The sequence below is a fragment of the Chromohalobacter sp. 296-RDG genome (assembly GCF_029889885.1).
Taxonomy (GTDB): Bacteria; Pseudomonadota; Gammaproteobacteria; order Pseudomonadales; family Halomonadaceae; genus Chromohalobacter.
Map to the genome: position 1 here is coordinate 1 of NZ_JARANY010000003.1, position 57,671 is coordinate 57,671.

Annotated in this window: 55 protein-coding genes (1 of these 55 running past the window's edge); 9 read left to right on the forward strand and 46 right to left on the reverse strand. The window is 61.6% G+C overall.

Annotation, left to right across the window (positions count from 1 at the left end):
- Nucleotides 1–440: Hpt domain-containing protein (locus tag OP495_RS02085; RefSeq protein WP_280566893.1), on the forward strand; the 440-nt coding region annotated here is incomplete at its 5' end.
- 11 nt (nt 441–451) lie between these two features.
- On the opposite strand, the gene pdxJ is transcribed toward OP495_RS02085, so the two are convergent.
- The 9 genes from pdxJ to rpoE form a co-directional block, all read right to left on the reverse strand.
- Entirely contained in the window at nt 452–1,273 is an 822-nt protein-coding gene (gene pdxJ / locus OP495_RS02090; protein WP_280561271.1) for a pyridoxine 5'-phosphate synthase, read from the reverse strand.
- Nucleotides 1,274–1,330: 57 nt separating this feature from the next.
- Entirely contained in the window at nt 1,331–2,035 is a 705-nt protein-coding gene (gene recO / locus OP495_RS02095; protein WP_280566895.1) for a DNA repair protein RecO, read from the reverse strand.
- Nucleotides 2,036–2,065: 30 nt separating this feature from the next.
- Complete coding sequence (era, locus tag OP495_RS02100) at nt 2,066–2,965, reverse strand: GTPase Era (protein ID WP_280566897.1); 900 nt, start codon at nt 2,963–2,965, stop codon at nt 2,066–2,068.
- Nucleotides 2,962–3,654 carry a ribonuclease III gene (rnc, locus tag OP495_RS02105; RefSeq protein WP_280561274.1) on the reverse strand — a complete coding sequence of 231 codons (693 nt, stop codon included), beginning with the start codon at nt 3,652–3,654 and terminating at the stop codon, nt 2,962–2,964. Before rnc ends, era begins: the two co-directional genes overlap by 4 nt.
- A gap of 81 nt (nt 3,655–3,735) precedes the next feature.
- On the reverse strand, nt 3,736–4,539 hold the full coding sequence (lepB, locus tag OP495_RS02110; RefSeq protein WP_280566898.1) for a signal peptidase I: 804 nt from the start codon (nt 4,537–4,539) through the stop codon (nt 3,736–3,738).
- Nucleotides 4,540–4,550: 11 nt separating this feature from the next.
- Complete coding sequence (gene lepA, locus OP495_RS02115; protein WP_280561278.1) at nt 4,551–6,371, reverse strand: translation elongation factor 4; 1,821 nt, start codon at nt 6,369–6,371, stop codon at nt 4,551–4,553.
- A gap of 191 nt (nt 6,372–6,562) precedes the next feature.
- Nucleotides 6,563–7,996: a DegQ family serine endoprotease gene (locus tag OP495_RS02120; protein ID WP_280561280.1), complete on the reverse strand. Its 1,434-nt coding sequence runs from the start codon at nt 7,994–7,996 to the stop codon at nt 6,563–6,565.
- 318 nt (nt 7,997–8,314) lie between these two features.
- Entirely contained in the window at nt 8,315–9,076 is a 762-nt protein-coding gene (locus tag OP495_RS02125) for a sigma-E factor negative regulatory protein (RefSeq protein WP_280561281.1), read from the reverse strand.
- Nucleotides 9,077–9,298: 222 nt separating this feature from the next.
- Nucleotides 9,299–9,904, reverse strand: a complete 606-nt coding sequence (gene rpoE / locus OP495_RS02130; RefSeq protein WP_280561282.1) for an RNA polymerase sigma factor RpoE — start codon at nt 9,902–9,904, stop codon at nt 9,299–9,301.
- A gap of 387 nt (nt 9,905–10,291) precedes the next feature.
- Between rpoE and OP495_RS02135 the strand changes: the two genes are divergently transcribed.
- Nucleotides 10,292–11,371, forward strand: coding sequence for a 3-deoxy-7-phosphoheptulonate synthase (locus OP495_RS02135; protein ID WP_280561283.1), 1,080 nt, complete (start codon nt 10,292–10,294; stop codon nt 11,369–11,371).
- Between the two features lie 101 nt (nt 11,372–11,472).
- Here the strand turns inward: OP495_RS02135 and dinG are convergent, their stop codons facing one another.
- The gene (gene dinG / locus OP495_RS02140; protein ID WP_280566899.1) at nt 11,473–13,638 is read right to left on the reverse strand and encodes an ATP-dependent DNA helicase DinG; all 2,166 of its coding nucleotides are present in this window, start codon (nt 13,636–13,638) and stop codon (nt 11,473–11,475) included.
- Between the two features lie 3 nt (nt 13,639–13,641).
- Nucleotides 13,642–14,916, reverse strand: coding sequence for a DEAD/DEAH box helicase (locus tag OP495_RS02145; protein WP_280566901.1), 1,275 nt, complete (start codon nt 14,914–14,916; stop codon nt 13,642–13,644).
- Between the two features lie 230 nt (nt 14,917–15,146).
- Between OP495_RS02145 and OP495_RS02150 the strand changes: the two genes are divergently transcribed.
- Together OP495_RS02150 and xthA are read left to right on the forward strand one after the other, a co-directional pair.
- The gene (locus tag OP495_RS02150; RefSeq protein ID WP_280561286.1) at nt 15,147–15,395 is read left to right on the forward strand and encodes a hypothetical protein; all 249 of its coding nucleotides are present in this window, start codon (nt 15,147–15,149) and stop codon (nt 15,393–15,395) included.
- Entirely contained in the window at nt 15,395–16,210 is an 816-nt protein-coding gene (gene xthA / locus OP495_RS02155) for an exodeoxyribonuclease III (protein ID WP_280566904.1), read from the forward strand. Before OP495_RS02150 ends, xthA begins: the two co-directional genes overlap by 1 nt.
- Before the next feature lie 38 nt (nt 16,211–16,248).
- On the opposite strand, the gene OP495_RS02160 is transcribed toward xthA, so the two are convergent.
- From OP495_RS02160 to OP495_RS02195, 8 genes are all read right to left on the reverse strand, one after another.
- The gene (locus tag OP495_RS02160) at nt 16,249–17,517 is read right to left on the reverse strand and encodes a hypothetical protein (protein ID WP_280566905.1); all 1,269 of its coding nucleotides are present in this window, start codon (nt 17,515–17,517) and stop codon (nt 16,249–16,251) included.
- A gap of 3 nt (nt 17,518–17,520) precedes the next feature.
- Nucleotides 17,521–18,303, reverse strand: coding sequence for a TonB family protein (locus OP495_RS02165; RefSeq protein WP_280566907.1), 783 nt, complete (start codon nt 18,301–18,303; stop codon nt 17,521–17,523).
- Nucleotides 18,300–18,710, reverse strand: coding sequence for a biopolymer transporter ExbD (locus OP495_RS02170; RefSeq protein ID WP_280561290.1), 411 nt, complete (start codon nt 18,708–18,710; stop codon nt 18,300–18,302). Before OP495_RS02170 ends, OP495_RS02165 begins: the two co-directional genes overlap by 4 nt.
- A complete protein-coding gene (locus OP495_RS02175; protein ID WP_280561292.1) occupies nt 18,703–19,236 on the reverse strand; it encodes a MotA/TolQ/ExbB proton channel family protein in 534 nt (177 codons plus the stop codon). The genes OP495_RS02170 and OP495_RS02175 overlap by 8 nt, the downstream gene beginning before the upstream one ends.
- Nucleotides 19,220–20,644, reverse strand: a complete 1,425-nt coding sequence (locus tag OP495_RS02180; RefSeq protein ID WP_280561293.1) for a MotA/TolQ/ExbB proton channel family protein — start codon at nt 20,642–20,644, stop codon at nt 19,220–19,222. Before OP495_RS02180 ends, OP495_RS02175 begins: the two co-directional genes overlap by 17 nt.
- On the reverse strand, nt 20,641–21,477 hold the full coding sequence (locus tag OP495_RS02185) for a DUF3450 domain-containing protein (protein WP_280561295.1): 837 nt from the start codon (nt 21,475–21,477) through the stop codon (nt 20,641–20,643). Before OP495_RS02185 ends, OP495_RS02180 begins: the two co-directional genes overlap by 4 nt.
- Nucleotides 21,478–21,663: 186 nt before the next feature.
- Nucleotides 21,664–22,590 (reverse strand): FAD-binding protein, encoded by a 927-nt coding sequence (locus tag OP495_RS02190; RefSeq protein ID WP_280561296.1) that lies wholly within the window; start codon nt 22,588–22,590, stop codon nt 21,664–21,666.
- The gene (locus OP495_RS02195; protein ID WP_280561297.1) at nt 22,587–23,339 is read right to left on the reverse strand and encodes an electron transfer flavoprotein subunit beta/FixA family protein; all 753 of its coding nucleotides are present in this window, start codon (nt 23,337–23,339) and stop codon (nt 22,587–22,589) included. Before OP495_RS02195 ends, OP495_RS02190 begins: the two co-directional genes overlap by 4 nt.
- 399 nt (nt 23,340–23,738) lie before the next feature.
- On the opposite strand from OP495_RS02195, the gene OP495_RS02200 reads away from it, so the two are divergent.
- Nucleotides 23,739–25,379 (forward strand): electron transfer flavoprotein-ubiquinone oxidoreductase, encoded by a 1,641-nt coding sequence (locus OP495_RS02200; RefSeq protein ID WP_280567050.1) that lies wholly within the window; start codon nt 23,739–23,741, stop codon nt 25,377–25,379.
- Here OP495_RS02200 and OP495_RS02205 read toward each other — a convergent pair.
- From OP495_RS02205 to OP495_RS02275, 15 genes are all read right to left on the reverse strand, one after another.
- Nucleotides 25,364–27,553: an ATP-dependent helicase gene (locus tag OP495_RS02205; protein WP_280566909.1), complete on the reverse strand. Its 2,190-nt coding sequence runs from the start codon at nt 27,551–27,553 to the stop codon at nt 25,364–25,366. The two genes, OP495_RS02200 and OP495_RS02205, sit on opposite strands and share 16 nt — an antisense overlap.
- Entirely contained in the window at nt 27,550–28,104 is a 555-nt protein-coding gene (locus OP495_RS02210) for a DUF1285 domain-containing protein (protein ID WP_280566911.1), read from the reverse strand. The genes OP495_RS02205 and OP495_RS02210 overlap by 4 nt, the downstream gene beginning before the upstream one ends.
- A gap of 21 nt (nt 28,105–28,125) precedes the next feature.
- Nucleotides 28,126–28,953, reverse strand: coding sequence for a TatD family hydrolase (locus OP495_RS02215; protein ID WP_280566913.1), 828 nt, complete (start codon nt 28,951–28,953; stop codon nt 28,126–28,128).
- Nucleotides 28,954–29,040: 87 nt separating this feature from the next.
- Nucleotides 29,041–29,370, reverse strand: coding sequence for a PilZ domain-containing protein (locus OP495_RS02220; protein WP_280561301.1), 330 nt, complete (start codon nt 29,368–29,370; stop codon nt 29,041–29,043).
- Nucleotides 29,371–29,441: 71 nt separating this feature from the next.
- Entirely contained in the window at nt 29,442–30,419 is a 978-nt protein-coding gene (locus OP495_RS02225) for a DNA polymerase III subunit delta' (protein ID WP_280561303.1), read from the reverse strand.
- Complete coding sequence (tmk, locus tag OP495_RS02230) at nt 30,410–31,048, reverse strand: dTMP kinase (protein ID WP_280561304.1); 639 nt, start codon at nt 31,046–31,048, stop codon at nt 30,410–30,412. Before tmk ends, OP495_RS02225 begins: the two co-directional genes overlap by 10 nt.
- 18 nt (nt 31,049–31,066) lie before the next feature.
- Nucleotides 31,067–32,068, reverse strand: a complete 1,002-nt coding sequence (gene mltG / locus OP495_RS02235) for an endolytic transglycosylase MltG (RefSeq protein ID WP_280566915.1) — start codon at nt 32,066–32,068, stop codon at nt 31,067–31,069.
- 14 nt (nt 32,069–32,082) lie between these two features.
- Nucleotides 32,083–32,898 carry an aminodeoxychorismate lyase gene (gene pabC / locus OP495_RS02240; protein ID WP_280561305.1) on the reverse strand — a complete coding sequence of 272 codons (816 nt, stop codon included), beginning with the start codon at nt 32,896–32,898 and terminating at the stop codon, nt 32,083–32,085.
- Between the two features lie 5 nt (nt 32,899–32,903).
- Entirely contained in the window at nt 32,904–34,136 is a 1,233-nt protein-coding gene (gene fabF, locus OP495_RS02245) for a beta-ketoacyl-ACP synthase II (RefSeq protein ID WP_280561306.1), read from the reverse strand.
- A gap of 173 nt (nt 34,137–34,309) precedes the next feature.
- Nucleotides 34,310–34,543, reverse strand: coding sequence for an acyl carrier protein (gene acpP / locus OP495_RS02250; protein WP_011506901.1), 234 nt, complete (start codon nt 34,541–34,543; stop codon nt 34,310–34,312).
- Nucleotides 34,544–34,642: 99 nt separating this feature from the next.
- Nucleotides 34,643–35,386, reverse strand: a complete 744-nt coding sequence (gene fabG, locus OP495_RS02255; RefSeq protein WP_280561307.1) for a 3-oxoacyl-ACP reductase FabG — start codon at nt 35,384–35,386, stop codon at nt 34,643–34,645.
- Nucleotides 35,387–35,406: 20 nt separating this feature from the next.
- Nucleotides 35,407–36,363 (reverse strand): ACP S-malonyltransferase, encoded by a 957-nt coding sequence (gene fabD / locus OP495_RS02260; RefSeq protein ID WP_280561308.1) that lies wholly within the window; start codon nt 36,361–36,363, stop codon nt 35,407–35,409.
- A gap of 5 nt (nt 36,364–36,368) precedes the next feature.
- On the reverse strand, nt 36,369–37,502 hold the full coding sequence (plsX, locus tag OP495_RS02265; RefSeq protein WP_280567052.1) for a phosphate acyltransferase PlsX: 1,134 nt from the start codon (nt 37,500–37,502) through the stop codon (nt 36,369–36,371).
- Nucleotides 37,503–37,526: 24 nt separating this feature from the next.
- Nucleotides 37,527–37,697 (reverse strand): 50S ribosomal protein L32, encoded by a 171-nt coding sequence (rpmF, locus tag OP495_RS02270; protein WP_040243667.1) that lies wholly within the window; start codon nt 37,695–37,697, stop codon nt 37,527–37,529.
- Nucleotides 37,698–37,726: 29 nt separating this feature from the next.
- On the reverse strand, nt 37,727–38,254 hold the full coding sequence (locus tag OP495_RS02275; RefSeq protein ID WP_280561309.1) for a YceD family protein: 528 nt from the start codon (nt 38,252–38,254) through the stop codon (nt 37,727–37,729).
- A gap of 122 nt (nt 38,255–38,376) precedes the next feature.
- Here OP495_RS02275 and OP495_RS02280 point away from each other — a divergent pair, with 122 nt between their 5' ends.
- Nucleotides 38,377–38,958 carry a nucleoside triphosphate pyrophosphatase gene (locus tag OP495_RS02280; protein ID WP_280566917.1) on the forward strand — a complete coding sequence of 194 codons (582 nt, stop codon included), beginning with the start codon at nt 38,377–38,379 and terminating at the stop codon, nt 38,956–38,958.
- A gap of 16 nt (nt 38,959–38,974) precedes the next feature.
- On the opposite strand, the gene sppA is transcribed toward OP495_RS02280, so the two are convergent.
- The 3 genes from sppA to OP495_RS02295 are packed head-to-tail and all read right to left on the reverse strand — an operon-like array spanning nt 38,975 to nt 41,766.
- The gene (gene sppA / locus OP495_RS02285; RefSeq protein ID WP_280561311.1) at nt 38,975–40,054 is read right to left on the reverse strand and encodes a signal peptide peptidase SppA; all 1,080 of its coding nucleotides are present in this window, start codon (nt 40,052–40,054) and stop codon (nt 38,975–38,977) included.
- Nucleotides 40,051–40,761, reverse strand: coding sequence for an HAD-IA family hydrolase (locus OP495_RS02290; RefSeq protein ID WP_280566919.1), 711 nt, complete (start codon nt 40,759–40,761; stop codon nt 40,051–40,053). The genes sppA and OP495_RS02290 overlap by 4 nt, the downstream gene beginning before the upstream one ends.
- Nucleotides 40,762–40,818: 57 nt before the next feature.
- Nucleotides 40,819–41,766, reverse strand: coding sequence for an RluA family pseudouridine synthase (locus tag OP495_RS02295; RefSeq protein ID WP_280566922.1), 948 nt, complete (start codon nt 41,764–41,766; stop codon nt 40,819–40,821).
- 730 nt (nt 41,767–42,496) lie between these two features.
- Between OP495_RS02295 and rne the strand changes: the two genes are divergently transcribed.
- A complete protein-coding gene (gene rne, locus OP495_RS02300; RefSeq protein ID WP_280566925.1) occupies nt 42,497–46,012 on the forward strand; it encodes a ribonuclease E in 3,516 nt (1,171 codons plus the stop codon).
- A 161-nt stretch (nt 46,013–46,173) separates the two neighbouring features.
- Here rne and murB read toward each other — a convergent pair whose 3' ends face one another.
- The 7 genes from murB to OP495_RS02335 form a co-directional block, all read right to left on the reverse strand.
- Nucleotides 46,174–47,175, reverse strand: a complete 1,002-nt coding sequence (gene murB, locus OP495_RS02305) for a UDP-N-acetylmuramate dehydrogenase (RefSeq protein WP_280566927.1) — start codon at nt 47,173–47,175, stop codon at nt 46,174–46,176.
- Nucleotides 47,162–47,665 carry a low molecular weight protein-tyrosine-phosphatase gene (locus OP495_RS02310; protein ID WP_280566932.1) on the reverse strand — a complete coding sequence of 168 codons (504 nt, stop codon included), beginning with the start codon at nt 47,663–47,665 and terminating at the stop codon, nt 47,162–47,164. The genes murB and OP495_RS02310 overlap by 14 nt, the downstream gene beginning before the upstream one ends.
- On the reverse strand, nt 47,662–48,435 hold the full coding sequence (gene kdsB / locus OP495_RS02315) for a 3-deoxy-manno-octulosonate cytidylyltransferase (RefSeq protein ID WP_280566934.1): 774 nt from the start codon (nt 48,433–48,435) through the stop codon (nt 47,662–47,664). Before kdsB ends, OP495_RS02310 begins: the two co-directional genes overlap by 4 nt.
- Nucleotides 48,432–48,656: a Trm112 family protein gene (locus OP495_RS02320; RefSeq protein WP_280561319.1), complete on the reverse strand. Its 225-nt coding sequence runs from the start codon at nt 48,654–48,656 to the stop codon at nt 48,432–48,434. The genes kdsB and OP495_RS02320 overlap by 4 nt, the downstream gene beginning before the upstream one ends.
- 3 nt (nt 48,657–48,659) lie before the next feature.
- Complete coding sequence (gene lpxK / locus OP495_RS02325) at nt 48,660–49,652, reverse strand: tetraacyldisaccharide 4'-kinase (RefSeq protein WP_280565224.1); 993 nt, start codon at nt 49,650–49,652, stop codon at nt 48,660–48,662.
- Nucleotides 49,649–51,388, reverse strand: a complete 1,740-nt coding sequence (gene msbA / locus OP495_RS02330; protein WP_280566936.1) for a lipid A export permease/ATP-binding protein MsbA — start codon at nt 51,386–51,388, stop codon at nt 49,649–49,651. The genes lpxK and msbA overlap by 4 nt, the downstream gene beginning before the upstream one ends.
- A gap of 110 nt (nt 51,389–51,498) precedes the next feature.
- Nucleotides 51,499–53,775 carry a DNA internalization-related competence protein ComEC/Rec2 gene (locus tag OP495_RS02335; protein ID WP_280566938.1) on the reverse strand — a complete coding sequence of 759 codons (2,277 nt, stop codon included), beginning with the start codon at nt 53,773–53,775 and terminating at the stop codon, nt 51,499–51,501.
- A 120-nt stretch (nt 53,776–53,895) separates the two neighbouring features.
- On the opposite strand from OP495_RS02335, the gene OP495_RS02340 reads away from it, so the two are divergent.
- Complete coding sequence (locus OP495_RS02340) at nt 53,896–54,423, forward strand: DUF2062 domain-containing protein (RefSeq protein WP_280561323.1); 528 nt, start codon at nt 53,896–53,898, stop codon at nt 54,421–54,423.
- A 9-nt stretch (nt 54,424–54,432) separates the two neighbouring features.
- Here OP495_RS02340 and OP495_RS02345 read toward each other — a convergent pair whose 3' ends face one another.
- Both OP495_RS02345 and OP495_RS02350 read right to left on the reverse strand, forming a co-directional pair.
- Nucleotides 54,433–55,143: an ATP-binding cassette domain-containing protein gene (locus tag OP495_RS02345; protein ID WP_280566940.1), complete on the reverse strand. Its 711-nt coding sequence runs from the start codon at nt 55,141–55,143 to the stop codon at nt 54,433–54,435.
- 10 nt (nt 55,144–55,153) lie between these two features.
- Nucleotides 55,154–56,395 carry a lipoprotein-releasing ABC transporter permease subunit gene (locus tag OP495_RS02350; protein WP_280561875.1) on the reverse strand — a complete coding sequence of 414 codons (1,242 nt, stop codon included), beginning with the start codon at nt 56,393–56,395 and terminating at the stop codon, nt 55,154–55,156.
- Nucleotides 56,396–56,621: 226 nt separating this feature from the next.
- Between OP495_RS02350 and OP495_RS02355 the strand changes: the two genes are divergently transcribed.
- On the forward strand, nt 56,622–57,671 hold the 5' portion of the coding sequence (locus OP495_RS02355; RefSeq protein ID WP_280566942.1) for an agmatine deiminase family protein. The gene runs 33 nt beyond the window's last position; only the first 1,050 of its 1,083 coding nucleotides appear in the window; its start codon is at nt 56,622–56,624; its stop codon lies beyond the right edge, outside the window.

The window sequence follows — 57,671 nt, forward strand, 5'->3', positions numbered from 1 at the left end:
CTCATTCCGCGCCCGAGCCTCATCCCACGGCGCTTCCCGCACCACCTGGCGAAGCACCGGCGCAAGAGCCGCAGGACGATACCGCCGGGGATGAGTTGCCCGTGGTCGATATGCAACTTGGCATGCGCATGGCCGGTGGACGCGAGGCATTGGCACACGACATGCTCAGCCTGCTCTTCCAACATCTGGATGAATCTGAGCAGGCAATTCACGCCGCCTGGGTCGCTCAGGATGCCGAGGCTTTCCATGAACAGGTCCACCGCCTCAATGGCGCCTGCCGCTACTGCGGCGTGCCGCAACTGGCCCTATTGGCGGAGACGCTGGAAACCCGCTTCAAGGCACAGGGACTCGAAGCCTGCCAGGGACTCTACGCTGCGCTTCAGACCGCGATCACGCGACTACGCGAGTGGCAGGCCCAGCACTGGCAGATCGAGGACTGACGAGTGCAGGCTCAAGCGCCGCAGCACTCGCCGCTATCGTCATGCTCGTGGTCGTGGCTGTGGCCGTGCTCGTGTTCATCGAGCTGCGCCATGACCCCGGCTTCCTGCCCGGCGACCGCGAGGCGCTTCATTTCCGTCACGGCCTCTTTAAGGCCCACGAACAACGCCCGCGCGATAACGGCATGTCCGATATTCAGTTCATGAACGCCGGGGATCGCGGCAATCGCCTCGACGTTGTGGTAATGCAGACCATGACCGGCATTGACCGTCAGCCCCAGTTCGAACGCCATCTCGGCCGCCGCCACCAGGCGTTGGTACTCGATACGCTGTTCTTCGCCACTGGCTTCGGCATAGGCCCCGGTATGCAGCTCGACGGTCGGCGCGCCCAACTCGAACGCGGCCTGGATCTGGGCGGGCTCGGGGTCGATGAACAGCGATACGTCGCTGCCCGTTGCGGCTAGCCGGCGGCAAGCCTCATCCACCCGTTCACAGGCGCCCACGACATCGAGCCCACCCTCGGTGGTGAGCTCTTCGCGCTGCTCGGGCACCAGGCAGACATTGGCGGGACGCAACGCCTCAGCGAAAGCGATCATCTCCTCGGTCACGGCCATTTCCAGATTCATGCGCGTCGTCAGTGTCTCGGCCAGTATGCGCACGTCGCGTTCCTGGATATGGCGGCGGTCCTCGCGCAGATGCAGGGTAATGCTATCGGCGCCGGCTTCTTCGGCCAGCATGGCCGCCTGCACGGGATCGGGATAACGCGTCCCACGGGTCTGGCGCAGCGTGGCGATATGGTCGATGTTGACGCCCAACAGGATACGTGGCGGATTCATGGCGGATTCCTTTCAATGAAAAAGTATGAAATGCGCGATTAGGCTTGCGTTCAGTATTTAGTTGGCGCGTCGACGCTCGGCCAGTCGCCGCATCAATTCTCGCGAGCGCAGGGGGCGCTCACCCAATAAAGGCGCCAATGCCGCACGCGTGACATGCTTGGCAACGCCTGCCAGTCCCGGCGCCTCCCAGTCGCCCCGCGCCAACCACTTGAGGCTGCGCCCATCGATGCCGCTCTCTCCGGCAGCTACGGCGCGAAAACAATACCGCTCGGCGTGGTATCGATAATGCGTGTAGGCGTCCAACGGGGCATCGTGTTCATCGACGAAACGCGGTGCCATGTCGAGGCTCTCCAGCAGAGTGACTTCCAGACGTCTCAACGCTCCCGCCCGCTTGGCAGGCGATGGCAAGGCCTCGAGCGTCAGCGCGTAAAGCGAAAAAACCTCATTCACCGGATACTCCAGCGGCAATACGCGCGCCATGAGTTCGTTGGCGTAAAGTCCGCACAGCAACCCTTCACCGGCCAACAAGGCCGTATTGCCCTGACTTTCAAGCAGTCGCAAACGCTTGAGTTCACCATTGCCACTCCAGGTGACGTGCAGGGGGGAGTATGGCTGCAGGATCCCGCGCGCCTTGCTGCCACCGCGTTGCACGCCTTGGGCAACGGCACGCACACGCCCCTGGGTGAGCGTCAGCAACTCGACGATGGCGCTGGTCTCACGGTAGGGACGTTTGTGCAGTAGAAAGGCCGGTTCAGGCGTCATCGCGGCATCCATGCGCCAGGGCAAGCGCCATCAGTCGAGATCGTAACCCAAGCTCTTCAGGGCGCGATCGTCGTCGGACCATCCACCCTTGACCTTCACCCACAGGTTGAGCATGACCTTGGCATCGAAGGCACGCTCCATCTCCAGACGAGCTTCACGGCCGATGCTCTTGATACGTTCTCCCTGGTCGCCGATCAGGATTTTTTTCTGTCCCGAGCGCTCGACCAGAATCAAGGCACTGATGTGCAGCGTCTTGCCGTCATCCTTGAATTCCTCGATCTCGACGGTCATCTGATACGGCAGTTCGTCACCCAACTGGCGCATGACCTTTTCGCGCACCAACTCGGCGGCCAGGAAGCGCTCACTCTTGTTGGTGATCTGGTCTTCGGAAAAGTAATGCACGCTTTCGGGCAAGCGTTGGGCGACTTCGGCTTCAAGCTCGGGCACGTTGGTACCATTCTTGGCCGAGAGCGGCACTACGGCGGCGAACTCGCGCTTCTTGCTCACGCTATCCAGCCACGGCAGCAGACTGCTCTTGTCCTCGAGCCAATCGACCTTGTTGACGGCCAGAATCACCGGTGCCGGTACGTTGCTGAGCTTCTCGAGCACCACGTCGTCTTCCTCGGTCCACTTGGTGCGGTCGACGATGAAGATGACGCAATCGATATCGCGCAGGGCGTGCGTGGCTGCCTGATTCATGAAGCGATTGATCGCCTTGTCGCGACCTCGCGTCTGAATGTGCATGCCCGGTGTATCGACATAGACGAACTGAGTGTCTTCCTCGGTCTTGATACCCATCACCTGATGGCGCGTCGTTTGCGGACGCCGCGCAGTGATGGAAATCTTCTGGCCGAGAATCCGGTTCATCAGTGTCGACTTGCCGACATTGGGGCGGCCAACGATGGCCACGAAACCACAGTGTTGCGTCATGCGTGCCTGCTCTGAGAAGGTTCGAGTATTTCCAGCGCCTTTTCGGCGGCTTGCTGTTCAGCGTGGCGGCGGCTGGAACCGACACCAAGTGTATGATCCTCGAGCATCTCGACATGACACTCGATGGTAAAGACCTGCGCGTGCGCTTCGCCTTCGACCGAGACTACCTCATAGCGTGGCAAAGACGACTGCCGCGACTGCAAGAATTCCTGAAGTCGCGTCTTGGGGTCTTTCTGGTTGTCCTGTAGATCGAGGGTTTCCAGGCGCGTCGCGTACCACGACAGCACCCGCGCCTTGGCGACGTCCATGCCCGCATCGAGATAGATGGCGCCGATCAGCGCTTCGACGCCATCGGCGAGAATCGAATCGCGCCGGTGGCCGCCGCTTTTCATCTCGCCGGAGCCGAGTCGCAGGCATTCGCCCAACTCGAACTCACGCGCCAGTTCGGCCAGGGTCTGCCCTTTCACCAGGCGCGCACGCAAACGCGATAACTGACCTTCTCGCGCTTGGGGGAAGCGCTGAAAAAGCGCTTCACCGATCACGAAGTTGACGATGGAGTCACCCAGAAATTCCAGGCGCTCGTTGTTCTTGCCCCCATAGCTACGATGGGTCACCGCCAATTCAAGCCGCGCGGTATCGCGAAACTGGTAACCGATTCGTTTACTGAGGGCATGCAAAGGGCTACTCACGACACTGCCTTTTTCATCTGTTCTGGGTGAAGCGGCGGAGAGCATGGCTCTCCCCCAGTATGCGTCAGTCAAGAGTATGGTTCATTCGATGACTCTGACACTAGAGAAACTCGGCAAGCCGCTATCCCAGTGCATCCACACTGCGAACGCCTTGCCCACGATATTCTCTTCCGGTACGAAGCCCCAGTAGCGGCTATCGTTGGAATGATCGCGGTTGTCGCCCATCATGAAGTACTGACCTTCGGGCACCACGACCTCCCGCATGTGCGGACCAGGATCGTCGGGATTGTTATAAATGGCATGCGCCACACCATCCAACTGCTCCTCGAGCAGTCGCTCGCCGGGCGCTATCTCTAGATCAGAGTCGGTCAACGATTTGCCGACCGGCTTCCCGTTGACGTAAAGCTGCTTATCTTCATAACGAATGCGGTCCCCTGGCAAGCCGACGACACGTTTGATGAAGTCGACCGAGGGATCGTCCGGGAAGCGAAACACCATGACATCGCCACGCTCGGGCTCGCCGACATCGACGACCTTGGTGTTGATGACGGGTAGCCGCAGCCCGTAGGTGAACTTGTTGACCAGGATGAAGTCTCCGACCTTGAGTGTCGGGCGCATCGAGCCGGAAGGAATCTGAAACGGCTCGACCACGAAACTCCGCAGCACCAGCACGATCAGCAGCACGGGGAAGAAGGAACGCGCATAATCCACCGCCCAGGGTTCCTTGCCTAACTTGTCCCGCGTGGCGGTGTCCAGCCCACCTTCGACTTGCGATTCGGCCTTTTCCAGACGAGCACGGCGGGTTCGCCGCCACCATACGATATCTACCAGCCAGACAATGCCGGTGATGGCGACCGCCAACACCAGCAACAACGAAAAATCCATGGCTATGATTCCTAATCATTCATCTTGAGGACGGCAAGGAAGGCATCCTGTGGAATTTCTACTTTACCTACCTGCTTCATGCGCTTTTTGCCTGCCTTTTGCTTTTCGAGCAATTTCCGCTTACGGGTCACATCGCCACCGTAACACTTGGCGGTGACGTTCTTGCGTAGCGCCTTGACGGTCGAACGTGCGACCACCTGCCCGCCCAACGTCGCCTGGATGGCAACGTCGAACATTTGACGCGGAATCAGCTCTTTCATCTTTTCCACTAGCGCGCGTCCACGCGGATGCGCGTGATCGCGATGCACGATGGTGGCGAGTGCATCGACGCGGTCACCATTGATCAATACGTCGAGACGCACGAGATTGGCGGCTTCGAAACGCTCGAAGTTGTATTCGAGCGAGGCATAGCCTTTGGAGATCGACTTCAAGCGATCGAAGAAGTCCATCACCACTTCGCTCATCGGCAATTCGTAGGTGAGCTGAATCTGACTGCCCAGGAACAACATGTCGAGCTGTGTCCCGCGACGCTGTTCGCACTCGGTGATGATATTGCCGACGTATTCCTGCGGCACCAGAATGCTGGCACGCACGATGGGCTCGCGCATCTCTTCGATGTCGGCCATGTCCGGCAATTTGGACGGATTGGATACGTATTGTATCTCACCATCTTTCATGACCAGTTCGTAGATGACCGTCGGCGCCGTGGTCAGAAGGTCCAGGTCGTACTCACGCTCGAGACGTTCCTGGATGATCTCCATGTGCAAGGTGCCGAGGAAGCCGACGCGGAAACCGAAGCCCAATGCATCGGAGTTTTCCGGCTCGTAATCCAGCGACGCATCGTTGAGGGCCAGCTTTTCCAGCGCATCGCGGAAGTCTTCGTAATCGTCGGAGCTGACCGGAAAAATGCCTGCATAGACCTGGGGTTTGACCTTCTGGAAGCCGGGCAAGCGCGCGACGTCATCTCCCCCCTTGGCATGCACGATGGTGTCACCCACCGGCGCGCCGTGAATGTCCTTGATGCCGGCCACGACGAAACCGACTTCACCGGCACGCAGCACACCGGTTTGTTTTCGCTTGGGCGTGAAGATGCCGACTTCACTGACTTCCCAGGCGCGCTCGGTGGACTTCATGCGGATCTTGTCGCCCTTCTTGATCGTGCCGTCGAACAGGCGCACCAGGGAAATCACACCCAGATAATTGTCGAACCACGAATCGACGATCAGCGCCTGCAACGGCACCTCGGGGTTGCCTTGGGGCGGCGGCACGTCACGCACCAGACGCTCGAGTAGAGCGTCCATGCCCAGGCCGCTCTTCGCGGAAATTTGGCAGGCATCGGAGGCATCGATGCCGATGATTTCCTCAACCTCATGGGCCACGCGATCAGGATCGGCCTGGGGCAGGTCGATCTTGTTGAGGACCGGCAGGACTTCGAGCCCTTGCTCCACCGCCGTGTAGCAATTGGCCACTGATTGCGCCTCGACGCCTTGCGCCGCATCGACCACCAGCAACGAACCCTCGCAGGCATAAAGCGAGCGCGACACTTCGTAGGAAAAATCGACGTGGCCTGGCGTATCGATGAAGTTGAGCTGATAGACCTGACCATCCTCGGCCTTGTAGTCCAGCGTCACGGACTGCGCCTTGATGGTGATGCCTCGCTCACGCTCGAGATCCATCGAGTCGAGCACCTGCTCCTTCGTCTCGCGCTCGGTCAAGCCACCGCAGATCTGGATGATGCGGTCGGAAAGCGTCGACTTGCCGTGGTCGATGTGGGCAATGATGGAGAAATTGCGAATGAGTGGAAGCGTTGCGTTATTTTCGTCGCGGCTCATCAAGTCCTACCTGGGTCAGAAACACGATCCGGCCAAGCGATGAAGCAAGCGTACGCGGACCGATGGACAATTCAATTGAAAGGCATTGTACCGGCAAGCACCTTCCATGGACAGCGAGGGCGTGTGATCGACACGACGAGGCCCCGACGGAGCGGGGCCTCGATGCCTAGCGTCTGCACGCCGACCCGGTATCAGTCATCGGCGGGCTGCAGCCGCAGCGCCACGAACAGCGATTGTCCGTCACGCATGATACGCACCGGAATGGCACGGTCAGTGGGTGCATTCTTCACCGCTTCCAGCAAGGCATCGGTGTTTGCGATGGCCTTGCTATCGAAGCTGACGATGACGTCACCGCGGGCGATTCCGGCCGCAGCTGCCGCACCTCGTGGGTCGATCTGACGCACCAGGACACCGTTGTCGACGTCCAGTTGCTTGCGCATCTGCTCGTCAAGGTCGCTGATCGCGACGCCCAGGCGCGCTTGACTGTCATTCTCCTGGGGCTGTTGGCTGGACGCCATTTTGCCCTCTTCCGGCCAGTTGCCTACGGTGACCTCGACCTTCTGAGGCTCGCCATCACGCAGGATGTTCAGCGTCACGTCGTCGCCAGGCGATACACGGCCCACCAAACGGGGCAAGGTGGTGGAATCCTCGACCTTTTCGTCGTCAACCGCGAGCACCACATCGCCGGCCTTGAGTCCGGCCTCGCTGGCAGGGCCATCATCGGTGACATCGGCAATCAACGCACCGCGCGTATCGTCAAGACCGAAGGATTCCGCCAAATCGTCCGATACGGGCTGTATCACCACCCCGAGCCACCCACGGCTGACGTGCCCTGAGTCTTTCAACTGATCGGCGATGTCCATCGCCACATTGATCGGGATGGCGAAAGAAACCCCCATGAAGCCACCGCTACGGGTGTAGATCTGGGAGTTGATGCCCACGACCTCGCCATCGAGATTGAACAAAGGGCCGCCGGAATTGCCAGGGTTGATCGCCACATCGGTCTGGATGAAGGGGACGTAAGCGTCACTCGGCAGGGTGCGATTGATGGCGCTGACGATGCCTGAAGTGACCGAATGATCGAACCCGAAGGGCGAGCCAATGGCCGCGACCCATTCGCCAACCTGCAGGTCGTCGGAGTCCCCCATGTCGAGTGTCGACAAATCGTCGGCATCGACCTTGAGTACGGCAACGTCGGTTTTCTTGTCGGCGCCCACCAGAGTGGCCTCGAGCTCGCGGCGATCATTGAGTCGCACCACGATCTCGTCGGCACCGTCCACCACATGCGCGTTGGTCATGATGTAGCCATCACGGCTGATCACGAACCCCGACCCCAGCGAGTGGCGTTCTTGACTGCCCTGACCGGGCGCTCCCGGCGTCATGGGCGGCATCTGATCGCCGAAGAAGTGGCGAAAGATATCGGGGACGCCCTGATCTCCAAACGGCGATCCAGACATGCCCCGGGGTTCGACCGTACTGGTAGTGGAAATGTTGACGACGCCCGGCGCGGCGTCTTCGACCAATTGAGTGAAATCCGGCAGTTCGCGCGCCTGAGCGATCTGCGCAGCGCATAACGTAACGAACGCCAATAACAATGGGGTGACATAACGAGAGAGACGTTGCATAAAAGACTCCTGATGAAAAGCGTGAACTCGTTGACTAAAACGAGGAGTCACATTGACAACTGCCGGGATGCACACCGGCCTACCAAGGGTCGATAGCCAAGAGATCTCGTATCGACACCTTTATTGCTACATTAAAGGGAGAAGCATTCACGGAAAAGCATCATTGGCTCAATGGGCGTCCCTGCTACCTGTCAGCCGCCTCCCGCACCTATCCACACAGCACGTCGCCGAAGCGCCAAACGACAAAGGCGCGCTCCTGACAACAGGTAACGCGCCTTGGCACGGGATCGTCACACGCGGACGACAGACGGCATGGAATTAACGCTGACTCGATACCTCGGCACCCGAGCCATCGGATGCGCGAGAAGACGACATCCAAGCCTCGCTAGCTCCCTGCTGCTGGTTCAAGTACGCCTGCAGAAGGCGCGCCTGCTCATGGTCGCTGCTTAACGCCTGACGCGGAGAGTCGGAAAAGAGCGACGCATCCATACCGACCTCCATGGCACCGCCGGGCCCTGAAGGCGCCATGCTGGGAAATACTGGATTCGCCCCGGACGAGGTCAAGAACCCGTTTCCGTCGCCGCCGAAACTCGCTAGCCTGGCGCCGACACCGCCCCCCGAGGGCGCGCTCTGCAGCGATGCTGGCTGCACGCTGGCGCCGCCCTCGGCGGAAGGCGTCTCGCTGGAAGAGGCATTGCCGCTGGCGAATTCAGCCCCTTCACCAGTGACACCGTCCGGCGAATTGGCGTTGTACACCTGAACGCCGGTAATGACCATCAGCGACACCGCAGCCGCGACGGCGGCACTTCCTGCGAAGGAAGACGGCACCACACGACGCGAGTTGGTCGCCTCCTGAGGTCCGGATTCGTCGGCAAGGCGCGCCATTATGCCGGCGGACAGATCCGCACTGACATCCACACCACGATCACGCTGCATCATGCTGCGCGCCAAGTGATAACGCCGCCATGTCTCGGCGTCTTCAGGCGCGTCTTGCAACGACTTCATGACACGGCGTATCTCGAGCTCGTCGCCCTCATTATCCATCAGCGCGGACAAGGGCTCTCGCACGTTCTGATTCATACCTACACCCTCACATTCGAGAAGACGACTGCCCATCGTCTACTGGGCGCTACGCAGCGGTGCACGTGTGGCAACACCTTTTCTTGATATCTTGCACGAGCGTCTTGCCCACCTGACGCGATAGCGCCCACTCATTCCACTGGTACTCGTTGAGACGTCAAAGGCGCCGGACAGTTCAATTTTGCATGCGTCGAGTGACACTTTTTTTATCACCCGGCTTGATCACTCGACCGTGGCATCGGCCTGACGCGGCGCATTGAGCATCGGCTCGATGGCTTTATCCACCGCCTCACGTGCTCTGAAAATGCGCGAGCGCACCGTGCCGACCGGGCACTGCATGATATTGGCGATGTCCTCATAGGCGAGACCATCCATCTCACGCAAGGTGATCGCGGTCCGGAGATCTTCCGGCAGGTTCTCGATGGCCTCGAACACCACCGCCTCGAGCTGATCGCGCTGCAAGGCGGCTTCCGGAGTCTCGATGTCGGAAAGACGACCGCTATGGTCGACTACCTCGGCATCCACGATGTCCATATCGCTGCCCGGCGGCCGTCGGCCGCGGGAAACAAGATGATTCTTGGCGGTGTTGATGGCGATGCGATACATCCACGTATAAAAGGCACTATCGGAGCGAAACTTGCTCAAGGCGCGGTATGCCTTGATGAAAGCTTCTTGGGCGACATCCTGCACTTCGGCAGGGTCATGCACATAACGCCCGATCAAGCCGAGGATCTTGTGCTGGTACTTCTTGACCAGGAGATCGAAAGCCCGGGTGTCTCCCTTCTGGGCACGCTCGACGAGCTGGTGGTCGGTATCCCTGGTGCCCATTCATTCCTCCCCCATGCCGGAGGCACTATAAAGCGAAGCGCCGACAACGGCGCCAGCGCAGGAAAATTGTATCTGCTGTGTGGTCATCATGTTCCAGTCGAGCCCACAGGGCACTGAAGAATCAAAGTAATAGACGAAATTGGGCGAAGACCTAGGGTCATGTGGCCGATCCACTTGCTTGACTTAAGTAGTGCCTAGTGTTCCTTTTTCTGCCCGCCCCATCAAGGCGATAAAGCGGCGGATGCGCTGATGGCATCCGAGCATTGACCGTCATCATGGCGAGAAGTTCGGCCATGACATTGATTTTCCCAGCGCTGACAGGCGATAGTAACGATTCTTAGCAAGCGAAACCGATGCCCTTCGCGACACATATCTACAGGTAGCGGAATGTCAGAACAGCAGGTCAATAACATTAACGTCCTTTCTCAGGACGTACTGGTCACACCCGAAGCGCTCAAGCGTGAAATTCCTCTTTCCGAGGAGGCCGAGCGCACGGTACTCGAAGGGCGCCGAACCGTTCAACGGATTCTCGACGGCGACGACCCGCGTCTTGTTGTCGTCATCGGCCCCTGCTCGATCCACGATGTGGATGCGGCACGCGATTATGCTCGCCGTCTGCGCCAACTGGCCGACGAGGTAAGCGACAGCCTGTACGTGGTCATGCGTGTGTATTTCGAGAAGCCGCGCACGACCGTCGGCTGGAAGGGGCTGATCAACGACCCGCACCTCGACGACACCTTCGACATCCAGGAAGGGCTGCGCACCGCCCGGCGCCTTCTGGTGGAGCTCACCGAAATGGGCCTGCCGTTGGCCACCGAGGCGCTGGATCCCATCTCGCCGCAGTATTTGCAGGATTGCATCAGCTGGTCGGCCATCGGGGCACGCACCACCGAATCCCAGACACACCGTGAAATGGCCTCCGGTCTCTCGTCGCCGGTCGGCTTCAAGAACGGCACCGACGGCAGTCTCGACGTCGCGGTCAACGCGCTCAAGTCCGTCGCCAATCCGCATAACTTCCTGGGTATCGACCAGGGCGGACAAGTCGCCGTCATTCGCACACGTGGCAACCCCTACGGCCATGTCGTGTTGCGCGGCGGCAACGGCAAGCCCAATTACGACAGCGTCAGCGTTACTCTCGCCGACCAGGAGCTGCGCAAGGCGGGCGTGATACCTAATATCATGGTCGACTGCTCGCACGCCAACTCCAACAAGGATCCGTCCTTGCAGCCCTTGGTAATGGATAACATCGCCAACCAGATCCTCGAGGGCAACACCTCGATCATGGGGCTGATGGTCGAATCGCACATCGGCTGGGGCAACCAGAAGATTCCCGAGGATCGCTCGCAGCTTCAGTACGGCGTTTCCATCACCGATGCCTGTATCGACTGGCCGACCACCGAAACGGCCATGCGCGAGATGAACGAGAAGTTGAAGCCGGCACTGCCCCAGCGCCAGCGCGGCGAATAAGTCCCTTGCGCCCTCTCTCCACGACCCCGCCTCACCCGCGGGGTCGGTTCATCGACGACCTCTCAAGAGACTAGGCGCTGTCTGCAACGTGTTTCGGAACCTTACTGTGCCATGCCGTCGATTTCACGTCGGAAAGGCGGTAATGAATCGAGCAGTGCCCGTCCATAACGACGCGTCAGCACACGCCGGTCGAGTAACGTGATGCGCCCCTGATCGGCTTCCTTGCGGATCAACCGGCCGCAGGCCTGGACCAGACGAATCGAGGCATCCGGCACCGAGATGCGCATGAACGGATTCCCGCCCCGGCTTTCGATCCACTCCGCCAGCGTCGCCCCTACCGGATCATCAGGCACGGAAAACGGCAGCCGAGTAATGACCACATGCGTCAGGTATTCCCCCGGCAGATCGATCCCCTCGGCGAAACTTGCCAACCCGAAGATGACACTGCCCTCCCCGGCATCGATGCGCGCGCGATGACGCTGCAACAAGTCACGTTTAGGCAGGTGATTTTGAGCCAACACCCGCTGACGCACCGCCTCCGGCAACGCTTCGAGCACGGCATGCATCTGCTTGCGTGACGAGAACAGCATGAGCACGGCTTCGCGTTCACCCAACGCTTGGGTGAAATCGAGCAGCGCACGCTCGTGGGCCTCGCGATTGCTGGGATCGACAGCTTCCGGCGGCACGCTGAGCACGGCCCGCGAGTAATCGAACGGGCTGGGCAGACGTTGATAGCGATAGCGATTGGCAAGCCCGGCGCGTTCTTGCAAGCGCTCGAAGCGATTGAGCGCCGTCAGCGTCGCCGAGGTCACCACCGCCCCATAGCATGTGCCCCACAGATGCCGGGCCAAGGTCTCGGCGGCCGAGACGGGGCTTGCCGAAAACGTCAGCTCCACCTCGCCGGCGACACGCTCGAAGGTCAGCCAACGTGCCTGCGGCACGCCGTCCTCAGGGTCCGTCGTGGCCAACGCCTGCCACAAGGCGTGCGCATCCAGAGCACGGCCGTGCAGCAGGGCGATCAACGGCAGCCAGGCCTCGGCCTGTTCGCGAGATAAACCCGTGGCTTTTTCCGGATCGAGGCTCTCACGCAGGATATCGGCCATGCTCTCGAGCGTACGTGACAACTCGGCAAACGCCGTGACCATCGCCCCGGCCTGCTCGGAAAGCGCCTCGGGCACCCGCCCCATGGAGAAGCGGTGATGCACGGCGTCATTAGTCTCTTCAGGCAGCCCGTTTTCCAGTTCGGCGATACGATGCCCCATGGCAAACGCCTCGCCGAGGCGCGGCTCCAGCGCAGCGATGGCTTCCGGCAAGCTCGCCAACAATCGAGCCAGGGTCGGCTGCACAGCCAGCGCGGTATTCAGCTCGGTCAGCGACTTCTTCAGCGTGCGCAGCCAGCGTAGCGTACCGTTGACCGGCAAACGGTGATAGAAGTGATCGAGAGCCTTGTCGGGTAGATGGTGTCCTTCGTCGAAGACGTAGATGCACTCCTTGGGCGAGGGCAATACCAACCCGCCCCCCAGGGAAAGATCCGCCAGCACAAGGTCGTGATTGGCAACGATGATATCGGCCTGATCGAGACCGCGGCGGGCACGAAAGAAGGCGCAGGCACCGAAGTGGCCACAGCGGCGGTTGGTGCACTGGCGATGATCGATGGTCAGACGGCGCCAATCGGCATCGTCGATTCCCGTCGGCCAGCTATCGCGATCCCCCTCCCAGCGCCCTGCCGAGTAGGCGTCGGCCATCTCCTGCGCCAAGGCCTGAAAGTCGTCACCATCGCGGGACGTCATCGCTTCCTCGAAAAGCGATAGCGTAGGGTTGTCTTCCCCACCTTCCAGGACTTGATCGAGCCGTGCCACGCACAGATAGCGTCCCCGGCCCTTGGCCAGGGCGTATTCGAAATCGAGGCCACTGTGCGCCTTGAGGGCCGGTAGATCGTGGTGCAGCACCTGCTCTTGGAGCGCCACCGTGGCGGTGGAAATCACCAGGCGCTTACCGCGTGCCTGAGCGATGGGCAGCGCGGCCAGCAGGTAGGCCAACGTCTTGCCAGTACCGGTACCCGCTTCAAGCACGCAGACATGCTCGTTGGAAAGACGTCGCCCAGCATCATCCGCCTCGATGCCGCCCAGGGTCCGCGCGATCTCGGCGATCATCAGGCGCTGCCCATAACGCGGCGTCAGCTCGAGCCCATCGAGCACCTTTCGGTAGGCCCCCTGGATGGTTGCCTTGAGCTCAGGGTCGAGCGCTTTGGATGCCGTCTCTGCCAAGGGTCAGAGCAGCCCTTCGGGAGGATGCTGACAGGGCAGCTTGGCGTCGATGTAGGATTCGATTCCCGGCAGCGCAAAGGCATCTTCTTCGCCGACAAAACTGATCGATACACCCTCGGCGCCGGCACGTCCCGTGCGGCCGATACGGTGCACGTAATCTTCGGGATCTTCCGGCAGGGTGTAATTCACCACATGGCTGACATCATCGATATGAATGCCACGCCCTGCCACATCGGTGGCAACCAGCACATCCACCTCGCCGTTACGGAAACGGTCGAGCGTTTCGATACGCGCTTTTTGCGGTACATCACCGGAGAGCATCGCCACGTTGATCCCCGCCTGGCGCAGTTCGCTGTCGAGATTGCGCACCAGATCACGCCGATTGCCGAACACGATCACACGTTCCATGCTCTCCTGATTGAGCAAGTTGATCAGCAGGCGTTGCTTGTCGCTGTCGCCCACCAGGTAGACGCGCTGATCGATGTTGGCGGCATTCTCGAGGCTGGCCTCGATCTCGACGTGTGTGGCGCCATGCGTCCACTGCTTGGCCAAGTTGAGAATGTCCGGACTGAACGTCGCCGAGAAAAGGAAAGTCTGGCGTTCTTCGGTCTTGGGCGTATGTTGGATGATGCGCTTGACGTCGGGGATGAAGCCCATCGACAGCATACGATCCGCTTCGTCGAGGACCAGCACCTCGGTTTGCGTCAAATCGACATCGCGCTTCTCGTGGAAGTCGAGCAGACGCCCCGGCGTCGCGACCAGCACATCGAGCTTGCGCGACAACTGATCGCGCTGCTTCTGATAGTCCATGCCACCGACGACACTGGCCACATTGAGCGACGTGAAGCGCGCCAGTGCCTTGGCGTCTTTCTCGATCTGCAGCGCCAACTCCCGTGTCGGCGCGACGATCAACGCACGTGGCGCACCGGGCTTCTGGCCGTCAGGGGCTTTCTCTTCCAGGAAGTACGCCAGAGTCGAAATCAGGAAAGCGGCGGTCTTGCCGGTCCCCGTCTGCGCCTTGCCGACCACATCGCCACCTAGCAGCGTATGGGTCAAGGCTTCTGCCTGGATCGGCGTGCAGTATTCGAACCCCAGGGCGTGAATCGCGCGCATGAGCGGCACAGGAAGATCGAAATCGTGAAAACGCCACTTGCCCGCCACCGGTGTCACCTGGAACTGCTTGATGTCCCACTGGGACTGCGAACGACGCGGCTTGCGACGCCGACGCTTTGGCTTGCGGTTCTGGGCCGGTTCTGGGGTTTTATCCGACTCACTCATAGGCTTCTATGTCTGTCCATATTCGTACGCAAATGCATGAATCCAGCGCGCTTGTCCGCCTTTCCGGAGCGCGCCACGGCCATCGCGACAGCCAAGCTGGATCACGACGCAAGCAGACATTGTATCAGTCATTGCCGAGCATCGCGCGGGCATCGCGCTCAAGCACGGATGCCGCTCGGCGGCGCGACTGGTAGAATGATCCTCAAGTCAATACGACACAGGGTCACGACATGACACGCAGCAAGAAAACGCGCTCGATCGCCAGCAAGGTGACGATTCGCACCGGGCGTCGCAAGGATTTCCGTAAATGGCGCCACGACAACCCCGATCAGGTCAAATCGTCGCCGCGCTACGTGCAGAAGAAACGCCAGCAACGCAAACTACAGGCCGCACGTCGCCTGGCACGTCAACAGCAGGCGCCAACCCTCGACGTGCATGGCGCGCCGACACGCGACGACGATTCACGGGGTGATCGCTGATGCGCCTGGTCTCCTTCAACATCAACGGAATCCGCGCTCGCCTGCATCAACTGGAAGCGCTCATCGAAGCGCATCATCCCGATATCATCGGTCTCCAGGAAACCAAGGTGCAGGACAGTGAGTTCCCGCGTGAAAGCGTCGAAGCGCTCGGCTATCACGTCGCTTTTCACGGGCAGAAAGGCCATTACGGCGTCGCGCTACTCACCCGACAGGCCCCCGAGGTCGTGCATTACGGCTTACCCGACGATGGCGAAGAGGCCCAGCGACGCTTGATCGGCGTCCGCATCAGCTGTGACGACGGCGACACCATGACCGTCTACAACGGTTACTTCCCGCAGGGTGAGAATATCGAGCACCCCACCAAGTTCCCCGCCAAACGCGATTTCTATGCCCGCCTCACGGCATTGCTGCAAGAGCGACATACGCCCAATGAGCGGCTCGCGGTCATGGGAGACTTCAACATCTCGCCCGCCGACATCGACATCGGCATCGGCGAGTCCAATCGCAAGCGCTGGCTGCGCGAGGGCAAGACCAGTTTCCAACCCGTGGAGCGTGAATGGCTCAAGCGACTCGCCGACTGGGGACTGAGCGATTGCTATCGTCTGCGCTACCCCGAAGTCGACGATCGCTTCAGCTGGTTCGACTATCGTTCGCGGGGCTTCGAGCGCGAGCCTAAACGCGGCCTGCGGATCGACTACATCATGGTCACCCCCACGCTGTGCGAGCAGGTGGAAGACGCCGGTATCGATTACGCACTACGCGGCATACAGCGTCCTTCGGATCACGCCCCGGTATGGGCACAGCTCGCGTTGTAATACGCATCAACGTCCGTAAAAAGCGTGTGTCACATGCGTCATTGCGTATCGGAGAGCACCTGAGGCGTTGCCTCATCGGGTATTGCGTCGACGTCAGGCGCTTTCCCGACATCCCCTTCGCCGAGCGATGCCAGCCAGGACTCGGCCTGCGACGCACCGGCATCGCGCGCCGCTTCGAACGCCTCTCGCGCCGCCTCTTCATCCGACGACGCCAGTTGCGACACGCCCTCCAAGAGCCAGGTTCGCGCGGGATCGGCTCCCTGCTCACGTGCTTGGTGAAACGCTTCTATCGCCGTCGACCATTCACCCCAACCGTAGGCCAGCTCGCCGAGCTGGCGCCAGTCCTCGGCGGCCTGGGTCTCTTCAGCCAGCGCGCGCCACGCCGACAGCGCCTTGTGGTGCGCGCGCGCCGACGTCCAGGCCTCGGCAAGAAGACGCCGGTGCTCGCGATCGCGTGGCAGCGTGCCTTTCTCGAATGCCGTTTCCAGATGCTCGGCGGCACGCGCCGGGGTGCCGCCCGCCAGATGTAGCCGAATCAAACGCTCGAGATCGTCCTCGCCCGCGAGCGCGCCCCGCCGCCAACCGGCCTCCCATAACGCCGCTGCCAATCCCGGCTGCTGCATGCGCTGCGCCAGCGCGGCGGCACGCCGCCATGCCTGGGGATCGTCACTATTGCTTTGCAACTGATCATCGAGCAGCGCCAGTGCCGCGTCGTAACGCTCGGCATGCTGATAAACGCTGGCCGCCAGGCGACGCCTCTCGGTCTCCATACCACCCGCGCGCCGCGCGCGATCGACCCACTGCGCCGCCTGCGACCACTGCTCGAGCGTCGCCTGGGCTTGCACCATCAGCCACAGGCTGTCGCGGTCACCGCCATGACGCTCGATCCACTCGCCCAGCAATTCGGCGCCTTGCGCGGTCTGCCCCGCGCGCAGCCTCAAACGTGCTTCCTGGTTGAGCCAGCGCCGGCGCGAATCGCTCCCCACACCGTCAATGCGCCGTGCTTGATAAAACAAATCCGCAGCGGCAGCTTCCCGACCTCGATGCGCCTCACCCGTGGCCGCCAATTGCAGAAACAAGGCACGTGCCCAGCGATCCGCCCGATTACCGCCTTGTAACCGCTCAGCGGCCGCCTTGGCGTCATCGATGGCGCTCTCGCTGGCGTTATCCTGCATGCGCTGCTGAAGCGACTCCAACGCCTGCACCATATCGGGTGCCAGTGCCGGCCCGGCGGCACTGGCACTCGTGCTGGCCATTCCCAGCCCCAGACATAGCATCGCTACACATCCCCAATGACGCCACTGCATGCGTTACCTCTCGAGACGAAATTCCAGCCGCTGACGCGCTTCACGCGGATGATCGCTTTGCGAAAACTGCCAATCGGCGACGGCCTTGAGCGCCGCACGTTCGAACGTGCTACGCGGCTCGGCATCAGTGACGTGCAAGGAATCGCGATCGACTCGCCCATTGGGCTTGATCGTGAAGCTCACCTCCACGAACCCCTCGATGCCACGCCGTTGCGCCCGCGACGGATACTCCGGCGGCACGCGTTCGGTGGGCTGCGGCGAGCCGACTTTTTCAGCGTCCTGCTCACTCGTTTCACCGTTCGCCGAGGCATCGGCATCTGAGGCGTCCGCGCTGTCGCCTTGCGACGCTGCATCCGCAGGTGACGTTGCTTCTGCAGGCTCAGGCTGCGGTTCGGGCTCAGGCTCAGGCTCAGGCGCCGGCTCGGGTTCCGGCTCTGGAGTGGGCTCGACTTCCTCGAGCTCGGGCAACGACTCCTCAGGCACTTCCGGCGAGGGAGGCGCCGAGGCTTGCGGCTCGGGCAACGTCAGCGAACTGTCACTCTGGGTCGCGGGCACTGGCGAGGGCGGCGGAGGCGGCGGCGTTTGAGCCGGTGGCGTCGGGGCATCCGGTGCAGCCGCTTCCGGTGCCGACGCCTGCTGTGCCTCGGGCGCCTCGACGCGTGACACCGACATCGGCTGCTCGACCGGCTCATGGTTATCCTCCGGCGGCGCCACCAGCAAGGCCAACAGATAGAAAAGCCCCAATGCCATCAAGATGCCGCCTGCAGCGCCTGCGATCGCTCTCATCCGTCGGCGCCTCGGTCCGCCGCCACGGCGACGTTTTCAACGCCGGCATCGCGAATGGCATCCATGACTTCGATGAGCAGCCCAGTGGTCGATTGGCGATCGGCCTGAATCACCACGCCGCCTTCGTCGCTCATCAGACTGGCCACTTCATTGCCGACGCGATGTGCATCCACCGGCTGTCCATCGACCCACACGGCGTCCTCGGCAGTGATCGCCACCATGACCTGCGCTTCGGGGCGCGCGGTCGCGGAGGACGATTCGGGACGGTCGATTTCCACGCCACTCTCCTTGATGAAGCTGGTCGTCACGATGAAGAAGATCAACATGATGAACACCACATCCAGCATCGGCGTGAGGTTTATTTCCTGGGCGTCGTCATTGACGTCCTGTAGTCGACGCCTACGCATTGGCATCCTCCACGGCACGTGCCATGCGGTCATGAAGCCGCTGATCCTCGCGCCGAATCACGTGTTCTAGACGGGTGGTGAACAATAGCCCCACCACGGCGACTGCCATGCCGGTCAATGTCGGTAACGTCGCGCGGGCCACGCCATCGGCCATGGCCCGCGCCTGGTTGACGTCGGTCAAGGAGAGGCTATCGAAGACCTGAATCATCCCGGTGACCGTTCCCAGCAATCCCAGCAGCGGGCACAGCCCCACCAGGAGTTTGAGCCACGGCAGAGGGCGCCGCAGTTGACCGATGAGCTCCGAGGTCCAGACCTCGCGCAGCGTCAACGCGCTCCAGCTGGCGTGATCGCGGCGCGCGACCCAGCGCGCCACCAATGCCCGACGACGACGGCGATGCACGAATTGCCAGTACAGACCACGCTCCAGCCCCATGGCGAAAAGCGCCATGGCAACCAGGGCAATCACCACCAGCACCGGACCACCGGCATGAACCAGCCAGACGATGGGCTCAGCGAGCGTGGACATCGGCCTGCGTCCTCGTATGCCCGTATGAGGCCTCGAGATGCTCGGCCAGCACGGCACTCGCCCGACCCTCGAGCGTGCCGAGCAATTCGCGGCTGCGACTGCTCAAGGCGGTATGCGCGAATAGAAGCGGCACGGCGACGATCAGGCCCAGCACGGTGGTCACCAATGCCTGGCTGATCCCGCCGGCCATGAGCTGCGGATCGCCGGTGCCAAACACGGTGATCGCTTGGAAGGTGCCGATCATCCCGGTCACGGTCCCCAACAGCCCCAGCAAGGGGGCGACGGCCGCCATGAGCTTGACCAAAGGCTGACCACGCTCGAGACGCGGCTTTTCGGCCAGTAGCGCTTCATCGAGGCGTGCCTCCAACGCTTCCGGTGCATGATCGTGACCCAGTGCCGCGAAGCGGCCGAGCACCCGCCCCAGCGGATTATCGCTGCGCAAGGTCTCGGGAGTGCGGAGCTGACGACGCAGACGCAGGCTGACCATCAGCAAATACGCGTATTGCGACAACGCCACCAGCAACCCCACGATCCCCAGCACGACGATGACGTAGCCGACTGAGCCGCCTTGCTGAAAACGCTCCCACAGCGAGGGTTGTTGCGCCAAGGCATCGAGCACATTGCCTTGCGTGGGATCGAAAACCACGCGGTCGCTGTCACCATTCTGGAAGGATTGCAGCGCGTCGCTGGCATCTTCGGGTGTATGTGAGATCACACGCAGACCAGCTTCGTCCGCTTGATTGCCCGCGTCACGTGTCAGAAGCTTGCCACCGCTGAAGGCGAGAAAGTCGCCCAGGCGTACCGCCTCACGTTGCTCGACATTACCTTCGGCATCGGCGATGGGCGCCTCGAAGCGCACGCCACGCCCGGTCTCCGCTGTCAGCTCGGCAAACGTCCGCCCCAGGTTTTCCAGTGTCTGGGTATCGATGATGGCGTCATCGTCGAGCCGTTCCGGCAGCGTCGTCTGCGTCCCCACTGTCAACCAACCGTCACCCAGCGCATCGCGCAATTCGCCGATTTGTCCTTGCGCCACATCGAATACGCCATCGAGATCGCCCGCTTCATCGCGACGCCGCTGGTTGACTTCATCGAGCGCTTCACGCTGACGCGTTTGCGTTGCCTCCAGCTCGTCGCGCCGTTGACGCGCGTCATCGCGTTCGCTTTCCGCTTTTTCCACCGCGTCGCGCAGTGCAGTGCGGTCGTCCACCAGTGCGTTCAAGCGCTCTCGGTCTCGCGCCTCGGCAGCTTCGCTATCCGTGCGCAGACTTTCCAGCATTTGCTGCAGCGAGGGGCTCGAGTCACTCTCCTGAGCCATCGCCGATGGCACGATGCCCGGCAGTGCCATCGTCAATATCAGCACCGGGGCCAATGCCAATACCCGGGACCGCAGAGACTTCCATGTGCTCATGATGCCCCCTCGTCCTGGGCTGGAGAATTCGCGTCGTCGGCCGATTGCGTCTCGAGCGTTACCGAGACTGGAAGGTCGAGCAATGCCGGCGCTCGCTGATCACGCGCAATACGCAGCCCCTTGCGCAGTTCATCGAGCGCATCGCCCTCGAGGGGTTGCCATTCCTCGGCATCGGCACGCCAGACGCCACCGGCGCGGCCATCCGGCGTGGCGTAATAGAGCCCGATACGCCCTACGCGGAGGTAATCGACCTGGCGGTCGTCGTCGCCCACCAGCGGACCTTGCCAGGCATCCATCTCGCGACCATAGTCGAGCTCCGTGCGCCAGGCGGAGAGCACGCGATCGAGCTTGTCACCCGCACTCATCTCGCTGTCATCGAGCATCGTATCGAGACTCTCGACGCGTGCCAGGCGCTCCTCGCGCAAGAATGGCAAGTCGGCTTCGATCAGGGTGCGCAATTGCGACACCATATCGCGCAACTGCCCCGGCAGGGCTTCACGCGTCACCGAGAGTTGATCGATGGCCTCGCGGCGCTTCTCGATCAAGGCCTGCTGCGCCTGATTACGGCGGGCAAGCTCGTCGTTGTAGCGCTCGAGCCGCGAGGCCTCGCGGCTAGCATCGCGCAAGCGCGTCAGCAATTCACGCGTTTCGTCGTCGGCCGCGTCTATCTTGTCCTGCAGCGCCGCCTGTTCTTGCTGCGCCTGCGCACTGGCGTCTCGCAATGACGTCTGCTGCGCCCAGGCCGTTGCCGAAACGCCCATCAATAACGCCATACCGGCGCAGGCCGCACGCCGGCATGTCCGTGTTCGGCTTCGCGTGTCGTTAGGCACCACGCTTTCTCCCGTTGCTTGATCGTGTCGAACGCTCATCAGCGCCGACGAATGGACGGCTAGTACGCTAATACAAACAATAATAATTATCAATCATGTACCATGAAACAGAAAACCGGCCACCCAGGGCCGGTTCAGCAATGCAGTGCGCGCCAATAGTCTTTGGCAGGCCACACTCATACCTACGACTTACAATTTGGATTCGAGTTCGGGAAGTACTTCGAACAAGTCGCCCACCAGGCCGTAATCGGCGACCTGGAAGATCGGTGCCTCGTCGTCCTTGTTGATCGCCACGATGATCTTGGCGTCCTTCATGCCCGCCAGATGCTGGATGGCGCCACTGATGCCCACGGCGATATACAGCTCCGGGGCAACGATCTTGCCGGTCTGCCCGACCTGCATGTCGTTGGGCACGAAGCCGGCGTCCACGGCCGCGCGCGAAGCACCAATCGCCGCGCCGAGCTTGTCGGCGATGCCGTCGAGCAGTGTGAAGTTCTCGCCGTTACCCATGCCGCGACCGCCGGAAACGACCACGCGCGCACTGCCCAGTTCGGGACGATCGCTGCTGGCCAGCTCCTCGCCGATGAACCGCGACAGGGTATTCTCGACGGTGGCACTGATCGCCTCGACCCCGGCGCTACCCGTTGCGTCGACGGCATCGAAGGCCGTGGTGCGCACGGTGAGTACCTTGAGGGCATCGTTCGACTGCACGGTGGCAATCGCGTTGCCCGCATAGATAGGACGCTGGAAGGTATCGGGGCTTTCCACGCCGATTACCTCCGACAGTGCGGCCACGTCCTTGAGCGCGGCGACGCGCGGCAACACGTTTTTGCCATGGGTGGACGCGGCAGCCAGCACATGGCTGTAGTCGCCGGCAAGTCCGGCGATGAGCTCGGCCATCGGCTCGGCGAGCTGGTACGCATAGACGCCGTCGTCGGCGGTTCTCACCTTGGCGACACCGGACAGCTTGGCGGCCGCCTCGGCGGCGCCTGCGGCGTTATCGCCCGCCACCAGGATATCGATGTCTCCGCCGATGGCCTGGGCCGCGGCGACCACGTGGGCAGTGCTGTCTGCCAGTTGGCCGTTATGATGTTCGGCGATAACCAGAATGCTCATGCGATCACCTTGGCTTCGTTCTTGAGTTTGTCGACGAGTTCATCCACGGAGGCCACCTTGGTGCCGCCCTGGCGTTCCGCCGGCGATTCCACCTTGAGCACGCTCAGGCTGGACGCTACAGCGACGCCCATGTCATCGGGACTCTTGACGTCGATGGACTTTTTCTTGGCCTTCATGATGTCGGGCAGCTTGGCATAGCGTGGCTCGTTGAGGCGCAAGTCGGTGGTAATCACCGCCGGCAGCTTGAGCGCGACGGTCTGCAGACCGCCGTCGACTTCACGGGTCACCTGAACTTCGTCGTCTTCGACCTGTACCTCGGAGGCGAACGTGCCCTGCCCCATGCCCGCCAGCGCGGCCAGCATCTGGCCGGTCTGGTTGTTGTCGGTGTCGATAGACTGCTTGCCGAGAATCGTCAGGCCCGGCTGTTCGTCGTCGGCGACCCGTTTGAGGAGCTTCGCGGCGGTCAGCGACTCGACCTTGTCGTCGGTCTCGACGTGGATCGCGCGATCGGCACCCAGCGCCAGGGCAGTACGCAGTTGCTCCTGCGCCGCCTTGGGACCGATGGTGACGGCGACTACCTCGCTGGCCACTCCTTTTTCCTTGAGGCGCACCGCTTCTTCCACAGCGATCTCGCAGAACGGATTCATGGCCATCTTGACGTTGGTGAGATCGACGTCGGAATGATCCGGCTTGACTCGGATCTTGACGTTATAATCGATGACGCGTTTGACCGCGACGAGTACTTTCATGGTGTCCTCGCTTGGTTAGAACCGGCAGGCATGCCCTTAGAATAAATTCATTCAAGCGTTTGATAGGGGGCGTGTCCCGAAAAATGTCGCCCGTTAAACACGCGGCGACCCTATATAATATTGCGTGAACTCGTCCAACCTGGTCAAACCCTGAAGCGCCGTCATGGCAGCGCTAGCGGCCTATCGAGCTGCCCCAGGACAAACCACGCGGAAAATGACATCATGCGGGCCGGTCGCCCCATGTAGAATCAAACGGCCGTTTAAAATACAATCTTTAGAATACAACCAAGAAAAACGCGACTTGTCCATGCATCATTGCTCGAAAGACACTGTGCATGCTCGGGCGCGTCGACCGCCCAACGCGAAGATGGAGGAGATCAAGCCGTGGAACGCGAATACATGGATTTCGACGTCGTCATCGTCGGCGCCGGCCCGTCCGGACTATCGGCAGCGTGTCGCCTGATGCAGCAGGCCCACGAGGCCCAGCGCGAACTCAGCGTCTGCGTGGTCGAAAAAGGCTCCGAGGTGGGCGCGCATATTCTGTCCGGTGCCGTGCTCGAGACACGCGCCCTTCGCGAACTCTTCCCCGACTGGGAATCACGCGGCGCGCCGTTGACCACTCCCGTGGTCAGTGACGATCTCTACCTGCTCAAGGACGCCGATAACGCTCAGAAGCTACCCAATGTCCTGGTGCCCAAAAGCATGCACAACACCGGCGGCGCGTATGACAACTATGTCATCAGCGCCGGCAACCTGTGTCGCTGGCTGGCCGAACAGGCGGAAGAACTGGGCGTGGAAATTTTCCCCGGCTTCGCCGCCCAGGAAAGCCTGCACGATGATGATGGCACGGTACGCGGCATCCTCGTCGGCGACATGGGCGTGGCCGCCGACGGCAGCGAAAAATCCGGCCACATGCCGGGCATGGAACTGCGCGCCAAATATACGCTATTCGCCGAGGGCGCACATGGGCATCTCGGTAAGCGCCTGATCGAGCACTTTGGCCTCGACGAGGGTCGCGATCCGCAACACTATGCTCTGGGTTTCAAGGAACTCTGGGACGTGCCCGCCGATCAGCACGCGCCAGGGCGCGTCTTGCATGGCTCGGGCTGGCCGCTGCCCAGCGACACACATGGTGGCTGGTTTCTCTACCACGCCGAAAACCAGCAAGTCGTGGTGGGGTTGATCGTCGATCTTTCCTACGACAACCCTTATCTCTCGCCCTTCGATGAATTTCAACGCATGAAGCACCATCCGGTGCTCAAACAGCATCTCGAGGGCGGCTCCCGCGTTTCTTACGGGGCTCGCGCGATCACCAAGGGGGGTGCCAATAGTCTGCCCAGGATGACCTTCCCCGGTGGCCTATTGATCGGCTGCGATGCCGGCACGCTCAACTTCGCCAAGATCAAGGGCATCCACATGGCGATGAAATCCGGCCTGGTCGCCGCAGAGTCCGTGTTCGAAGCTTTCGTCGCGGGTGACGAAGGCGGCACGGAACTGACCGCGTTCACCTCGAAGTGGCAAAATAGCTGGGCTTGGGCGGAGTTGACCGAAAGCCGCAGTTTCGGGCCGGCGATTCACAAGTACGGCACCGTCAAGGGCGGCGCCTACAATTTCCTGGATCAACTGCTGGGCGGAAAATTGCCCACCGTGCACGACACCACCTCCGATCATGCACGCATGCGCCATGCCAGCGAGGCGACGCGCATCGACTATCCCAAGCCGGATGGCAAGCTCTCGTTCGACAAGTCTTCGTCGGTATTCCTCTCCAATACCAACCATGAAGAGGATCAACCTTGTCACTTGCGGCTCACCGATCCCGAGATTCCGGTACGCGTCAACTTGCCGGAATACGCCGAGCCCGCGCAGCGTTACTGTCCCGCCGGAGTCTACGAAATCGTCGAGGAAGACGGCGAGCCCAAGTTCCAGATCAACTTCCAGAACTGCGTGCACTGCAAGACCTGTGATATCAAAGACCCTGCCCAGAACATCACCTGGGTGGCGCCGGAAGGTGGCGGCGGTCCCAACTATCCCAACATGTGAGCTACAGGCTCCAGCGGGGCTCGTGCGGCAATCAACCGCCGGCGCCCCGCCTGCGCGAAACGTACCTCGATGACCGGATTGGCGGGATCGCCCTCGAGCAACACGACCTCGCCCTCGCCGAAGACGCCATGTCGCACCCACTGCCCCACCGCCCATGTCGCAGACGCTGGTTCAGAGGCTGTCTCTGACGCTCGGGTAACGGCTAGATTCAGGCCGCAACGTTCGAGATACTGCCCGACCACCTCCGGCGCCCGCACCGCCAGCGACTCACACGGTGTCTCGCCGAGCGCGGCGGCGGCGCGATGACAGTCCTCCCAGGCGGTTTCCTCGAGAAAGCGACTGGGACGATGATCGCCGCCATCATGCAGGACCAGCAAACGCTCGCGTGCCCGGGTGATCGCCACATAATAGAGACGCCGTTCCTCCTCTAGGCGCTCGGCATCAAGGGGCGTCTCACGCGTGTAGTGCGGAAAGTCTTCCTCGTTGACGCCCCACAGCGCGACCATCGGCCATTCGAGTCCCTTGGCGCCATGCACCGTGGTCACCAATACGCCATCCTCGCGCGCTTCGACCGGTTGGCTGAGTAGTTCGATGAAGCCTTCGGGGTCGTTGGCTAGTTCACCGGCCTGTTCGATCAACACGTCGAGCAGGCGCACGTCATCTTCGGCCTTGGCGCGACGCGAGGCGGCGCGCTTGAGGGCCTTGTCCGCTTCGGTGGCCTCGACGACATGTTCGAGCAGCTTGGCCGGCGGCCAATTCGACATGCGCGGCAGTTCGCATAACAACTGCCAGCGACGTTTGAGGTTGCGCCGCTGAAGGGGCTTCAACGCATTCAACAAAGGGTCGTGCCGCTCAGGCCATTGCTGGGTCTGAGCCAGTTGGTGCGCCAAGGCGGTCAGCGTCTCGCGGGGCACGAAGACCGTCGGTTGTGATAACAGCAGGTTGAGCTGCTCGGGGTCCTGCAGACGGCGCCCATCACGCGCCAGGGCCAGATACCCCGCCAGCGCCTGCACCAGCGGCAGACGAAACACGAAGCGATCCTCGCGCGCGAGCCGGAATGGAATGCCGGCACGCAACAGCTGCAACTGCACAGAGACGGACAACGCCCAACTGCGCACCAGAACACAGGCCTCGCCCAGGGCTCGCCCGTCGCCACGCCACTGCTGAAGGGCATCGAGCAGCGCACTGCTGCCCACCGCCACGTCGGCGCGGGTCGTCGGCGTGCCAGGCGCGGCCAGGCATAGCTGATCGGGACGCCGACGATTGGCGCGGATGGCGTGGTTGGCCGCCAAGGCCAAGACATGGCCATGGCGAAAGGTATACGACAGCGGATAATCGTGAGCACTGCCGAACAAGGTAGTAAAGCGTTCGAACATGGCATCGGGACGCGCTCCGCGCCACTCGTAGATGCACTGATTGGCATCGCCGACTGCCATCACCTGCGCGGAAGACCCCGCGAGAATCGCCAATAAGCGCTGCTGCACCTCATTGATGTCTTGATACTCGTCGACGATCACATGATCGAGAAAGCCCTGCACCCGGGAACGTGCCTCGGGAGCCGCTTCCAGGCAGCGCAGCGGCCGATAGAGAAGATCGGCGTAGGTCATCAAGGCGTGATCCTCGAGCAACCCCTCGAAGACCGCATACGCTTCGCAGAAATGCTGGGTGCCGTCACCGAAATCCATGCGTTCGTGGAGCAACTCCGGGGCGCACATCTCGGCCTTGACCAGTTCGCAGAACTGCGCCAGCGCTTCGAGACGATCCGACTCCAGCGCGGCGTGGCGTTGACTATCGTCGGCGTGTTCCAGGCTCATCTGCACTGCCTGACGCAACAGCCGCTCGCGCTGCCAGTCGGCGGCGATCAATTGACGCGATGACAGATACCCCCAGCGCGTCAGGGTCTGGGTCAGGCGATGGCCGATGGAGTGAAAGGTTCGCACGTCGGGAAGGCGCTGCCCCGCCGCCTCATGAGCCAGCTTGTGGGTGAAGTCCTCGCGCGCGGCGCGATTGAACATCAGCACCAACATGCGTTGCGGTGGCACGCGGTTGGCCAGCAGGTGCAAGACGCGTTGTACGAGCGTGGTGGTCTTGCCGGCACCGGCGACCGCCGACACGCGCGCATGTCCCTCGCCATGCGCGACTACGGCGTGCTGTTCAGGCGTCGCCTCGCTCACGGCGTCTCCTCGGGCAACCAGCCGAGGGGCTGCCAGACGCCGGCGCTATATATCCCCAGCTCGCTACCGTCGAGCGTCTCATGCATCTCGGCGGTATCGATCAGGCGATAGTAGACGTTGCGGTTGAGCCGTGCCGACAATCCGAAGCGAATGGCGACCTCGGGCACCGGATCGCCAGCCGGCATGGCGCTGACCACGAGGCGGCGTTGCGCGCCCAAGGTGACGCTATCGCCGAGATTGGTAGTCAGCGTCCACACCCCGTCGCGGCAATCGGCATCGGCGATCAGGAACGCTCTGTCCTCGACCTGAATACGCAGTTTTTCGACCGGTGTGACCAGGTAATAATCGCCATCTTCTTCCCGACGCAGCAGGCGCGACAGCAAACCGACCAAGCGTGCGCGCCCGATCGGCGTGCCCTCATGCCACCAGCGGCCATCGGCGGCGATGGTCAACGCCATATCACCGCAGAAAGGCGGATTCCAGGTATCGACCGGCGGCAACGCTGCCATCGGTGATGCGTCGAGATGCGACGTCAACGACTCTAGTGGCATGCTCGCTCCTCGTGCTGGGCGTTACTGACCGCTCATCTGTGCCAATGCCTCGCGCACATCGTCGGGCGCCTCGGGCAGTGCAGCGCGGAACAGCCGGTAGAAATTGGCACTCGTCTGCATCGCGACTTCATCGACACTGATGCCCCGCTCGGCGGCGATGCATTCCGCCACCTCCACGACCCACTGAGGCTCATTGGGCTTGCCACGATGCGGCACCGGCGCCAGATAAGGGCTATCGGTCTCGATCAATAGCCGGTCGAGGGGCACAAGACGCGCCAGTTCGCGAACCGAGGTCGCGTTACGGAAGGTCACGATACCGGCAAGCGAAATATAGAAACCCAGCCTCACCGCCTCCCGCGCCATGTCGAGATCGTCAGTGAAGCAATGCAGGACGCCCCCCACGGCGGGGTCGGTATGCTCACGAATCAACGCCAAGGTGTCTTCCTTGGCATCACGGGTATGCACGATCACCGGCAGTTCGAGTTCGCGCGCGGCGCGCAAGTGGTCGGCGAAACGCCGTCGCTGAACCTCGTGGGCCACTTCATCGTAGTGATAGTCCAGCCCGGTCTCGCCAATCGCCACCGCTTCATGACGCTGGGCACAGTCGACAATGGCTTTCACGTCGGGTTCGTGCTCGACTCGGTGCAATGGGTGTACCCCGGCGGAGAGCGAGACGTCATCATGGACACGGGCGATATCGACCAAGTTGGGCACGTCGTCCAGCGTGACGGCGATCGCTAGGAAATGACGCACGCCACGTTGGCGGGCGACTTCCAGGGCGCCCTCGAGCTTGCCGTCATGGGCAGTGAGATCGAGTCGATCGAGATGACAATGGGAATCAACGAACATGCGGTACCTAAAGAATCGAAAAAGGGGTGGCCCAGCCCATGGCATAAGGCACTGTCTGAAAAGTGCCTGCGCTCGATCAGACGAGACCTAAAGGGTATAGCTAGGGCGTGTGGCGGTGACACCTACAAGCTGGGTGTCGATCAGTTCTCTCACACGCTGATCGGCGTCGCTGAAATGCACACCGATTCCCGGGACGCGACGCCCGCCGACACCCGGCGGCGACAGCCAGGCGACCGTACCCGAAACCGGTAGGCGCTCAGCGTCATCCGGCAAGGTGATCAGCAGATACACTGCATCGCCGAGCGCATAACGCTCCTGCGTGGGAACGAAGACACCCCCCCGTTCCAGCCAAGGCATATGAGCTGCCTGCAGGGTCTGCGTATCGTGGAACGTCAGGGATAAGGCTTTTTGCGCCACGCCGGGTACTCCTCGATCAGGGTGCACGACTCACTTCATGCACAATATTCATGCCCGCCGGCGCGGCACTTTCATGAGCGCAACAGCGACGCCCAACGTACCAGCCAGGCTTCCAGCACCAACTGTGCATTGGGGTTGCCCCCGGCGGCGATCAAACGGCGCTGTTCACGCGCGTAGTCAAGCAGGCGGAACCAATCGCGAACCCGGGCATTCTTGGCTGCCTGGCGATACAACGGCAGCAGATCCGGATTGCGCACGTACTGTGCTTCGCCGGAGACACCCAATCGAATCAGGTCTTCGAGCCAGACGATACCGTACCACAGCACGCGGTCCAACGACTGGGGATCGAGACGCGCCGCCTCGGCGACCGGCTCCGCGCCGCGCACCAGGGCATCGAAGAGCTCGCGCAGCTCCTGGCGCAAGCCGCGCCCCTCGGCCAGCTCGACGGCAAACTGGGGCAAGCCACCGGCCACGCGCAACCAGAAACGCGCCTGTTCGGGATCCTCGAAACGTTCGTTCAGCCATTCAAGGGCGCTGTGTGGCTCGGGCACGCCCAGGCTCCAATGCTGGCAACGCGAACGAATGGTCGGCAACATGCGCGAAGGAATATCCGCCAGGAGCACGAACAGCGTCTTCGCGCCTGGCTCTTCGAGACTCTTGAGGAGCGCGTTGGAGGCAGCCACGTTCATGGCCTCCGCGGGATGCAGACGAATCACGCGATAACCGCCTTGTTGTGCGGTCTGCGACACGAAAGCGTTGACCTGCCGAATCGGATCGATGCGTATCTGGCGGCGCTTTTCGGCCGGGGTAATATCGAGCAGGTCAGGATGGTATCCCGACGCCAGCATGTGACAGGCATGGCACTCACCACAGGCGGTGTCGCCCGGCGCATGACACAGCGTGCGGGCTACCAGTGCATCGGCGAGATCGTGCTTGCCGACCCCATGCGCACCCGAAATCAATAGTGCATGCGCCAGACGGCCCGCGTCCTGTTGGCGAGTCAGATGTTGCCACAAGTCACGCTGCCAAGGCAGAGGCGTCACGACCATAACGCGCTTCTCGCTGCCAGGTGATCAGCGATCGACGCCTGTACCGCATCCAGCTCTCGGTCGGCATCGATCACGGCGAACCGTGCCGGCGCCTGGGCGGCGCGGGAAAGGTAGCTCTCACGCACGGCGGTGAAGAAGTGCTTCCGTTCGCGCTCGAAGCGGTCGCGTGAGGTGCCACGACGTTCGACACGATGCTGGGCAGCCTCGACCGGCATATCCAGTAAAAGCGTCAGGTCGGGTTGCAGATCGTCTTGCACCAAAGCTTCAAGTGTCGCAATACGCGTCTCATCCAGCCCACGTCCGCCCCCCTGATAGGCGAAGGTCGCATCGGTAAAACGGTCGCAGACCACCCACACGCCCCGTGCCAAGGCGGGACGGATCTTGGCCGCCAGGTGCTGGGCGCGAGCCGCGAACATCAGCAGCAATTCGGCCGTCTCGTCGAGCGGCTCCTGCGGGGCGGGGTCGAGCAGCAGTGCACGAATCGCTTCGGCTCGTGGGGTGCCACCCGGCTCACGCGTGCGCAGCACTTCGATACCGCGTGCGCTCAACCAGTCGCACACGAAATCCACGTTGGTGGACTTCCCCACCCCTTCGCCCCCCTCGAGGGTGATGAAACGTCCTGGCGTCATGGCAATGGTCTACCCCGCTCAGCGGTTGAGAATGTAACGACGTACCGCGGCATTGTGCTCGGCCAGCGTACTGGAAAAGTGATGCGACCCATCGCCTTGAGAGACGAAATACAAGGCATCCCCCGGGGCCGGATCCACGGCGGCCTGTAACGATCCCGCACCCGGCATCGCAATCGGTGTCGGTGGAAGCCCGTCGATCACGTAGGTGTTATAGGGCGTCTCGCGACGCAGGTCGGCTCGCGTGATATTGCCATCGTAGTCGTCTCCCATGCCATATATCACTGTGGGATCTGTCTGCAGCCGCATGCCGCTTTCGAGGCGTCGCGTGAAGACGCCAGCAATCTGACGTCGCTCTTCCGGGATCCCCGTCTCGCGTTCGATCAACGAAGCCAAGATGAGCGCATCGTAAGCGCTATCGATAGGCAGGTCGGCATGCCGCTGCGCCCAGACATCCTCCAGAGTAACCGCCATACGATCGTAAGCGCGACGTAATACCTCCAGGTCCGTCATCCCCTTTTGATAGCGATACGTATCGGGGAAGAAACGCCCCTCGGGATGTTCATCCTCGTGCCCCAGGGCCATCATGACCTCTTCATCGCTCATGTCTCGAGTACGATGCTCGAGCTTGGCCGCGGCATCCAGTTCGCGACGCATCTGCGCGAACGTCCACCCTTCGGGAATGGTAAACCGATAGGACACGACGTTATCGCTGGAAAGTCGCGCCACCATGTCGTTGCCGCTCATTGTGGGGTCGAGCTCGAACTCGCCGGAACGCAGTCCGTTGACCTTGTCGGGCGAGAGCTTTGCCAGGACGCGATACGGCCAGGCGGTGTCGATGATACCACGCTCTTCGAGCTCGCCTATGACACGCAAGAATCCTGCACCGCGCGGCACTTCGTAAATCGTCGTCTGTTCCAAGGCCAGCGGAGCCGCCAGGCGAGATTGCCAATACTGATAGGCCCCCAACACCAACACGCCAGCCAATATCGCAATCCCTATGAAAACCTTCACCACTCGCATGTCGATACCTTGTCTCACGCCTCATCGAAGGCGTCATGGGGATAGCCCAGCAATGGGTGGGCATGCTGTTGCAGATGCCGATGCGTCGTGTTTATCGCCCACCGCTTCAGGCAAGTACCGTCGGTATCGTCCAGTTGCCTCAGAGGCCACACGCCCTGAACCGAGTTGACGACCCAGGCCGCGTCGGTCTCCATCAATGTCTCGACCCCCGTTTCGCGCGTGTGGATCGGCAAACGCTCGCGCAACGCCGCCAGCAGCGTACCTTCCACGCCACATGCCGTCAGATCGGGGGTCTCGAGAATGCCGTGCCGCCGCCACACCAAGTTCATGCTGGTCGCCTCGACGAGACGATCGTGATGATCGCACAACACGCCCTCGGCAACGTCGGGATCGCACCACTCGCGGCGCGCCATGACATTCTCGAGACGGTTGAGGTGTTTGATGCCTGCCAATAAAGGCTGGTGCCCCAAGCGCAGCCGGCACAGGCGAACGCGCACGCCATCGCGCCAATGCGCAGACTGTGGCGTGAATGGCATATACCGCCAACGCAGACGCGGCACGGGCGATTCGGGAGATACATACCCACGCCCACCGCTGCCACGGGTCACGAGTAGCTTGAGCACGAACAAGCCATCCCCCGCATGCCCCGGCAAGCTCGCCAGGGTCTGCGCATCCGGCAATGGAATTTCCAGCCGCTCGGCACCGCGTGCCAGTCGCCGTAGATGCGCGTTCCATAATAAAGGCTGGCCATCACGTACGAGGACGGTCTCGAAGAGACCGTCCCCATAAGCGACGCCGCGATCATCGAACGGCACTGCCTCGTCGGCCATGGCGCCTAAACGCGGCCGAAGATCAGTGAGCCATTGGTGCCGCCGAAGCCGAAGGAATTCGACAGGCTATATCTCACCGACCTCTCGCGCGACTCGTTGGGCACGTAATCTAGCGTGCACCCCTCGTCAGGCTCTTCGAGGTTGATGGTTGGCGGCACAACGCTGTCGCGGATGGCGAGCACGCTGAATATCGCTTCGACAGCGCCGGCGGCTCCCAGCAGGTGACCGATCATCGACTTGGTGGAACTGACCGTCACGGACTTGGCCGCCTCACCCATGATGCGCTCCACAGCATGGCTCTCGGCGACATCGCCCGCCTGGGTCGAAGTCCCGTGCGCGTTGATGTAATCCAGTTGACCGGCATCGATAGCGGCGTCCTTGACGGCATTGCGCATGGCCATTTCCGCCCCCTGACCGTTGGGCGCAGTCATGTGGTAGGCGTCATCGCTCATGCCAAAGCCCAGAAGCTCGGCATAGATAGGCGCGCCACGCTGCTTGGCATGCTCGTACTCCTCGAGCACCAGCACTCCGGCGCCATCGGAGAGCACGAAGCCATCTCGTTCGCGGTCCCAGGGACGGCTTGCAGCAGCAGGGTCGTCATTGCGCGTAGACAGCGCGCGCGCCGACGAGAAACCACCCAGGCCCAGGGGCGTGGTGGCCATTTCGGCTCCCCCGCAGACCATGGCATCCGCATCGCCATAGGCGATGGTACGCGCCGCGTAGCCGATGTTGTGCGTACCCGTGGTACACGCCGTGGTAATGGCGATGTTGGGCCCACGAAAACCATGCTGGATCGCCAGGTTGCCGGAGATCATATTGATGATCGACCCAGGTACGAAAAACGGCGAGATCTTGCGTGGGCCACCGCGATTCAAGGCATTGTGGTTATGCTCGATCATCGGCAGCCCCCCGATGCCCGAGCCGATCGCCACACCGATGCGATCTGCATTGTCCTCGTCGCTCTCCAGTCCGGCATCGGCAATGGCCTGTCCCGCCGCCGCGATTCCGTACTGAATGAACAGATCCATCTTGCGCGCCTCCTTGGGATTCAGATAAGGACTGATGTCGAAGTCCTTCACCGAACCGCCAAAACGCGTATTGAATCCCGTGGTATCGAAGTGGTCGATCGGTGCGATGCCGCTCTTGCCTGCCAGGAGATTATCCCAGCTTTCCTTGACATTATTACCGACCGGGGTTACCAGTCCCAGTCCGGTTACCACGACCCTTTTACGAGGCATCAGCTCTCCTCCAGACTTGCGAGTTGGCACGGCAGTGCCGTGTTTGGCGCGCATTATACCCGAAACACCGACGGGATGGAGACCGCACGCATGCACAAACGACGAAGGCCGCCCTGATGACAGAGCGGCCTTCGCGAGTCGATGTCGAACCGGGCAACCCGGTACCGCTCTACTTACTGGTGAGCGACGACGTAGTCGATCGCTTCCTGAACGGTCGTGATCTTCTCGGCTTCTTCGTCGGGAATCTCGGTGTCGAATTCTTCTTCGAGCGCCATCACCAGCTCGACAGTGTCCAGCGAGTCGGCGCCGAGATCCTCGGTGAAGGAAGACGTGTTCTGGATGTCTTCTTCCTTGACGTTCAGGCGCTCAGCCACAACCTTCTTCACGCGCTCTTCGATGGTGCTCATTCTCTTGTTACTCCTAGTGGTACGAATCCGCTAGCTCTGGAAAAGCTGCGGCTAGTTTATAGACCGCTCCCAGACGACGCAACAGCGCCCTGGAGAGCGTCAACGCATATTCATGCCGCCGTTGACCTGCAGCGTCTCACCGGTAATGTAGCCGGCATTGTCGCTGGTGAGAAAGCCCACGGCAGCGGCAATTTCCTCGGGGGCACCCAGACGCGAGAGCGGAATCTGTCCCAGCAACGCTTCGTGCTGGGCCTCGGGTAGCGCCTGCGTCATGTCGGTGGCGATGAATCCCGGCGCGACACTATTGACGGTAATGCCACGCGAAGCGACTTCACGCGCCAGGGAGCGAGAAAACCCTTCCATTCCGGCCTTGGCCGCCGCATAGTTGGTCTGCCCCAGGTTGCCCATGCTGGCGACGACCGAGCTGATACTGACGATACGCCCGAAGCGTGCCTTGGTCATGCCGCGTACGCACGCCTTGGTGACGCGATAAAGCGACTTGAGATTGGTGTCGAGCACCGCGTCCCACTCGTCTTCTTTCATGCGCATCAGCAGATTGTCGCGCGTAATACCCGCATTGTTGACCAGTATGGTCGGCACACCGAACTCGTCGCCAATCGCCTTGATCAGGCTCTCGACGCTGGCCTGGTCGGTAACGTCGAGCATACGACCAGCACCCTCGACATCGTGCGCCTTTAGATCGGCATCGATCTCGTCGGCGCCGGCTTGGCTGGTTGAAGTGCCGATCACCACACGTCCTTGACGGCCCAGCTCACGGGCGATCGCTTGTCCAATGCCGCGACTGGCACCGGTGACCAGGGCTATCCTGCGTTCGCTTGTCATCTGGTTTCCCGCATTCATCACTAAGACTGCTCCCCTTCGCTACGCGCCAATTCCAGCGCGCTCTCGAGCGATTCGGGGTCGTTGACGGCAAGCCCCTTGGCTTGGCGTTGTATTCGCTTATTGAGTCCGGTCAGGGCTTTACCCGGCCCGCATTCGACAAAGACCCGGGCGCCGCGTTCGTACATGGCGTTGACGCAATCCGTCCAACGTACCGGGCGATAAAGCTGCTCGACGAGACGCTGACTGAGCGTTTGAACGTCCTCATGCGCGAGCGCATCGACATTCTGAACCACAGTGTAACGTGGCGTTCTGAGATCGAGTCGATCGATCTCCGCTGCGAGGCGCTCGGCGGCCGGCTGCATCAAGTTGCAATGCGAAGGCACCGACACCGGCAGCGGCAAGGCTCGCTTGGCACCGGCTTCCTGGCACAAGCCAATGGCCCGCTCGACGGCGGCTTTGTTACCCGCTATCACGACTTGCCCCGGAGCATTATAATTGACCGCCGCGACCACTTCACCTTGCGCCGCTTCACGACACGCCGTCTCGACCGTCGCGTCATCGAGACCCAGCACCGCCGCCATCGCACCCTGGCCTTCCGGTACTGCCGCCTGCATCGCCTCACCGCGCAGACGCACCAGACGCACGCCTTCCGCGAAGCTGATGACACCGGCACATACCATGGCGCTGTATTCACCCAGGCTATGGCCCGCCATCACCAGAGGGCGCGGGCCCTCAAGCTCTTGCCAGACGCGCCAGATCGCAACGCTAGAGGTCAGCAGTGCTGGTTGCGTACAGGCGGTAGCGTTCAAGGCGCTCTCGGGGCCTTCTTGCACGACTTTCCAGAGGTCGTAACCTAATGCACCGGACGCTTCGTCGAACGTGGTCCGCACGACGCTGTAACGCTCGGCCAGCTCCCTCAGCATGCCGATCTGCTGGGAGCCCTGCCCCGGAAAGACGAGGGCGAGGGATTGTGTCATGACAGTCACCTTTGAGGATGGGGGGCGTCGGGTTGAGCATCGCTCGCCAACCCACTATCCGCTCGACCGCTATCGGGGTCGACCGAGAGGATAGAAGGCTCAGGACGCACCGCATCGCCCAACTCCCGTACCAGATGCGAAGGTAAGTCCATGTCGACCTCGCGCACTGCACGTGAAATGGCATAGGCAAAGCCTTTGGCGTCGACCCCGCCGTGACTCTTGACGACAATACCCGACAGCCCCAGCAGACTAGCGCCATTATAGCGTACCGGGTCGAGCCGTCGCTTGAGACGTAGTAACGCAGGCCTTGCCATGGCACGCACCACACGCGTGGCAAAATGCGCCTCGAACGTCTCCTGAAGACGCGATAGCAACATCGTCGCCAAGCCCTCGCTGGCTTTTAAAACCGCATTGCCCACGAAACCGTCGCACACCACGACATCCGCCGCCCCCGAGAAGATGCCATCACCTTCGAGGTAGCCGATATACTCGAAGCCATCGCCATCTTGCTGGTACGCCATCCCTTGGCGCAGATTTTCATCTGCCTCACGTACGCTGGGCACGCCTTTATTGGCTTCGACACCGATATTCAACAGCGCCACACGCGGTATCGCCACATCATCGATCACTCGCGCCATGATCGCGCCCATGCGCGCAAAATCGACCAAATGACGAGACTGGACACCAACATTGGCTCCCAGGTCGAGCAGATAACACCGCCCGCCACCCTGAGTAGGCACCGCCGTGCTGATGGCAGGCCGGGCAATGCCCTTGACCGTGCCCAGCTCACGCCTCGCCAACGCCATCAACGCCCCGGTATTACCCGCGCTGACACAGGCATGTGCCTGGCCATCGCGAACGCTCGCGATGGCACCGAGCATGCTGGACCCATCGGCCTCACGCACGGCGTTCGCTACCCGCATGGCCTGTGAGATCACACGCGGCGCGTGCTGCAGGACGAGACGGGAGCGATAGCCGGAAAGGCGTTTAGGAAGGGACTCTAGCTCGGCTTCCAAGGCGTCGCGAGGGCCGTGCATGTGAATCTCGAGATTCGAGTGCATGGCGAGCGCCTGGAGAGCGCCGATAACGGTGGCGCGGGGACCCAGGTCCCCGCCCATCGCATCGATAGCGATTCGCACGGTCACGTGCGCGTCTTCGACGTCTTAAACGTCGAAGACCTTGCGGCCACGGTAGAAACCATCGGACGCCACGTGGTGACGACGATGCGTGGTGCCGGTCTCCTTGTCCTGAGACAGAGTCGGGGCGCTCAACGCATCGTGGCTACGACGCATGCCACGCTTGGAACGGCTCTTGCGTACTTTTTGAACTGCCATGGGTTACACTCCAGAGTGTCGACGATGATTCAAAGTTTGCCTTTCAAGTTGCGCAGCACTTCGAAAGGGCTTGTAGAACGCTGCTCCGACACCTCGGCATCAGCGCCGCTTTCCAACTGATCGCGCGAAACGGCGCAATCCGCTTCGTCATGATAAATCACCTGCGGCAGACTCAGGATGAGCTCATCCTCGACCACCAGCAGAAGATTCAGCTGCTCGTTTTCCACCAATACCGGCTCATAGTCGCTCGGCAAGTCACTCGCCAGACTATCATCGGTGACCAGTCCCAGCAGGAAGTGACTCTCCAGCGTCACCGGCATGGGCTCCAGGCAACGTCTGCAAGGCATCTGCACCTGCGCCAGGAGCTGGCCGTCCATGAGGCGCCGCCCTTGCGTATCGATATCGAAACTCAGGCGTACCTCGCAGTCGCCCTGCTGCGCGCCGATCTCTTCGCCAAGGCGCGACATCGCATCGAGTGCCGCCAGGCCTTCGAGACGTTCACGATTGACAGCGAGCTTATAAGGCTCGACCTGCTTGGGAAGTCGTGTGGTCAACATAGGCGCGCAATAATAGGGACTCACCCCGACGCTGTCAAAATAAGCGCACTGTACAGAACCAACGGAGCGCGGCAGACTGCGTATTGACGCGCCATCCCGCCATCGTCTTTCAAGGAGACGCCATGACTCGCCTCGTCCTCGCTTCCGGCTCCCGTTGGCGCCGCCAGCTTCTCGACCGGCTCGAACTGCCTTATGCGTGGGCCGCGCCGGAGATCGACGAAACGCCACGTGCTCGTGAATCGCCCCAGGCCCTGGTGCATCGCCTCGCCCTGGGCAAGGCCACGGCGCTCGCCGACGACTACCTCGAGCACTTGATCATCGGCTCGGATCAGGTCTGCATGTTCGACGGCGAGATACTCGGCAAACCCGGTGACATGGCCACCGCACGCGCCAACTTGCACCGTTTTTCGGGCCGACACGTTCGTTTTCTAACCGGCATCGCGCTAATCGATACCGCCCACGCGCGCCACTGGGTCGATCACGAGCGTTACGACGTGGTATTTCGCGAACTCAGCGACACTCAGATCGAGCGTTACGTCGAGAAGGAGCGCCCACTGGATAGCGCCGGCAGTTTTCGCATGGAAGGGCTGGGTATCACACTCTTCGAGCGCCTCGAGGGACGCGACCCGAACACCCTGATCGGCCTGCCGCTGATACGTCTGTGTGAAATGTTGCGCGAGGCCGGCCTCGACCCGCTGGGCTGATACCGGCCTGGTGTCATTATTGCACCTGATAACGCACGGGCGACGCATTGCTGGAGACCCCGGCCCACTCGGCCGCAACACGCCCCAGTTGGCGTGACAAGCGGCTCAAGGGATCAAGCGCCGGCGTATAATCATGCAGTTGCACATCATCGAAGCGCTCCCGTGACAATCCATCGAGGCTCTCCAAGCCGTCGATCAACCCCAGGTCGAGCGCTTGCTCCCCGGTCCAGACCAGGCCGGAAAAGAGCCTTGGGTCGTCGGCCAGGCGTTCGCCGCGTGCGCCCTTGACATCCTCGATGAATTGACGATGGGTGGTATCCAGCACGTCCTGCCAGAAATCCCGCTGCTCATCGCGCATCGGAGAGAAGGGGTCGAGAAACGCCTTGTTGTCGCCGGAGGTAAAAACTCGACGTTCGATACCCAGCTTGTCGATGGCCTCCTGCATCCCAAAGCCGGAATAAATGACACCGATGGAGCCCACCAGGCTCGCCGGGGCGGCATAGATATCGTCCGCTGCCGACGCCATGTAATAGGCACCGCTCGCCCCGATATCCTCGATCACCGCCACGACCGGCTTGTCGCCCTTTTCCGTCAAACGGCGTACTTCATCATAGACACGCTGTGACTGCACCGGGCTACCGCCAGGGCTATTGATATGCAGCACTACTGCCCGCGACGACGGTGCCTGCCACGCGGCACGCAGCCCCTCGATGATGCGCTCGGCACTGGCCTCACCATCGGCATCGATGACACCGTCGACCTCGACGACGCCCAGATGGGGCGCACCGACACTACCGGTCATGTCGCGACCGGCGAAGAATAGCGCGTACGCCGTCATCGCCAGCGACGACGCAATCAGCAGCACAACCACTAGACGAAAGAACAGTTTCCAGCGCCGCGAACGCCGCTGCTCGACGAGCACGCCATCGATCCAGCGATCGAGCATGCGCTGCTCACGCAGACGCCGAAGCTCGCGCAAGCGCTCGGGATCGCTTGTCGACTCCTCGAAGGACTCGTCGGCCTGATTGCGTTCGCGCGGCGCACGCCCGACCTCGGCGCCCTGCGTCCAAGCGTCCTCGCGTTTATCATCACTCATGAGATTTCACTCCGACTCACCGTGCCCATTCCTGTATCACGTATGTCATCGTGGTGATCTACATACAACCAATCCATCAACATCGAGAACGTGTTGGCCATCAGCACCGGCTCGCTACGCGCCAAGCGCTCACGAGCATGCACGCCATAGGTCACCGCCACGCGATCCATGCCCAGTGCCCGCGCCATCTCCATGTCGTACTCGGTATCGCCGACCATCAACGCCTCTTCCGGCGACAAGCGCATCTCGGCCAGCAATTCTTCCAGCATGCGAGGGTGCGGCTTGGACAGCGTTTCATCGGCCGTACGACTCGCGTGGAACCATTCACCACTGCCTGTGCTCGTAAAGATACGCTCTAGACCACGGCGACTCTTGCCGGTCGCCACGGCCAGTCGCAGGCTCGACTCGCTGCGCAGGTGTTTCATGCCGGATGCTACCCCCTCGAAGAAGTGCATCGGCTCACGCTCGGCGGCAACGAAATGTGCCGCGTAACGCTCGCGCAAACGCTCACGCTGCTCCGCAGTCATACCCGGGTACAGTTTGGCGATGGCTTCCGGCAGCCCCAGCCCGATAATGTCACGTACCGCCGCATCCGACAGCGGCGTCCAGCCGATATCCTGCGCGGCTGCCTGCATGCAGGCGACGATACGCGCCGCAGAATCCATCAAGGTGCCATCCCAGTCGAAGATCACTAAACGATAGCGCAACCCACTTTCCTCTCATCGGCGTTATTCGAGGCCGCACCCTCGCGACTCATGAACCAATCAATTGGCACGGCGCGCTCTCGCCAATACCGCTTCGAGCGTTTCCCCCAGCGGCGCCTTGACGTGCACCGGGCGACCGCTCGACGGCTCGGGAAAGGTCAAGGCATGGGAATGCAGGAACAAACGATCGAGCTTCAACTCACGCGCCAAGCGTGCGCCCTCGCGAGTACCGTACTTGTCATCCCCCAACAATGCATGCCCGGCATGACCGGCATGCACGCGAATCTGGTGCGTGCGTCCGGTCACCGGCTCGGCCTCGATCAGCGTGACACGCGAGAATGCTTCGCGCACGGCGAAACGCGTGCGCGACACCTTGCCTTGCTTATCGACACGCACACGACGCTCGCCGTTGCCCGCATTGAAGCGATCGAGTCGGGCGCTGACGAACTCGCGCCGCGCCGGCCAGCGCCCCTGAACCAGGGCCAGATACTTCTTATCCATCTGATGTGCCTTGAGCGCCTGATTCAAGGTCACCAACGCCTCGCGCGACTTGGCCAACAACAGACAACCGGAGGTATCACGATCCAGGCGATGCACCAGCTCCAGGAAATCGAGATCGTCACGGACCTGGCGCAACGCCTCGATCAGCCCGATCTTCACGCCACTACCGCCATGCACGGCGAGTCCGGCCGGCTTGTTGAGCACCAACCAGTCGGGGCCCTCGACCAACACGCTGCCCGCCAGCAAGTTGCGTAGCCCGTCACTGACGTCGCGCACGGCTTCTTCAGGTGCCAGACGTAGCGGCGGTATGCGGACCATGTCGCCCAGCACCAGGCGGTAGTCCGCCTTGACCCGCTTCTTGTTGACGCGAATCTCGCCCTTGCGCACGATACGATAGATCAAGGACTTGGGCGCTCCCTTAAGCCGCGTACGCAAGAAATTGTCGATACGTTGCCCGACCTGTCCTTCGCTTATTTCTACCCACTGTACGTCGCGGCCCTCGGCCATGCGCACCCTCTCCTTTACGAATCGCCACCGAATTGTCGCCTACTTGACGCCAACCAACATTCTACCGCAGCGAGACCTGCTTGACTCCAATTGCTGCGTTATCGCTTTACTGTTATATTCGAGACTCGTTCAAATGGGTATCAAGCGCCCGTCAATTGCGCCTGCTCTACAGACACGCAGGCCCGAACGAAGAACATGACATCCCCGCTGGCGACGACATCATTGCCGCACTTGGGGAAACGAACGTCTGGAACGCCATGCCCGCCAGGGGCGCACGATATTGTCGGCGCCACCACACGGGGTGACATAAACACCGTGCCGGGGCCGGCGTCGCCGAATCGACTTATTGCTAGCTGTCTGGCGGATGACCGCAGGGCCGGACGGGCACACTCCCGCCGGGACACGTCCTGCCTCCGCCGAGTACTCAACATGCTCTTACAGTGTTCAGGGATGTATACGACAGGATCGATACGAACGGGATAACGAAGTTGAACACCCCTCGAAGCGCTGGCGGGCCCCTCGTCCACCGCATTCGGCGGCCATCATCATCACGCGCATCGTCCCCGGCGGGCGATGACGACCGTTGGTATGCCTGTCTTGTCGCCCACGGCCTCCGGGTCGCCAAGACATCGTCACGACATGCAGTGAGCACAAGCATGCAAGCAAACGATTCGACGCGCCGTTACCACGCCTTGTCGTTAGACCGGCACGCTTAGTCAGTGAGACTTGCATGAAACGAATGCTCATCAATGCGACACAGCCCGAAGAGCTGCGCGTCGCGCTCGTCGATGGACAACGCCTGTACGATCTCGACATCGAATCCGGTGCCCGGGAACAGAAAAAGGCCAACATCTACCGTGGCCGCATCACGCGTATCGAGCCCAGCCTCGAAGCCGCCTTCGTCGATTTCGGTGCCGAACGCCACGGTTTTCTCCCGCTCAAGGAAATTTCGCGGGAGTACTTCACCAAAGAACCTTCCGGGCGCCCCAACATCAAGGAAGTCCTCAAGGAAAACCAGGAAGTCATCGTCCAGGTCGACAAGGAAGAACGCGGTAACAAAGGCGCCGCGCTGACCACCTTCGTCAGCCTGGCCGGGCGCTTCCTCGTGCTGATGCCCAATAATCCCCGTGCCGGTGGTATCTCGCGTCGCATCGAGGGCGAAGACCGCGCGCAGCTCAAGGACGCCATGGGCCAGCTCACCGTTCCCGACAAGATGGGCGTCATCGTGCGTACCGCCGGGATCGGGCGTTCCCCCGAAGAGCTCCAGTGGGACATGGATTACCTGGTGCAAGTCTGGGAAGCGATTACCGAAGAAGCCGGCAAGCGTAGTGCCCCCTTCCTCATCTATCGCGAGTCCAACGTCATCATTCGCGCCATGCGCGATTACCTGCGCCATGATATCGGCGAGGTCCTGATCGACAGCCCCGAGGTGCACGAGGAAGCCCTGCATTTCATCCGCCAGGTCATGCCCTCCTACCAGAACAAGATCAAGCTCTACGCCGACGACGTTCCGCTTTTCTCGCGCTTCCAGATCGAGTCGCAGATCGAGACCGCCTATCAGCGTGAAGTCAAACTGCCCTCCGGCGGCGCCGTGGTCATCGACCACACCGAAGCCCTGGTATCCATCGACATCAACTCGGCACGCGCCACACGCGGCAGCGATATCGAGGAAACGGCGCTTCAGACCAATCTCGAAGCCGCCGACGAGATCGCACGGCAATTGCGGCTCCGCGACATCGGCGGCCTGGTGGTCATCGACTTCATCGACATGACGCCAGCCAAGAACCAGCGCGAAGTGGAAAATCGTATCCGCGATGCGCTCAAGCTCGACCGTGCCCGCGTGCAGATCGGGCGCATCTCGCGTTTCGGCCTGATGGAAATGTCGCGCCAGCGCCTGCGGCCCTCGCTCGGCGAAACCAGCGGCGTGGTCTGCCCGCGTTGCAACGGTCAAGGCACCATCCGCGATATACGCTCCATCTCGCTGTCCATCATGCGCCTCATCGAAGAAGAAGCCATGAAGGAGCGCAGCTCTCAGATTCGCGCGGTGCTTCCAGTACCGGTAGCAACCTATCTGCTCAACGAAAAGCGCAGTGTGCTCAACGACATCGAGCAACGGCAAGCCGTCCAGGTCGTTCTCTTGCCCAACCCCGACATGGATACGCCGCACTACGACATGCAGCGTCTGCGCGACGATCAAGTCAATGAAGAAGACGGCCAGCGTTCGAGCTTCGAATTGGCCACCGAAACCGAGGATACCCACGAGCCCGATCCAGTTTTCGACAAGCCGGCGCAGCGCGCCGAAGCTGCTGTCAAGAGCGTCGCGCACAATACCCCGGCACCTACTTCGCTGCAGACCGACGCCGAGCCCCAAGGCAAATCGAGTACTGCAAGCGCCACCACGACGCCTGCGACAGCGCCCGAAAGTGGGCTTTTCTCACGCATGGTGAAAGGCCTCGGCAAGCTGCTCAATGGCGATGATAGCGCCGCCCCGTCACAGGGCACTGAGTCCGGTGCCGAGTCGCCAAAACGCGCGGCCAGCAAGTCGTCCACGGCGGATTCCTCGCAACAGCGCAACCGTAATGGCAACAGCCAAGCGGGACGTTCAGGCGACAAGAAGACCGCCGACAAGCAGCAGCGTCAGACGTCACGTGACAATCAAACGTCACGCAACAATCAAACGTCACGCGACAATGATGAGACGCGCCGCGATACAGCCTCCAGCAGTGGCAACAATAACCGCAAAGGCAATAATAACCGCCAGCGCCGTAATGGCGAGGAATCACAAGAGCGCCAGGCATCGCGTAACGAAGGCCGTCGCGAAGAGAACAACAACTCGCAGTCCAACCGCAACTCAAAGCCTTCGCGTGGTTCCGGCAAGTCGAACAATGGCGAACGTAGTGAAAAAGCCAGTAACGGCGACAACTCGAAGCAGAACACGCGTAACGACGGGCGCAATGAAACCCGTAACACCGGTAAATCCAACAAGCCCCGCACGGAAAACAAGGACACCAAAGACACCAAAGACACCAAAGCCAACAAGCCCAAGTCGGAGTCCACATCACAAGCAACACCCGATGACAAGACCTCAGCCTCTTCTGCACAAGGCCAAACGCCGAAGGCAGACAGCAAGCCGAAGCGCACGCGCAATAACCCGCGCCAGCGCAGTCGCAAGCATGCCGTGAACCCGCAATCCGTCGCCGAGCAGGAAAAACTGCAAGCTCAGCAGCAGGAAGCGGCAAGTGAACCGGCACAAGACGTTAAGGGCGAAGCTTCCAGCGCTGCGGTCTCGCCCGCCACGTCGACAGAAGACAAAGCGAGTGCCAAACCGAGCGAAGCAGCATCGTCTGCCATGACCGAAGCGACGCCCGAGGCCGCGACACAGACCGACGAGCTTCAGCCTGCGGCCACGGCCGAGCACGACTTGGCGGACACGCCCCGCGCAGACGCCACGAAGCCGTCATCCCCGGCCGAGGCACCGGCGACCGGTCGTGTTACCGATGCCTCGAAAGACGATGCGGCACAAGTCGACACCACGGAGCCGAAAGCGGACAACGCCGAGCGCCCCGCCGCCCAGGCGACATCGGAAGAAGCACCCGCTGAGGGCTCTTCACAAGCGCACGCTGAAGACTCTTCACAAACGCCCGCTGATGGCTCTCCGGCACAGGCGCCGACGCACACCGCGCCCGAAGATGCAGACGACACCGCCGAAGCCCCCAAGGCGGAAAGCGGCCCAACGTCTCAGGCCGAGAAGCAGGCTCCCGAGGCCAGCGACGCGCCGGTCGCGAGTGAGACATCTGCGCCGTCTACGCCCACCGAGCCCCGAGCGGCGCAGGCAAGCGATGACAAGACGGAAAACGATGACGTGACGCCGTCCTCCCAAGCTGAGGGCGAGAACGTCACCGTCACCGATACGACCGCTGCGACAACGTCCAAGGACAGCGCCGAAGCACAGGTCAGCTCGGCTTCGACTGCGACGCCCACAACGGCGTCCAAGGACGAAACGCCGGCCTCGATCGACGCCCCGACCAGCACCGAGGAAACGTCTGCGACGCCAGCCGAGTCTCCGGCACCGACAGCCACACCTCGTGCCGAGGAGGCATCCGCTCCGGCAGCCACTACCACGGTAGCGTCGCAAGCGCCCCAGGAAACGACCGCGCCGCGTCAGCGCCGTCGCGCCCACAACGACCCGCGCGAACAGCGTCATCGTCTCCAGGAAAATCTCTTCCGCGGCGACGACAACGCCTAAGTTCCCAAGGCGGCCGGCTCGGCCGCCTGCCGGACACAAAAACGCCTGAAGGATGATGCCTTCAGGCGTTTTTTTATGGTCACTTCACCTGGGTATTCAATAATGCATTGCCACAAGCCTTCGCCAGACACACTGGCGAACGTGGATACTTCGCGGGCGCACTACCCCATCAGGCGGGGTTCTCGCTCCAGCAACACCCCGAATACCTGATACACGGTATCGCGAACATGATCGGCCAGTGCCAATAGTTCCTGCCTGTCGCCACCCCCGAAGTGCACCAGCACCAATGCCTGGCGCTCATGCACGCCAAAGGCGCCCCAGCGAGTTCCTTTGAAGCCGCAGCGCTCGATCAACCATCCCGCAGCCAGCTTGACGCGCCCATCCGGTTGCGGGAAATGCGGCATCGCCGGATATTCGCGCAGAAGACACTCGGCTTGAGTTACCTCGAGCACAGGATTGGTGAAGAAACTGCCGGCGTTACCCAGCACGTCGGGGTCGGGCAGCTTCTCTCGCCTCACCGCACACACGGCATCAAAGATCTCCTGTACCTCGGGATGAACCGAAACACGCTTGGCAAGATCGCCGTAACCCAAGCGAGGCGCAGGGCGGCGTGACAACCTCAACACCACCTGCGTTACCACGACACGCCCTGCCAAAGCGCGCTTGAAAATACTGTCACGGTAGGCGAATTCACAATCATCGCGCGAGAAAACGGCGTCGCGGCCATCATCGCAGTGCATGACATGCACCGCATCCAATACGTCGGCAAGTTCGACACCGTAAGCGCCGATATTCTGGATCGGCGCGGCACCGACATGGCCGGGGATCAACGCCAGGTTTTCGATTCCCCACCAGCCGCGTTCGACACATGCCGTGACAAGATCGTGCCAGGGCATCCCCGCCTGGGCGTATACGAGAATCGTCTGATCATCGCTTTCTTCCCACCACCAGTCGTCACTCGCCACCTGCAAGGTCACCCCTGAGAGACGGGGCGCCAATATCAGATTGCTGGCGCCGCCCACGATATTGAGCGGGACCGCATCGTCTTCTGCCATGACCAGCGCAGTGCGTATCTCATCGTGCGTGGTGGCCGCGATGAAACGTTGTGCACGACAGGGCAACCCTAGCGTATTATCGAGTGTCGCGGCATCAGCGCGCGCCATCGCCCGGCTCCGAACACTGCACTTCAAGGCATTGACGGCAAGTGTCGATCAAGCCGTCGGCAGCCTGCTCGATCAAGGCGAATACATTGGCAAACCCGTCCCCCGGCCCGTAATACGGATCCGGCACGGAGCGCTCGGGGGTCCCTGCGAAATCCAGCAGCAGACCGAGATGCGCTTGGCAGTCGGCAGGCGCCATACGTCGCATATGAGCCAGGTTGTCTGCATCCATGGCCAGCAGGTAATCGAACGCCTGAAAGTCGTCGACTCGAAGCTGGCGCGCGCATAGCGAGCTGATATCGATACCTCGCGCTCGCGCTTCTTTCTGGGCACGCGGGTCGGGCGGTTCGCCCACATGCCAGCGCCCGGTACCGCAGGAATCGAGCGCCACGGCCTCCGCAAGGCCCGCCGCATGCAGACGCGCACTGACGATACCTTCGGCAGTGGGCGAGCGACATATATTGCCCAGACACACGAAGAGGATGCGGATCATGTCGCGCCCTCCTCCTCGGCGATCAGGCGACGCACCCGTTCGAGGTCCTCCTGAGTGTCGATCCCCGCCGGATGGGCCTCGCAGGCCAGCGCCACCTGAATGCGATGCCCATGATGCATGGCCCGCAATTGCTCGAGCTGCTCCAGTTGCTCGAGCGACGACGGCAACCAATCGACATACTCGGCCAGGAAACCGGCACGATACGCATAGAGTCCGATATGGCGTAGCCAGGCATCGGTCTCCAGATGATCGGGACGCTGGGCGAAGCTCTCTCGGTCCCAGGGTACCGGCGCACGGGAGAAATACAGGGCGCGCCCGTATAGATCGCGCACCACCTTGACCACGTTGGGATTGAACAAGGTCTCGACGTCACCGATGGGTTCCGCCAGGGTGGCAACCGAGGCACTCGCATCGTCGGCGAGACGCCATGCCACCTGATCGATCAGCGACGCCGGAATGAACGGCTCATCGCCTTGCACATTGACCACGATGGTACCGACATCCAAGCCTAGACGTGCCGCCACTTCAGCGAGGCGATCGGTACCGGAGGGATGGTCACGCTCGGTCAGCATGACCTCGGCTTCATAGGGCCGCATGGCCGACTCGATACGCGCATCATCGGTGGCCACCACCACACGCGTGGCACCGCTTTGACAGGCACGTCGCCATACGCGTGCGATCATGGGCTCGCCGTGGATATCCAACAAGGGCTTGCCCGGTAGCCGTGACGCGCCATAGCGCGCCGGTATCACCACGACCACATCATTCATGTCGCATCATCCCGCGCCTCTCCGGCACCGCTACGCGTCTTGGCCAGTTTCTCGTCGGCATCCATGCGGCGCGCTTGTTCTGCCAGCATCACCGGAATGTCGTCTTCAACGGGATATGCCAGGCCATCGAAGTGACACTTGAGTTCACCGCGCTCGCGGTCGTACTTGAGCTTGCCCTGGCAGTGTGGGCACACCAGCATTGCCAGCATTTGCTTATCCATGGTTCACCTCTCGGTCAACGCCGCCAAGCGGCCTTCTAGCCAGATCATGAGCGCCGGGTCGGGATGCGCTTCGACATCCAGTACCCAGCACCGTTCATGTGCGAAAGGACGACACTTGACCGCATCCTTGGCCGTCATGACCACCGGCCGATTATCGGAAAATTGCAGGTCGGCGGCGTCGAAGCGATGGTGATCGGCCAACGGACAGGGGTCGAATTCGACGTTCAGTCCCGCCAGTGTCTCGAAGAAACGCGATGGATGACCGATCCCCGCCAGGGCATGCACGCGTCCATTGAACGGTCGTCCCTCGATGGGATAACAGACGTCATCAATCAGATGCCGCCAACGCGACGGCGTCAGATGCATACTGTAGTTAGGCACCGGCAAGTCCTGCTGCAGGGAGCCGTTGCCGATGACTGCATCGACGTCTTCCAATCGGGAAAGCGGTTCACGCAGCGGCCCCGCGGGCAGACAGCGACCATTACCGAAGCCGCGCGCACCATCCACCACCACGAGTTCGATATCGCGCCCCATGGCCAGATGCTGCAGCCCATCATCGGACAGCAGGATGTCGCAGCCGGCCGCGATCAACTTGCGTGCGGCACGTGGGCGATCGGGATCAACCGCGACGGGAAGCCCCGTCTGGGCCGCCAGCATGACCGGCTCGTCGCCTGCTTCTACCGGGGAGGTTTCCGGCGTCACGTATAGCGGATAACGCCGCGCATGGCCGCCATAGCCGCGCGAGACGATGCCCGGATGCCAGCCACGTTCGGCGAGCCAGCGCGCCATCCATGCCACCAGGGGCGACTTGCCGGTTCCTCCCACGGAAAGATTGCCGATCACGATCAACGGTACCGGAGGTACCCAGACCGTCTTCGTGCCACGCTGATAGGCCCTGCGTCGCGCCCCCATGGCCGAAGCATACAGCCCCGCCAGAGGACGCAGCGGCATGAGCCAGGCCGCGTCACGGTACCAGGCATCCTGCAAGCGACTCACTCGGCCTCCTGGAATTGCAGTTGGTGAAGCGCAGCATAGGCACCATCCTGCGCCAACAATTCAGTATGGGTGCCGCTTTCGATGATCTCGCCCTGCTCCATGACCAGAATGCGGTCGGCGCGCTCGATGGTCGACAAGCGATGGGCAATGACGAAGGTCGTGCGCCCACGGCATACCGTTTCCAACGCTTGCTGAATATAACGTTCGGATTCAGTATCCAGCGCCGAAGTGGCCTCGTCGAGCACCAGCACGGGGGCATCCTTGAAAATGGCCCGCGCGATAGCCAGACGCTGCCGCTGGCCGCCGGACAGCATCACTCCGTTATCGCCGACGACGGTATCGTAGCCTTTCGACAGCTGGTCGATGAACTCATGCGCGTGGGCGGCGCGTGCGGCGCGCTCGACGGCTTCCCGATCGGAATCCGGGTGCCCATACGCAATATTGGCACCGATGGTGGTGTTAAAAAGCGTTACCTGCTGGGAGACCAGCGCGATGCGCTGACGCAGCGGCGACAGCGAATACGTCTGGATATCTACGTCATCCAGCGTCACCTGCCCTTCGGTAGGGCGATAGAAACGGGGCAGCAAGCTCACCAAGGTCGACTTGCCGCTACCGGAACGCCCCACGATGGCCACCATCTCTCCGGCGGGGATATCCAGATCGATCCCCTTGAGCACCTCGGCCTGATCCTCGCCATAACGAAAGCGAACACCTTCGAAATGTACACGCCCGTCGATGCGCGTCGGCACATAGGAGCCCTCGTCGACTTCGGGGGATTGCTCGAGAAGACCGAACAACTCCTGCGCGGCGGAAAGTCCCTTCTGGATCGTGCTGTTGACCTCGGTAAGCTGCCGCACCGGCTTGGCCATCAACGACGCAGCGGTGATGAAGGCCACGAACTCGCCCGGCGTCATCGAGGCCATCAAGGCCGGCGCCATCGCCAGCCATACCAGTCCCGCCAGCGAAAGCGCCACCAATAGCTGGATGACCGGCGTGCTGACGGCCTTGGTAAACGCCACCTTCATACTCTGCTCGCGGTTGTAGTCGCTAGCTTCGGCGAAACGCGCCTTTTCATAGCTTTCGGCGCCGTGGGTACGCACCACGCGATACCCTGATAGCGCTTCGGACGCGACATGGGTGACATCGCCCATCGAATTCTGAATGCGCCGCGACAAGCGTCGGAAGCGCTTGCTGGTGTAACTGACCACCAGCCCGATCAACGGTGTGACGGCCAAGAAGAGCAATGCCAGCATCCAGTTGGTCCAGAGGAGATAACCGACCAGGCCAATCACGAACAGGCCTTCACGCAGGATGATAGTGATGGCGTTGGTCGCGGCCCCGGTCACCTGCTCGACATGGTAGGTGACGCGTGACAACAAATGGCCGCTGGAGTGCATATCGAAAAAACGCCCCGGCAGGCTCAACATGTGATTGAACACTTCGCAGCGCAACGCATGCACCACATTACGAGCCACATCGCTCATGTAGTAGGTACCCAGGAATGTCCCCACGCCCCGCGCCGCGAACATGCCGATCACGAACAGAGGCAACATCAGGCGAAAGGCCGCATCGGGATTCTGGATGCCGTCGATCAGGCGCTTCATCATTTCCGCCAACGCGGTGCTCGAGGCCGCATAGATGGCATATCCCACCACGGCGGCCATGAATGCCTTCCAATGCGGTTTAACATATCCCAGCAAGCGACGGTAAAGGGACCAACTGGTAGCGTTTCTCACGGCGTCTCCGCTGGTTGAGAGGCTTGCTCGCCCCGTTCAAGGGGGCACTGCTGCAGTAAGTGGCGCATTAGCCGCAGGGCGGTATGCCAGTTGAATACGATGCACAAGCATCAAACGTCGGATTCTACCCCAATGCACGCCCCTTCGACACCGCCGAGCGGGCGCGCCGGATGCATGCGCGGCGCCGGTCCACCCAACGTGAAGCGCAACGCGCCGTCCGTGGCAGTATTCCATAAGCAACTGCCGACGCGACGAAAACGGCGCACCACTTCGGGATGCGGATGCCCATGTGCATTATACCGGCCAGCGCTGAAGATGACGTGCTCCGGCCGAGTGCGGGCCACGAACGCCGGCGAGGAACTGGTGCGACTGCCATGATGCCCCGCGACCAGGACCGTCAATGGGGTCGCGAACCCCGCCAGCAAGCGCTGCTCGATGTCGCTGCCCGCATCTCCCGTGATCAGCAGGCGTTGATCGCCAGCCGTTACCTGCAATACGCACGAACGATCATTATCGGAGCGCGTCACGTCACCCGCCACGGGCGATAGAAACCGATAGTCGACGCCGTCCCTTTGCCACTCCACGCCCCGGCGACAAGCCCGTGTGGCAATGCCTACGGGCATCTCCGGCGGCCCCCACCAGCGCGCGACATGATGCATCCTGTCAATCGTCTCTACGCCACCGGCATGATCGCGATCGCTATGACTGACGATGACATCGTCGAAGTGCCGCCCCGGTGGCCACAGCGACTCTGCGGGAGTGAATCCCGAGCCATAGCGTGGCCCGGTGTCGAACAGCAGATGTTGCGTGGCACTGCGCAGCTCGACCAACTGCCCCTGCCCCACATCCTGCACAGTGACCACGACCCGCCCCGGCGCAATAGCGGGTGGACGCAGGACGAACGCCAAGGCAATCAGACTCACCGAGGCCCATAGGCGTAGATACCCCACCAGCCCGGGAATCAGCCACACCACGCCTAGCGCCGCCAATATCAGTGCCAGCGGCCACGTTTCCCATATCGGCGGTGACCACACAGGCAGCCATGCGGCAGCCAGCGTCAGTCCTTGCCAAACGCCCTGTGCGAGCACATCGAACACTCCCCACGGGAGCATCGCCAGACTCGGCGACCAGGCCAGCGCCCAGCCTAGCAGACCCAGCGGCACCATGATGCTGCCGACCAGTGGCACCGCAAGCAGGTTGACCAGCGGCCCCACCGGCGCCAACCGTTCGAAACCGACCAGCACAGCGGCAGCCATGAACGGCGCCAGCAAGCATTGCGAACGCGCCAGTGCCCACAGCCATCCTCGCACACCACGCGGCGCGGGACGCCCCTGCCAGGCCGCGATCAAAACGCCCACCGCCAGAAACGATAGCCATAGCCCGGGGCGCCACAGCGCCAGAGGATCACTCACAACGATCACCAGCAACGCCAGCCACCAGGCCTGCCAAGGCCCTGGCGCATGACGTCCGCTGGCCACCCACAACCCTAGCAAGGCCATCACTGTGGCACGTAGCGCGGGCGGTTCGAACCCTGCCATAGCGGCATATCCCAGCGCCGCAAGCCCTGCTAGCCACCACGGCCAAGTCGCGAGGCGCCAATGCCCTGGCGTCACACCTCGCGCCAGCAGACGCAGCAACACCAGCGTCACGCTTGCCACCAAGCCGACATGCAATCCGGAAATCACCATCAGGTGCGTGGTGCCGGTCGCGTTGAGCAAATCCCAGTCGTCTTGCGTCAGACGCTCACTCGCCCCCAGGGTAAGCGCCGCCAGCCAGCGGGTAGCAAGCTCGGACAACGACTGCGCATCCACAAACGCCAAGCCGGCATCGCGCATATCAGGAGACGCGGTCATCAAACGCTGTGTCACGGACGAATCACGCACATACCCCGTCGCCTGGATGCCCTCGCGCCATAGCCAAGCCGCATAATCGAAGCCGTAACCATTGGCGAAGCCCTGCGGCGGACGCATGCGCACGCGCCATCGCCAACGGTCACCGACATGCAAGGACGGGGCGTCGTACCATGACAGCCGCACCTTCGAAAGCGCATCGCATGACGGCAAACCTGCCTCTTGCGGCGCGCAATGAGTCACCGCGACGCGCATGCGTGTCAGCCCTTGATCTTCACTGACCTGCGTTACCCGCCCGACGAGCGTAATATCCTGACGCGACAAGCCCTCAGGCAACGTGCCTACGCGCTGCTCGGTCACCTGCCACGCGCATAACCCCGCCACGACAAGCATCACAAGCCACCGCCGGCGTCCGCGCGCCACAGCCAACACAACGGCCAGCCCCCACACACAAATACCGCTGACCAGTCCCCACCAACCCCAGACACTGCCGACGAGTGCCGCCAGAGCCAGCGGCATCGCCCACCCCAGGTTCATTCATCACCCTTGTCTTAGCTAATGGTGATATATCATCGACTGCTGCGCGCTGGAGCGCAACGATAGCGAGAGCCCAGAGTTGTATGGATAATGAATCGACACTTCGATAGCTCGTGGACCATGCCCCGCCGACTTCTGCAGCGTTACATGCCCCGGCCGGAAACGCTGAAACGCCAAAGATCGTTGCGTTTCATGCACCACCTGCTGGGCGATCCGTCTCTATGGATGCTGTCGCGCCGTAGCGTAGGCAATGCGTTCATGGTGGGGCTCTTCGTTGCGCTACTCCCCATACCATTACAGATGGTCGTCGCTGCTTTCGGTGCTTGGCTGCTGCGCTGCAACCTGCCTTTGTCGGTCAGCCTCGTCTGGCTGACCAATCCGCTTACCATGCCGGTGATCTTCTACTTCAACTACCGGGTGGGCACCTGGCTTCTGGATACGCCCGCGCGGCACATGCCGGATAGACTATCTACGACCTGGGTTGCCGAGAAAATGGCGGATATCTTGCCCGCCTTGCTGACGGGCTCGCTCGTGGTGGCGATCATCGTGGGGTTACTCAGCAACCTGATCATTCGACTGATTTGGCGTTGGCAGGTGGCCCGAAGCTGGCAGCGTCGCGCACGACGGCGCCGCCAGCGTCAGACGTGAACTCCTGACTCAGTCCGCGCTAAGACGACCCTGATCCAGGCGCATCACGCGGTCCTGGTGGGCGGCGAGGCCAGTGTCATGGGTGACGATGATGAAGGCGCAGGCGCTACGTGCTGCAAGACTATCCATCAACGACAGAATATTGCCCGCCGTGGTCTGATCGAGATTACCGGTCGGCTCATCCATCAGTACCAGGCTGGGATCGGTCACCAAGGCGCGTGCTATCGCTACGCGTTGCCGCTCCCCGCCCGAAAGTTCGCCCGGCTTGTGCTCGCAACGCTCTGCCATGCCCACGCGGGAAAGAATGTCACGCGCTTTTTCCTGCGCCTCCTGCCGCTTTTGCCCGCGAATGAGCAATGGCATGGCGACATTTTCCAGCGCCGAAAACTCTGCCAGCAGATGGTGGAACTGGTACACGAAGCCGATATGTCGATTGCGAAAGCTCCCCAGTGCGGCCTCCCCCATCTCGGCGAGCGACTGACCGGCAATGCGTACATGCCCTGCACTTGGGCGGTCGACGCCGCCCAAGAGATTAAGCAGTGTGGTCTTACCTGATCCCGAGCTACCCACTACGGCAACCCGCTCACCGGCACGCACTTCCAGTTCCAGCGCATCGAGCACCGTAACGTCCTGCGGGCCCTCGCGATAAATACGCGTCAGGCCATCGCACTGCAGCATGATCTCATTGTTGGCGAATGCGGAAGCGCCATTCGACGCCATCGCGGTTTCCTCATTCATAACGCAATACCTCGGCCGGTTGAATACGCGCCGCACGCCAAGCGGGATACAGCGTCGACAGGAATGTCAGCACGAAAGCCGATCCCGAGATGATACCCACGTCGCCCCACTGAAGCTGCGAAGGCAGATAGCTGATGAAATAGACGTTAGGATCCAAGAATTGGATACCCGTCAATGCTTCGAACCAGGCAATCAAGTCCGAGACCGACAACGCCAGCACTACACCGAGCGCCACTCCCACGACGATACCGATGAGCCCGATCGTCATGCCCTGCACCATGAAGATACGCATGATGGTCCCCGGCTTGGCACCGATGGTCCGCAAGATCGCGATGTCAGCATGCTTGTCCGTCACCACCATGACCAATGTGGAGACGATGTTGAATGCCGCTACGGCGACGATCACCATCAACAACAACCCGATCATGCGTTTTTCCATCTGGATCGCCTGAAACAGGTTGCCGTGGGTATAGGTCCAGTCAATCCCACGGTAACCACTGCCCAGATCGTCTACGATCGCATTGGTGACCGATCCCGCCTGGAAGAGATCATCCAGTTCCAGGCGTAGGCCACCGACCGAATCTCCCAGGCGACCCAGCTTCTGCATGTCCTTGATATTGGCATAGGCCAGATTGGCATCGAGATCGGCGCCTATCTTGAAGATGCCACTGACGGTGAAACGCTTGAGGCGTGGGAAAACGCCCCCCGGCGTAATCGAGGCCTCGGGTACCAGCAATGTCACGCGATCCCCCACGCCCACGCCAAGGTTGCGTGCCAGCAAGTCACCCAGCACCACATGCCACTCGCCGGGCGCAAGATCGTCTAGCGAGCCTTGCGTCATGTGCTCGTCGATGATCGACACCTTGCCTTCATAGCTCGGCTTGATCCCGTTGACCATAGCTCCCTGGGTACGTCCTTCAGAGGAAAACATGCCTTGCTGCTGAACGTACGGCGCCGCGCCGATGACGTGGTCACGCTTCTCCAGGCGTTCGGCGAGTGCTTTCCAGTCCGTCATGCCCCCTTGGGCTTCGATCTTGGTATGCGGCACCATGCCCAATATGCGTGTCCGCAATTCATGATCGAATCCGTTCATGACCGACAACACGAGGATCAATACCGCCACGCCCAGCATCAAGCCCAGCATGGACGTCAGGGATATGAATGAAATGAAATGGTTGCGACGTTTCGCGCGTACATAGCGCAATCCGATAAGAAACGGCAAGCGATCCAGCATCGACATCGATTCCTTGGTATGAGCCGGGCTCATGGTACGTGTTTTTGCATGCTCCTGCATGAGCCAATGACGGCGAAAAAACCATTCGATGGCATCATCATGGGCAGCACCTGGTAGTACTTGCATCCGTGTCGGCGAGGACTAAAATCCTGCAGCTACCGTCATCATCGACATGACAACGAGATCCTGCCACGGCGTCGTGCCTCAACCCCCATAGGAGACCGCAATGCTCCCACGCCTGTTCCCCGAATGGCATCCCCAGGACGCCATTCAACTCACGTGGCCCAGTGCCGAAAGCGATTGGGAGCCCCTGCTCGAGCGTATCGAAGCCTCTCTGGAAGCCTTGGTCGTAGCGATCACACGATATCAGCCCGTATTGGTTATCGTCGCCGATGACGTGACACGCCAACGCCTCGATTCACGCTTTTCCCGCCTGGGCATTCATCCCAAGCAATGGCACCTCATTGAAGCGCCGTCGGACGACACCTGGACCCGCGACCACGGGCCGATTGCCATCGAACGCGACGGCAAGATCATGCTGCTCGATTATGGCTTCACGGGCTGGGGCGGTAAGTTCGCAGCCGAGCGCGATAACGCCCTGACTGCGGCCCTCTCGGATATGGGGATTTACGCCGCCCCGCGGGAGGCTCGCGAGATGGTCCTGGAAGGCGGCGCCATCGAGGGTGACGGCGATGACACGTTACTGCTCACCGAAACTTGCCTGCTCAATCCGAACCGTAATCCTCACCTGACGCGTGAAGACATCGAAGCCGCTTTGCGCGATGACATGGGCATCGAGCGTTGCCTGTGGCTCACTCAAGGCCATCTCGAAGGTGACGATACCGATAGCCACATCGACACCTTGGCCCGTTTTTGCGATGCCGAGACTATCGCTTATGTACGCTGCGAAGACCCCGACGACCCGCATTTCCCCGCGTTAACGCAGATGGAGAGCGAGCTCAAGGCCTTTCGGCGCGCCGATGGCGAGCCTTATCGCCTTATTCCCTTGCCCTTGCCGCGCGCATGCTATGACCCCGATGATGGCCACCGCCTGCCCGCCACCTATGCCAACTTCCTGATCATCAACGGTGCGGTGCTCGTGCCCACCTATGCCGATGCTGCCGATGGCGTGGCCTTGACGGCACTGGCCAGCGCGTTCCCCGGACGCGATATCATTCCCATCGACTGTCGCACCGTGATCCGCCAACATGGCAGCCTCCACTGCCTGACCATGCAGCTACCACGCGGCGCTTTCTTCACCGCGTCCGCCGCCGAT

What these genes read in the sequence shown, in the direction of transcription:
- fabF (WP_280561306.1), bottom strand. Translation starts at nt 34,136, where the DNA reads ATGCCTCGTAAAAGGGTCGTGGTAACCGGACTGGGACTGGTAACCCCG.
- fabD (WP_280561308.1), bottom strand. Translation starts at nt 36,363, where the DNA reads ATGACACAATCCCTCGCCCTCGTCTTTCCGGGGCAGGGCTCCCAGCAG.
- pabC (WP_280561305.1), bottom strand. Translation starts at nt 32,898, where the DNA reads ATGGCCGACGAGGCAGTGCCGTTCGATGATCGCGGCGTCGCTTATGGG.
- OP495_RS02345 (WP_280566940.1), bottom strand. Translation starts at nt 55,143, where the DNA reads ATGGCGTCGAATGGCGCTTCCGCATTCGCCAACAATGAGATCATGCTG.
- OP495_RS02320 (WP_280561319.1), bottom strand. Translation starts at nt 48,656, where the DNA reads ATGGATAAGCAAATGCTGGCAATGCTGGTGTGCCCACACTGCCAGGGC.
- sppA (WP_280561311.1), bottom strand. Translation starts at nt 40,054, where the DNA reads ATGAGTGATGATAAACGCGAGGACGCTTGGACGCAGGGCGCCGAGGTC.
- OP495_RS02120 (WP_280561280.1), bottom strand. Translation starts at nt 7,996, where the DNA reads ATGCAACGTCTCTCTCGTTATGTCACCCCATTGTTATTGGCGTTCGTT.
- lepA (WP_280561278.1), bottom strand. Translation starts at nt 6,371, where the DNA reads ATGAGCCGCGACGAAAATAACGCAACGCTTCCACTCATTCGCAATTTC.
- OP495_RS02190 (WP_280561296.1), bottom strand. Translation starts at nt 22,590, where the DNA reads ATGAGCATTCTGGTTATCGCCGAACATCATAACGGCCAACTGGCAGAC.
- OP495_RS02170 (WP_280561290.1), bottom strand. Translation starts at nt 18,710, where the DNA reads ATGCGTAGGCGTCGACTACAGGACGTCAATGACGACGCCCAGGAAATA.
- lepB (WP_280566898.1), bottom strand. Translation starts at nt 4,539, where the DNA reads ATGGATTTTTCGTTGTTGCTGGTGTTGGCGGTCGCCATCACCGGCATT.
- OP495_RS02200 (WP_280567050.1), top strand. Translation starts at nt 23,739, where the DNA reads ATGGATTTCGACGTCGTCATCGTCGGCGCCGGCCCGTCCGGACTATCG.
- OP495_RS02135 (WP_280561283.1), top strand. Translation starts at nt 10,292, where the DNA reads ATGTCAGAACAGCAGGTCAATAACATTAACGTCCTTTCTCAGGACGTA.
- OP495_RS02295 (WP_280566922.1), bottom strand. Translation starts at nt 41,766, where the DNA reads ATGGCCGAGGGCCGCGACGTACAGTGGGTAGAAATAAGCGAAGGACAG.
- OP495_RS02225 (WP_280561303.1), bottom strand. Translation starts at nt 30,419, where the DNA reads ATGGTCGTGACGCCTCTGCCTTGGCAGCGTGACTTGTGGCAACATCTG.
- OP495_RS02335 (WP_280566938.1), bottom strand. Translation starts at nt 53,775, where the DNA reads ATGAACCTGGGGTGGGCGATGCCGCTGGCTCTGGCGGCACTCGTCGGC.
- pdxJ (WP_280561271.1), bottom strand. Translation starts at nt 1,273, where the DNA reads ATGAATCCGCCACGTATCCTGTTGGGCGTCAACATCGACCATATCGCC.
- rpmF (WP_040243667.1), bottom strand. Translation starts at nt 37,697, where the DNA reads ATGGCAGTTCAAAAAGTACGCAAGAGCCGTTCCAAGCGTGGCATGCGT.
- murB (WP_280566927.1), bottom strand. Translation starts at nt 47,175, where the DNA reads ATGGCGCGCGCTGATGCCGCGACACTCGATAATACGCTAGGGTTGCCC.
- mltG (WP_280566915.1), bottom strand. Translation starts at nt 32,068, where the DNA reads ATGCGAGTGGTGAAGGTTTTCATAGGGATTGCGATATTGGCTGGCGTG.
- OP495_RS02280 (WP_280566917.1), top strand. Translation starts at nt 38,377, where the DNA reads ATGACTCGCCTCGTCCTCGCTTCCGGCTCCCGTTGGCGCCGCCAGCTT.
- OP495_RS02175 (WP_280561292.1), bottom strand. Translation starts at nt 19,236, where the DNA reads ATGTCCACGCTCGCTGAGCCCATCGTCTGGCTGGTTCATGCCGGTGGT.
- OP495_RS02310 (WP_280566932.1), bottom strand. Translation starts at nt 47,665, where the DNA reads ATGATCCGCATCCTCTTCGTGTGTCTGGGCAATATATGTCGCTCGCCC.
- fabG (WP_280561307.1), bottom strand. Translation starts at nt 35,386, where the DNA reads ATGACAAGCGAACGCAGGATAGCCCTGGTCACCGGTGCCAGTCGCGGC.
- OP495_RS02165 (WP_280566907.1), bottom strand. Translation starts at nt 18,303, where the DNA reads ATGAGAGCGATCGCAGGCGCTGCAGGCGGCATCTTGATGGCATTGGGG.
- OP495_RS02160 (WP_280566905.1), bottom strand. Translation starts at nt 17,517, where the DNA reads ATGCAGTGGCGTCATTGGGGATGTGTAGCGATGCTATGTCTGGGGCTG.
- acpP (WP_011506901.1), bottom strand. Translation starts at nt 34,543, where the DNA reads ATGAGCACCATCGAAGAGCGCGTGAAGAAGGTTGTGGCTGAGCGCCTG.
- kdsB (WP_280566934.1), bottom strand. Translation starts at nt 48,435, where the DNA reads ATGAATGATGTGGTCGTGGTGATACCGGCGCGCTATGGCGCGTCACGG.
- rne (WP_280566925.1), top strand. Translation starts at nt 42,497, where the DNA reads ATGAAACGAATGCTCATCAATGCGACACAGCCCGAAGAGCTGCGCGTC.
- OP495_RS02340 (WP_280561323.1), top strand. Translation starts at nt 53,896, where the DNA reads ATGCCCCGCCGACTTCTGCAGCGTTACATGCCCCGGCCGGAAACGCTG.
- xthA (WP_280566904.1), top strand. Translation starts at nt 15,395, where the DNA reads ATGCGCCTGGTCTCCTTCAACATCAACGGAATCCGCGCTCGCCTGCAT.
- OP495_RS02215 (WP_280566913.1), bottom strand. Translation starts at nt 28,953, where the DNA reads ATGTTCGTTGATTCCCATTGTCATCTCGATCGACTCGATCTCACTGCC.
- OP495_RS02210 (WP_280566911.1), bottom strand. Translation starts at nt 28,104, where the DNA reads ATGCCACTAGAGTCGTTGACGTCGCATCTCGACGCATCACCGATGGCA.
- OP495_RS02145 (WP_280566901.1), bottom strand. Translation starts at nt 14,916, where the DNA reads ATGAGTGAGTCGGATAAAACCCCAGAACCGGCCCAGAACCGCAAGCCA.
- OP495_RS02275 (WP_280561309.1), bottom strand. Translation starts at nt 38,254, where the DNA reads ATGTTGACCACACGACTTCCCAAGCAGGTCGAGCCTTATAAGCTCGCT.
- OP495_RS02350 (WP_280561875.1), bottom strand. Translation starts at nt 56,395, where the DNA reads ATGCTGGATCGCTTGCCGTTTCTTATCGGATTGCGCTATGTACGCGCG.
- OP495_RS02125 (WP_280561281.1), bottom strand. Translation starts at nt 9,076, where the DNA reads ATGAATCAGAACGTGCGAGAGCCCTTGTCCGCGCTGATGGATAATGAG.
- OP495_RS02150 (WP_280561286.1), top strand. Translation starts at nt 15,147, where the DNA reads ATGACACGCAGCAAGAAAACGCGCTCGATCGCCAGCAAGGTGACGATT.
- OP495_RS02195 (WP_280561297.1), bottom strand. Translation starts at nt 23,339, where the DNA reads ATGAAAGTACTCGTCGCGGTCAAACGCGTCATCGATTATAACGTCAAG.
- tmk (WP_280561304.1), bottom strand. Translation starts at nt 31,048, where the DNA reads ATGACGCCAGGACGTTTCATCACCCTCGAGGGGGGCGAAGGGGTGGGG.
- OP495_RS02180 (WP_280561293.1), bottom strand. Translation starts at nt 20,644, where the DNA reads ATGAGCACATGGAAGTCTCTGCGGTCCCGGGTATTGGCATTGGCCCCG.
- recO (WP_280566895.1), bottom strand. Translation starts at nt 2,035, where the DNA reads ATGACGCCTGAACCGGCCTTTCTACTGCACAAACGTCCCTACCGTGAG.
- rpoE (WP_280561282.1), bottom strand. Translation starts at nt 9,904, where the DNA reads ATGGGCACCAGGGATACCGACCACCAGCTCGTCGAGCGTGCCCAGAAG.
- era (WP_280566897.1), bottom strand. Translation starts at nt 2,965, where the DNA reads ATGACGCAACACTGTGGTTTCGTGGCCATCGTTGGCCGCCCCAATGTC.